Origin of the sequence: Sandarakinorhabdus oryzae (genome assembly GCF_009733735.1) — a bacterium.
GTDB lineage: Bacteria > Pseudomonadota > Alphaproteobacteria > Sphingomonadales > Sphingomonadaceae > Sandarakinorhabdus > Sandarakinorhabdus oryzae.
The window spans coordinates 1-53,830 of the sequence record NZ_WNJP01000001.1; the positions used below are offsets into that span (position 1 = coordinate 1).

64 protein-coding genes (1 of these 64 cut by a window edge) are annotated in these 53,830 nt (G+C 65.4%); 48 read left to right on the forward strand and 16 right to left on the reverse strand.

Annotation, left to right across the window (positions count from 1 at the left end):
- The coding region (locus GJ693_RS00005) for a tyrosine-type recombinase/integrase (protein WP_156254283.1) at positions 1–249 on the forward strand (249 nt) is incomplete at its 5' end.
- Positions 250–262: 13 nt separating this feature from the next.
- Here the strand turns inward: GJ693_RS00005 and GJ693_RS00010 are convergent.
- From GJ693_RS00010 to GJ693_RS00020, 3 genes are read right to left on the reverse strand one after another with little or no spacing between them, the layout of a single operon-like run.
- The gene (locus GJ693_RS00010; protein ID WP_156254284.1) at positions 263–661 is read right to left on the reverse strand and encodes a TadE/TadG family type IV pilus assembly protein; all 399 of its coding nucleotides are present in this window, start codon (positions 659–661) and stop codon (positions 263–265) included.
- A complete protein-coding gene (locus GJ693_RS00015; protein ID WP_156254285.1) occupies positions 658–1,128 on the reverse strand; it encodes a TadE/TadG family type IV pilus assembly protein in 471 nt (156 codons plus the stop codon). The genes GJ693_RS00010 and GJ693_RS00015 overlap by 4 nt, the downstream gene beginning before the upstream one ends.
- 2 nt (positions 1,129–1,130) lie before the next feature.
- Positions 1,131–2,405 carry a pilus assembly protein TadG-related protein gene (locus GJ693_RS00020; RefSeq protein ID WP_156254286.1) on the reverse strand — a complete coding sequence of 425 codons (1,275 nt, stop codon included), beginning with the start codon at positions 2,403–2,405 and terminating at the stop codon, positions 1,131–1,133.
- A gap of 421 nt (positions 2,406–2,826) precedes the next feature.
- Here GJ693_RS00020 and GJ693_RS00025 point away from each other — a divergent pair, with 421 nt between their 5' ends.
- Positions 2,827–4,086, forward strand: coding sequence for a dicarboxylate/amino acid:cation symporter (locus GJ693_RS00025; RefSeq protein WP_156254287.1), 1,260 nt, complete (start codon positions 2,827–2,829; stop codon positions 4,084–4,086).
- On the opposite strand, the gene GJ693_RS00030 is transcribed toward GJ693_RS00025, so the two are convergent.
- A complete protein-coding gene (locus GJ693_RS00030) occupies positions 4,077–4,601 on the reverse strand; it encodes a DUF805 domain-containing protein (protein WP_156254288.1) in 525 nt (174 codons plus the stop codon). The two genes, GJ693_RS00025 and GJ693_RS00030, sit on opposite strands and share 10 nt — an antisense overlap.
- 67 nt (positions 4,602–4,668) lie before the next feature.
- Entirely contained in the window at positions 4,669–6,177 is a 1,509-nt protein-coding gene (locus tag GJ693_RS00035) for a YifB family Mg chelatase-like AAA ATPase (protein ID WP_156254289.1), read from the reverse strand.
- 118 nt (positions 6,178–6,295) lie between these two features.
- On the opposite strand from GJ693_RS00035, the gene GJ693_RS00040 reads away from it, so the two are divergent.
- The 3 genes from GJ693_RS00040 (at position 6,296) to GJ693_RS00050 (ending at position 12,003) form a co-directional block, all read left to right on the forward strand.
- The gene (locus tag GJ693_RS00040) at positions 6,296–6,646 is read left to right on the forward strand and encodes a hypothetical protein (RefSeq protein WP_156254290.1); all 351 of its coding nucleotides are present in this window, start codon (positions 6,296–6,298) and stop codon (positions 6,644–6,646) included.
- Positions 6,647–6,689: 43 nt separating this feature from the next.
- On the forward strand, positions 6,690–9,440 hold the full coding sequence (gene secA, locus GJ693_RS00045) for a preprotein translocase subunit SecA (protein ID WP_156254291.1): 2,751 nt from the start codon (positions 6,690–6,692) through the stop codon (positions 9,438–9,440).
- A 253-nt stretch (positions 9,441–9,693) separates the two neighbouring features.
- Positions 9,694–12,003, forward strand: coding sequence for a TonB-dependent receptor (locus GJ693_RS00050; RefSeq protein WP_235902502.1), 2,310 nt, complete (start codon positions 9,694–9,696; stop codon positions 12,001–12,003).
- Here GJ693_RS00050 and GJ693_RS00055 read toward each other — a convergent pair whose 3' ends face one another.
- Positions 12,004–12,837, reverse strand: a complete 834-nt coding sequence (locus tag GJ693_RS00055; protein WP_156254293.1) for an enoyl-CoA hydratase/isomerase family protein — start codon at positions 12,835–12,837, stop codon at positions 12,004–12,006.
- Positions 12,838–13,140: 303 nt separating this feature from the next.
- Here GJ693_RS00055 and rpsL point away from each other — a divergent pair, with 303 nt between their 5' ends.
- From rpsL to GJ693_RS00230, 35 genes are all read left to right on the forward strand, one after another.
- Positions 13,141–13,512: a 30S ribosomal protein S12 gene (gene rpsL, locus GJ693_RS00060; RefSeq protein ID WP_017666954.1), complete on the forward strand. Its 372-nt coding sequence runs from the start codon at positions 13,141–13,143 to the stop codon at positions 13,510–13,512.
- A gap of 14 nt (positions 13,513–13,526) precedes the next feature.
- Complete coding sequence (rpsG, locus tag GJ693_RS00065; protein ID WP_156254294.1) at positions 13,527–13,997, forward strand: 30S ribosomal protein S7; 471 nt, start codon at positions 13,527–13,529, stop codon at positions 13,995–13,997.
- A 67-nt stretch (positions 13,998–14,064) separates the two neighbouring features.
- A complete protein-coding gene (gene fusA, locus GJ693_RS00070) occupies positions 14,065–16,158 on the forward strand; it encodes an elongation factor G (RefSeq protein ID WP_156254295.1) in 2,094 nt (697 codons plus the stop codon).
- Positions 16,159–16,307: 149 nt separating this feature from the next.
- Positions 16,308–17,498 (forward strand): elongation factor Tu, encoded by a 1,191-nt coding sequence (tuf, locus tag GJ693_RS00075; RefSeq protein WP_156254296.1) that lies wholly within the window; start codon positions 16,308–16,310, stop codon positions 17,496–17,498.
- 199 nt (positions 17,499–17,697) lie between these two features.
- Positions 17,698–18,012 carry a 30S ribosomal protein S10 gene (gene rpsJ / locus GJ693_RS00080; RefSeq protein ID WP_017666958.1) on the forward strand — a complete coding sequence of 105 codons (315 nt, stop codon included), beginning with the start codon at positions 17,698–17,700 and terminating at the stop codon, positions 18,010–18,012.
- Positions 18,013–18,103: 91 nt separating this feature from the next.
- On the forward strand, positions 18,104–18,847 hold the full coding sequence (gene rplC, locus GJ693_RS00085) for a 50S ribosomal protein L3 (RefSeq protein WP_156254297.1): 744 nt from the start codon (positions 18,104–18,106) through the stop codon (positions 18,845–18,847).
- Positions 18,848–18,849: 2 nt separating this feature from the next.
- Positions 18,850–19,473, forward strand: coding sequence for a 50S ribosomal protein L4 (rplD, locus tag GJ693_RS00090; RefSeq protein ID WP_156254298.1), 624 nt, complete (start codon positions 18,850–18,852; stop codon positions 19,471–19,473).
- Entirely contained in the window at positions 19,466–19,765 is a 300-nt protein-coding gene (locus tag GJ693_RS00095) for a 50S ribosomal protein L23 (protein ID WP_156254299.1), read from the forward strand. Before rplD ends, GJ693_RS00095 begins: the two co-directional genes overlap by 8 nt.
- Before the next feature lie 17 nt (positions 19,766–19,782).
- A complete protein-coding gene (gene rplB / locus GJ693_RS00100) occupies positions 19,783–20,625 on the forward strand; it encodes a 50S ribosomal protein L2 (protein ID WP_156254300.1) in 843 nt (280 codons plus the stop codon).
- 6 nt (positions 20,626–20,631) lie between these two features.
- A complete protein-coding gene (gene rpsS, locus GJ693_RS00105) occupies positions 20,632–20,907 on the forward strand; it encodes a 30S ribosomal protein S19 (RefSeq protein WP_156254301.1) in 276 nt (91 codons plus the stop codon).
- The gene (gene rplV / locus GJ693_RS00110; RefSeq protein WP_156254302.1) at positions 20,907–21,293 is read left to right on the forward strand and encodes a 50S ribosomal protein L22; all 387 of its coding nucleotides are present in this window, start codon (positions 20,907–20,909) and stop codon (positions 21,291–21,293) included. The genes rpsS and rplV overlap by 1 nt, the downstream gene beginning before the upstream one ends.
- Entirely contained in the window at positions 21,293–21,988 is a 696-nt protein-coding gene (gene rpsC / locus GJ693_RS00115; protein ID WP_156254303.1) for a 30S ribosomal protein S3, read from the forward strand. The genes rplV and rpsC overlap by 1 nt, the downstream gene beginning before the upstream one ends.
- Before the next feature lie 13 nt (positions 21,989–22,001).
- Positions 22,002–22,430 (forward strand): 50S ribosomal protein L16, encoded by a 429-nt coding sequence (gene rplP, locus GJ693_RS00120; RefSeq protein WP_156254304.1) that lies wholly within the window; start codon positions 22,002–22,004, stop codon positions 22,428–22,430.
- 5 nt (positions 22,431–22,435) lie between these two features.
- Positions 22,436–22,648, forward strand: coding sequence for a 50S ribosomal protein L29 (gene rpmC, locus GJ693_RS00125; RefSeq protein WP_156254305.1), 213 nt, complete (start codon positions 22,436–22,438; stop codon positions 22,646–22,648).
- 3 nt (positions 22,649–22,651) lie between these two features.
- Positions 22,652–22,888, forward strand: a complete 237-nt coding sequence (gene rpsQ, locus GJ693_RS00130; RefSeq protein WP_017666968.1) for a 30S ribosomal protein S17 — start codon at positions 22,652–22,654, stop codon at positions 22,886–22,888.
- A gap of 71 nt (positions 22,889–22,959) precedes the next feature.
- On the forward strand, positions 22,960–23,328 hold the full coding sequence (rplN, locus tag GJ693_RS00135) for a 50S ribosomal protein L14 (RefSeq protein ID WP_017666969.1): 369 nt from the start codon (positions 22,960–22,962) through the stop codon (positions 23,326–23,328).
- Positions 23,328–23,648 carry a 50S ribosomal protein L24 gene (rplX, locus tag GJ693_RS00140; protein WP_156254306.1) on the forward strand — a complete coding sequence of 107 codons (321 nt, stop codon included), beginning with the start codon at positions 23,328–23,330 and terminating at the stop codon, positions 23,646–23,648. Before rplN ends, rplX begins: the two co-directional genes overlap by 1 nt.
- Positions 23,641–24,219, forward strand: coding sequence for a 50S ribosomal protein L5 (gene rplE, locus GJ693_RS00145; RefSeq protein ID WP_156254307.1), 579 nt, complete (start codon positions 23,641–23,643; stop codon positions 24,217–24,219). Before rplX ends, rplE begins: the two co-directional genes overlap by 8 nt.
- A gap of 3 nt (positions 24,220–24,222) precedes the next feature.
- A complete protein-coding gene (gene rpsN / locus GJ693_RS00150) occupies positions 24,223–24,528 on the forward strand; it encodes a 30S ribosomal protein S14 (RefSeq protein WP_086117732.1) in 306 nt (101 codons plus the stop codon).
- A gap of 10 nt (positions 24,529–24,538) precedes the next feature.
- Positions 24,539–24,934, forward strand: coding sequence for a 30S ribosomal protein S8 (gene rpsH / locus GJ693_RS00155; RefSeq protein WP_156254308.1), 396 nt, complete (start codon positions 24,539–24,541; stop codon positions 24,932–24,934).
- 2 nt (positions 24,935–24,936) lie between these two features.
- Positions 24,937–25,470 (forward strand): 50S ribosomal protein L6, encoded by a 534-nt coding sequence (gene rplF, locus GJ693_RS00160; RefSeq protein WP_156254309.1) that lies wholly within the window; start codon positions 24,937–24,939, stop codon positions 25,468–25,470.
- A complete protein-coding gene (rplR, locus tag GJ693_RS00165) occupies positions 25,467–25,820 on the forward strand; it encodes a 50S ribosomal protein L18 (RefSeq protein WP_156254310.1) in 354 nt (117 codons plus the stop codon). The genes rplF and rplR overlap by 4 nt, the downstream gene beginning before the upstream one ends.
- A gap of 1 nt (position 25,821) precedes the next feature.
- Positions 25,822–26,535: a 30S ribosomal protein S5 gene (rpsE, locus tag GJ693_RS00170; RefSeq protein WP_156254311.1), complete on the forward strand. Its 714-nt coding sequence runs from the start codon at positions 25,822–25,824 to the stop codon at positions 26,533–26,535.
- An 11-nt stretch (positions 26,536–26,546) separates the two neighbouring features.
- On the forward strand, positions 26,547–26,729 hold the full coding sequence (gene rpmD / locus GJ693_RS00175) for a 50S ribosomal protein L30 (protein WP_156254312.1): 183 nt from the start codon (positions 26,547–26,549) through the stop codon (positions 26,727–26,729).
- A gap of 86 nt (positions 26,730–26,815) precedes the next feature.
- On the forward strand, positions 26,816–27,355 hold the full coding sequence (gene rplO, locus GJ693_RS00180) for a 50S ribosomal protein L15 (RefSeq protein WP_156254313.1): 540 nt from the start codon (positions 26,816–26,818) through the stop codon (positions 27,353–27,355).
- Positions 27,356–27,464: 109 nt separating this feature from the next.
- Positions 27,465–28,817 (forward strand): preprotein translocase subunit SecY, encoded by a 1,353-nt coding sequence (gene secY, locus GJ693_RS00185; protein ID WP_156254314.1) that lies wholly within the window; start codon positions 27,465–27,467, stop codon positions 28,815–28,817.
- Positions 28,814–29,461 (forward strand): adenylate kinase, encoded by a 648-nt coding sequence (locus GJ693_RS00190; RefSeq protein WP_156254315.1) that lies wholly within the window; start codon positions 28,814–28,816, stop codon positions 29,459–29,461. Before secY ends, GJ693_RS00190 begins: the two co-directional genes overlap by 4 nt.
- Positions 29,462–29,629: 168 nt before the next feature.
- Entirely contained in the window at positions 29,630–29,998 is a 369-nt protein-coding gene (gene rpsM, locus GJ693_RS00195) for a 30S ribosomal protein S13 (protein ID WP_156254316.1), read from the forward strand.
- 51 nt (positions 29,999–30,049) lie between these two features.
- The gene (gene rpsK / locus GJ693_RS00200; protein ID WP_156254317.1) at positions 30,050–30,439 is read left to right on the forward strand and encodes a 30S ribosomal protein S11; all 390 of its coding nucleotides are present in this window, start codon (positions 30,050–30,052) and stop codon (positions 30,437–30,439) included.
- A gap of 127 nt (positions 30,440–30,566) precedes the next feature.
- Positions 30,567–31,616 (forward strand): DNA-directed RNA polymerase subunit alpha, encoded by a 1,050-nt coding sequence (locus tag GJ693_RS00205; RefSeq protein WP_156254318.1) that lies wholly within the window; start codon positions 30,567–30,569, stop codon positions 31,614–31,616.
- Between the two features lie 122 nt (positions 31,617–31,738).
- Positions 31,739–32,152, forward strand: a complete 414-nt coding sequence (gene rplQ, locus GJ693_RS00210) for a 50S ribosomal protein L17 (protein WP_156254319.1) — start codon at positions 31,739–31,741, stop codon at positions 32,150–32,152.
- 18 nt (positions 32,153–32,170) lie between these two features.
- The gene (gene secB / locus GJ693_RS00215) at positions 32,171–32,650 is read left to right on the forward strand and encodes a protein-export chaperone SecB (RefSeq protein WP_156254320.1); all 480 of its coding nucleotides are present in this window, start codon (positions 32,171–32,173) and stop codon (positions 32,648–32,650) included.
- Positions 32,651–32,755: 105 nt separating this feature from the next.
- Positions 32,756–34,318 carry a murein biosynthesis integral membrane protein MurJ gene (gene murJ, locus GJ693_RS00220; RefSeq protein WP_156254321.1) on the forward strand — a complete coding sequence of 521 codons (1,563 nt, stop codon included), beginning with the start codon at positions 32,756–32,758 and terminating at the stop codon, positions 34,316–34,318.
- Positions 34,318–35,313: a tryptophan--tRNA ligase gene (gene trpS, locus GJ693_RS00225; RefSeq protein ID WP_197041835.1), complete on the forward strand. Its 996-nt coding sequence runs from the start codon at positions 34,318–34,320 to the stop codon at positions 35,311–35,313. The genes murJ and trpS overlap by 1 nt, the downstream gene beginning before the upstream one ends.
- A gap of 138 nt (positions 35,314–35,451) precedes the next feature.
- On the forward strand, positions 35,452–36,144 hold the full coding sequence (locus tag GJ693_RS00230; protein ID WP_156254322.1) for a DUF4136 domain-containing protein: 693 nt from the start codon (positions 35,452–35,454) through the stop codon (positions 36,142–36,144).
- A 55-nt stretch (positions 36,145–36,199) separates the two neighbouring features.
- Here GJ693_RS00230 and GJ693_RS00235 read toward each other — a convergent pair whose 3' ends face one another.
- The 7 genes from GJ693_RS00235 to GJ693_RS00265 all read right to left on the reverse strand — a co-directional run bounded on the left by GJ693_RS00235 (position 36,200) and on the right by GJ693_RS00265 (position 42,323).
- Positions 36,200–36,670 (reverse strand): hypothetical protein, encoded by a 471-nt coding sequence (locus GJ693_RS00235; protein WP_156254323.1) that lies wholly within the window; start codon positions 36,668–36,670, stop codon positions 36,200–36,202.
- Between the two features lie 175 nt (positions 36,671–36,845).
- Positions 36,846–37,223, reverse strand: a complete 378-nt coding sequence (locus tag GJ693_RS00240) for an ATP synthase F1 subunit epsilon (RefSeq protein ID WP_156254324.1) — start codon at positions 37,221–37,223, stop codon at positions 36,846–36,848.
- 53 nt (positions 37,224–37,276) lie between these two features.
- Positions 37,277–38,725, reverse strand: a complete 1,449-nt coding sequence (gene atpD, locus GJ693_RS00245) for a F0F1 ATP synthase subunit beta (protein WP_156254325.1) — start codon at positions 38,723–38,725, stop codon at positions 37,277–37,279.
- 12 nt (positions 38,726–38,737) lie between these two features.
- Complete coding sequence (locus tag GJ693_RS00250; protein ID WP_156254326.1) at positions 38,738–39,613, reverse strand: F0F1 ATP synthase subunit gamma; 876 nt, start codon at positions 39,611–39,613, stop codon at positions 38,738–38,740.
- A gap of 113 nt (positions 39,614–39,726) precedes the next feature.
- On the reverse strand, positions 39,727–41,256 hold the full coding sequence (atpA, locus tag GJ693_RS00255; RefSeq protein ID WP_156254327.1) for a F0F1 ATP synthase subunit alpha: 1,530 nt from the start codon (positions 41,254–41,256) through the stop codon (positions 39,727–39,729).
- Between the two features lie 14 nt (positions 41,257–41,270).
- A complete protein-coding gene (locus tag GJ693_RS00260; protein WP_156254328.1) occupies positions 41,271–41,807 on the reverse strand; it encodes a F0F1 ATP synthase subunit delta in 537 nt (178 codons plus the stop codon).
- A 129-nt stretch (positions 41,808–41,936) separates the two neighbouring features.
- On the reverse strand, positions 41,937–42,323 hold the full coding sequence (locus GJ693_RS00265; protein ID WP_156254329.1) for a hypothetical protein: 387 nt from the start codon (positions 42,321–42,323) through the stop codon (positions 41,937–41,939).
- A gap of 755 nt (positions 42,324–43,078) precedes the next feature.
- On the opposite strand from GJ693_RS00265, the gene GJ693_RS00270 reads away from it, so the two are divergent.
- Positions 43,079–43,579, forward strand: a complete 501-nt coding sequence (locus GJ693_RS00270; RefSeq protein WP_156254330.1) for a hypothetical protein — start codon at positions 43,079–43,081, stop codon at positions 43,577–43,579.
- A 78-nt stretch (positions 43,580–43,657) separates the two neighbouring features.
- Positions 43,658–44,398, forward strand: a complete 741-nt coding sequence (locus GJ693_RS00275; protein WP_156254331.1) for a hypothetical protein — start codon at positions 43,658–43,660, stop codon at positions 44,396–44,398.
- Here GJ693_RS00275 and GJ693_RS00280 read toward each other — a convergent pair whose 3' ends face one another.
- Complete coding sequence (locus GJ693_RS00280; RefSeq protein ID WP_156254332.1) at positions 44,399–46,699, reverse strand: patatin-like protein; 2,301 nt, start codon at positions 46,697–46,699, stop codon at positions 44,399–44,401.
- A 102-nt stretch (positions 46,700–46,801) separates the two neighbouring features.
- Positions 46,802–47,674, reverse strand: a complete 873-nt coding sequence (locus GJ693_RS00285; protein WP_156254333.1) for a LysR family transcriptional regulator — start codon at positions 47,672–47,674, stop codon at positions 46,802–46,804.
- 75 nt (positions 47,675–47,749) lie between these two features.
- On the opposite strand from GJ693_RS00285, the gene GJ693_RS00290 reads away from it, so the two are divergent.
- The 3 genes from GJ693_RS00290 to GJ693_RS00300 are packed head-to-tail and all read left to right on the forward strand — an operon-like array spanning position 47,750 to position 49,266.
- The gene (locus GJ693_RS00290) at positions 47,750–48,382 is read left to right on the forward strand and encodes a pyridoxamine 5'-phosphate oxidase family protein (RefSeq protein ID WP_156254334.1); all 633 of its coding nucleotides are present in this window, start codon (positions 47,750–47,752) and stop codon (positions 48,380–48,382) included.
- On the forward strand, positions 48,379–48,798 hold the full coding sequence (locus GJ693_RS00295) for a VOC family protein (protein WP_156254335.1): 420 nt from the start codon (positions 48,379–48,381) through the stop codon (positions 48,796–48,798). Before GJ693_RS00290 ends, GJ693_RS00295 begins: the two co-directional genes overlap by 4 nt.
- A 6-nt stretch (positions 48,799–48,804) precedes the next feature.
- Positions 48,805–49,266, forward strand: coding sequence for a nuclear transport factor 2 family protein (locus GJ693_RS00300; protein ID WP_156254336.1), 462 nt, complete (start codon positions 48,805–48,807; stop codon positions 49,264–49,266).
- Positions 49,267–49,272: 6 nt separating this feature from the next.
- Here GJ693_RS00300 and GJ693_RS00305 read toward each other — a convergent pair whose 3' ends face one another.
- Positions 49,273–50,505: a M20/M25/M40 family metallo-hydrolase gene (locus GJ693_RS00305; RefSeq protein WP_156254337.1), complete on the reverse strand. Its 1,233-nt coding sequence runs from the start codon at positions 50,503–50,505 to the stop codon at positions 49,273–49,275.
- Between the two features lie 84 nt (positions 50,506–50,589).
- Here GJ693_RS00305 and radA point away from each other — a divergent pair, with 84 nt between their 5' ends.
- The 3 genes in view from radA to cysS are tightly spaced (at most 38 nt apart) and all read left to right on the forward strand, a layout consistent with a single transcriptional unit that may run on beyond the window.
- The gene (gene radA / locus GJ693_RS00310) at positions 50,590–51,969 is read left to right on the forward strand and encodes a DNA repair protein RadA (protein WP_156254338.1); all 1,380 of its coding nucleotides are present in this window, start codon (positions 50,590–50,592) and stop codon (positions 51,967–51,969) included.
- A 38-nt stretch (positions 51,970–52,007) separates the two neighbouring features.
- Positions 52,008–52,655 (forward strand): CvpA family protein, encoded by a 648-nt coding sequence (locus GJ693_RS00315; protein WP_156254339.1) that lies wholly within the window; start codon positions 52,008–52,010, stop codon positions 52,653–52,655.
- A protein-coding gene (gene cysS / locus GJ693_RS00320) for a cysteine--tRNA ligase (protein WP_156254340.1) crosses the window boundary here: on the forward strand, positions 52,655–53,830 show its 5' portion. 174 nt of this gene lie beyond the right edge of the window; 1,176 of the gene's 1,350 nt are visible here — the first part of the coding sequence; it begins with the start codon at positions 52,655–52,657; its stop codon lies off the right edge, out of view. Before GJ693_RS00315 ends, cysS begins: the two co-directional genes overlap by 1 nt.

Genomic DNA, 53,830 nt, shown 5'->3' on the forward strand with positions numbered 1-53,830 from the left:
GCGCTCGATCCCGGCACGGTGCGCCGCGCGGTGCAGGCGGCGCGCGCCGCGATGGGGCTGCCGGCCAGCGCCACGCCACATGCGCTCAGGCACAGTTTCGCCACTCACCTGCTGGCGCGCGGGGCCGACCTCAGGCAGCTGCAGGAACTGCTCGGCCACGCCAGCCTGTCGTCAACGCAGATCTATACCAAGGTCGATGCGGGGCAGCTGCTCGATGCCTGGGCGGCGGCGCATCCCCGCGCCGGATAACGGCGCGAAGCCATCAGGAGGGGCGATACACCCGGCGCTGTTCGGTGAGGGTGATGGGCGAAACCGTGAAGAAGTAGAGGTTGAACCTCGGATTCGCCGTCACCGTGATGTCCACATAGGCCTGGCCATTGGCCGTACCGGTGGTGAGCGTGGGCGTGCCCATCATGCCATTCAGGCCGAAACTGTTGCTCTTGATGGTGTTGATGATGGTTGTATCGTCGCGCAGCGGAAACAGCGTGGCCACCCTTGCCCCTTCGCCCACGGCATTGCGCAGGCCGGCATTGGCCCAGAACACGAAACCGATCCCGAAGAAGACCATCACGAACGCCAGGAACACCGGGACCACCAGCGAAAATTCGGCGGCCGTGGCCCCACTGCGGTTGCGGGCAAAGTGGCGGAGCAGGCGAATCATTGCAGCCGCACCGCCGCATCGCCGGTCAACACATAGGCGCCGTTCGAGCCCGTGCCTTTCATGACACCGCCGAAGCTGTACCAGGGGACATAATCAGCCTGCACCTGCACCGAAACATAGCGGGCAAATGTCTGCCCGGCCGGACAGAAGCTGCTCCAGCTGGCCTGGCGCACGCCATTGCATTCCAGCCAGTTCGTCACAGTGACCGATTTGACCGGCTTGCCATAGGCCGTCTGCACTTCGGTGGAGAGATAGCTGTAATCACCGTTGGTGGTGGTGGTGCCGGGCGCCACCGCCAGTTCCACGCCGCGCTGGGCGGCCTGTTCCAGCTGCAGTTTCTGCCAAAAGGCGAGCGCCAGATCCATGCCAACAAACAACAGGCTGCCCAGCACCGGGGCAATCAACGCCATTTCGGCGGCGGCGCCGCCGCGCCGGCTGCGGCCCAAACGGGTGAGAGCGCGCCTCATCGTCAGGCCACCAGCTTGATCTGCGTGCCCTTGAAGGACGACGCGCCCGATGCCGGCGGGCAGACATTGTTGATCGCGGTATTGCCCACCCAGTCAACCTGGCGGGCCACGATCTGGACGCACTTCGTGTCCATGCCGGCGGTGCCGTTCATCTGCAGCTGCTGCGCCGGGAAATAGAACGCGCCCTGCAGCTTGCTGCCGCTGTTACCGTTGATCTTATTGGTCGCCATGTTGGTGGCGCGGCGGTCCTGATAGAAGAGGAGGCCGGCATAGGTGCTGCTCTGCGCCGTCGTCGGCGCCGTCATGTTCACGTTGGCGCCACCATTGATCGTCACCGTGGCGATGCTGCCCGTGTTGCTGGCGGCATTCCTGGCGGTCAGGATGAACACGGCGCCGTCGGCATTGATCGTCGCCCCGCTGTTCACGCTCATGTTGCCGGTGATGTAATAGATGCCGGGGCCGAAGTTCGCCACGCCCTTGATGTCGACACTGTTGTAAACGGTGCCCGTGGTAAAGTTCGACGTGTATGAGCGGGTTTGCTGCGGATTGACGCTGAGGGCGCTGCCATTGGCCGAGATATTGGGATCAGGCAGGTTGCGGAAAGGATCACGCAGCGGCAGCGCATATTCCTGACGGATGGTGCCGGGCCCATAATTGTTGCTGGCCGGCACATTGCCCACCGCCGCCACCGGGCTGGCGGTGATCTGGCTGCTGCCGCCGGCGGTGACGCTGGCGGTGCTGGGCGCATTGCTCATCATGCCGCAACCCAGGTTCACCGTGGCGTTGCCGTTCATGGAAATGCCGGTGGTGTTGGTCTTCTCCAGCGCCAGCACGCAATAATCGCCATTGCCGACGACTTCGGCCACGGCGCGCGCGCTGATCCGCACCGGGCCGCGCATGATCATGCTGGTGAAGGGCAGCCGCGCATCGGTCGCCAGGGTCACTTCCACCGCGGAACTGGCATCGCGGTAGCTGCCATAGGTGGCCGGCGTGTTGATGACCGGTGCGACGGTCATGCTGAAGCCTGCGTTGCGGTTGATGTCGGTCGTGACGGCCGCTTTTACCACATCGGTGCTGCTGGACTGGCTCAGCTGATAGGCGCCGGCAATTGCGCCCGAATCCGCCGCGCGCTGCATCATGCGCTTGGTCAGCGTCCACTGAATAGTGTCACTGGCGAGACCAGCGGTGCCGATCAGGATCGGCATCATCAACGCTGTCAACGTCACCACATTGCCCTGCCGGCTTGACCGCAGCCGGCGTACAGAAAAGCCACCCATTACGCCCACGCCTCGTTGTTACGCCACCAAACTGGCGCTCATCAATGCGCCTGATATCAGATAATGAGTCAATTTTGCGTAAATTGGCATCTGCTTTGCCGCTTCAACAGTGATTGTCAAGGTAAAGGCCGGAATTTTAACCTTTCGTTTACCATTTCTTTGCTGGATCGCGCTGCGACTCTGGCAGAATCACTGCAGATTGTAACTTGTTCCAATGGGGAAATGATTCGCGATTTGGCAAACCGGCTTGTCAGAAGCTTTGCATGCCGGCCAGGCGCGGGCTGGATGCGGGCAGACCGGCGGCGCCAATCACCGCCATCATCACGGCGGCCAACGGGCGCCCGTCATGCGGGCTGATACCCTGCTTCGCGTGCGCTTTCCGGCTTGACGGGGCCAAGACGCTGCCCGAAGTCAGACGGCGATGACTGTTTCCGCTTCTGGCACAAACTCGCTCACTCGCTGGATCCTCGTTGGCCTTGTCGCCGGTCTTGGCGTCGGCTGGGCGATCAACGCCAATGTTGCGCCGGATCAGGCCAAGGCGATCGCCGGCACTCTGTCGATCATCACCGATGTGTTCCTGCGGCTGATCAAGATGATCATCGCGCCGCTGGTGCTGGCGACGCTCACCGTTGGCATCGCGCACATGGGCTCGGGCAGCGCGGTCGGCCGCACCTTCGTGCGCACCCTGGCCTGGTTCATCGCCGCCAGCGTGTTCAGCCTTGGCCTGGGCATATTGATGGTCAACCTGCTGGCCCCCGGCGTCGGGGTCGGCCTGCCGCTGCCCGATGCCGCTGCCGCCTCGGGCGTGGCCAACAAGGCCTTCAACCTGAAGGACTTCATCGGCCACATCTTCCCCAAGTCGATCATCGAGGCGATGGCCACCAACGAAGTGCTGCAGATCGTGGTGTTCAGCCTGTTTGCCGGCGTCGCGCTGATCCACATGGGGGAGAAGGCCAAGGTCATCAACGACGGCCTTGATGCCATCATGCACATGATGTTGGTGATCACCGGCTATGTGATGAAGGTGGCGCCGTTCGCGGTGTTTGCCGCCATTGCCAGTTCCATCGCAGTGGAAGGCCTCGGCATCCTTATCACCTTCGGCAAGTTCGTCGGCGGTTTCTACCTGGCGTTGGCCATGCTGTGGGTGTTCCTGCTGGGCGCCGGCAGCGCGGTGCTGGGCTTTGGCGAAGTCCGCCGCCTGATCCCCGAAATCCGCGAGCCGTTCCTGATCACTTTCGCCACCGCCTCATCGGAAGCGGCCTATCCCAAGCTGCTGGCGGCGATGGAGCGCTTTGGCGTGCCCAACCGCATCGCTTCGTTCGTGCTGCCGCTGGGCTACAGCTTCAATCTTGATGGCTCGATGATGTATTGCGCCTTTGCCAGCATCTTCATCGCCCAGGCCTATGGCATCGACCTGTCCCTGGGGCAGGAACTGGCGATGCTGGGCCTGTTGATGATCACGTCGAAAGGCATCGCCGGCGTGCCGCGCGCCAGCCTGGTCGTCATCGCCGCGACCTTGCCCTATTTCAACATCCCGGAAGCCGGCCTGCTGCTGATCCTGGCCGTGGACCATTTCCTCGACATGGGCCGCAGCGCCACCAATGTCATCGGCAACGCGGTGGCAACGGCGGTGATCGCCAAGTGGGATGCCGGGCAGGCGCCGGCTGAAGCTCAGCTGTAATAGAGCGTCGGGTTGGCCGCTTCGGCCAGCGGATCGGGGCCATAGCGGTTGTCGCCCGCCGTGCCGCGCGAGCAATACCAGATCAGCATCACGATGGAGATGATGCCGCCGGCCAGCAGGCCGACGCCCAGCACAATCATCGCGCCGCCAGCGCCGGCACCGGCGGCCTCGCCGCTGCCCAGCAGGCCGGCAATGGCCCCGCCGGCGCCCATCACGGCGGCGATGGCGATGGTGGGCAGGATGATCAACAGCGGCGCCAGCACCCACCAGCCGGTGCGGTCCAGATCGTGCAGACGGCGCACGCTCACCGCCAGGCTGGGCAGCAGCAGGCCAAGCGAAAGCAGCGGCCCTGCCAGTTGTATGCCCATGATTGCGTCGATCATTCCGACCGGGATGCCGACCAGAATCGAAAACAGCACGAACCACCAATATTCGGCACGCGGTGCCCGGCCGGAAAATTGCGCATAACGCTGCACCGGCAGCAGCATCCATTGCACAGGCGACCGCGTGATCATTGAACCTCTCCCCGGACTTCAATCAGGAGAGTGAATGACAATTGTCATTTCCGCAAGATTGGCTGCTTTAATTGACCGGTGGCCGGCGACGATAACTCAAGGCCTCGGCAACATGGACGCGGGCGACGGTCTCGCTGCCCGCCAGATCGGCGATGGTGCGCGACACCCGGAGCACGCGGGCATAGCCGCGCGCTGACAGGCGCAGCGTGTCGGCGGCCTGGGTGAGCAGGCGCTGGCCCTCAGCATCGGGCGTTGCGTGGGCCGTCAGCGTCTCGCCATCGGCTTCGGCATTCATGCGTGTGGCGGTGCCGGCATAGCGCGCGGTCTGCCGGGCACGAGCGGCGGCCACGCGGGCCGCCACCTGCGCGCTGTTCTCGGCCGGTGGCGGCAAGGTCAGATCGGCGGCTGACAGCGCCGGCACCTCGATGTGGAGATCAATGCGGTCAAGCAGCGGCCCGGACAGTTTCGACTGGTAATCCGCCGCGCAGCGCGGGGCGCGCGCACAGGCCAGGCCCGGATCCGCCAGATGCCCGCAGCGGCAGGGGTTCATCGCCGCGACCAGCTGGACGCGCGCCGGGTAGGTCACGTGCGCCGCGGCGCGTGCCACCTGCACCTGGCCGGTTTCCAGCGGCTGGCGCAGGCTGTCGAGCACGCCGCGCTGAAATTCCGGCAGCTCGTCGAGGAACAGCACGCCAAGATGGGCGAGTGACACTTCCCCCGGCCGCGCTCTCATGCCGCCACCGACCAGCGCCGGCATCGAAGCCGAATGGTGCGGCGAGCGGAACGGCCGGCTGCGTTTCAGCTTGCCGCCCTCAAGCTCGCCGGCGATGGAGGCAACCATCGAGACTTCCAGCGCCTCGGCCGGGGTGAGATCGGGCAAGATGCCGGCCAATGCGGCAGCCAGCAGCGACTTGCCCGAACCGGGAGGTCCGCTCATCAGCAGATTATGGCCGCCGGCCGCGGCGATTTCGGCGACGCGCTTCGGTGTCTCCTGGCCCTTGATGTCGGCAAAATCCGGCCCGCGCCGGGTCGGCTCGGCTTCGGCGCGTTGCGGCGCGGCCAGGATGATCTGGCCCTTCAGATGATTGATCAGGGCGAGCAGGTCGGGTGCCGCCAGCACCTGCACCTCGCCGGCCCAGGCCGCTTCCGGGCCCTGCACGGCCGGGCAGATCAGCCCCTGTTCGTGAGCGGCGGCGTGCAGCGCGGCGAGCAGCACGCCCGGCACCGGCGCAATCGCGCCATCCAGGCCCAACTCGCCGACCGCAACGAAATCATCGAGCGCGTCCTGCGGGATCACGCCCATTGCGGCCAGCAACCCGAGCGCGATCGGCAGATCATAGTGGGAGCCTTCCTTGGGCAGATCGGCCGGCGACAGGTTCACCACCACCCGGCGCGGCGGCAGCGACAGGCCGATGGCGTGCAGCGCGGCGGCCACCCGTTCGCGGCTTTCCTTCACCGCCTTGTCGGGCAGGCCCACGGTAACAAATGTCACCGGCCCTGCGGATATCTGCACCTGGACGTCTACGCTGCGGGCTTCGAGGCCCAGAAAGGCCACCGTGCCGACATGGGCCACCATCAACCAACTCCCTCGCGAGTGGAAGCAACTGACCCTGAACCGGTTTGGTAGAATCTTTGACGATGCGGTGCAACGCCGCCTTACGATTGCCACAGGATGGCCGTAACGGGTTCCTATCGTGAGTCGGCCAAGCTTCCTTGACCTGTTGGTTCGTTCCGAACCCTTCCGGGTGTTCCAGATCATCCTGGGCATCCTCTTGATGCCTGTTGCCTTCATCGTCGGGCTGATTTCGCCGGCGCCGATCGGCATCGTCATCTTCGGGGCCGGGGTGGCGCTGGTGCTCCGCAACTCGCGCTGGGCGCGGCGGCGCTATCTCTTCTATACCCGCCACCATCCGCGCGTGCGCCGGGCGGTGGACATCGGGCTGATGCGGGGCCGCAACCGCGCGCGGGGCCGGGCGCGCGCTGATGCGCCGGCCGCTTCATTGACGAATACGGCGACTGACCCTACATCGCCCACGATGCCGTGATGGGCCTGCCCCGTCGCGCGCCCCCAGTCAGGTCAGGAATTTCATGCTCGGGTTGAACAAGGTCGCGAAGGCGATTTTCGGGTCGTCGAATGATCGCTATCTGAAGTCGCTGCGGCCGATCATCAAGCGCATCAACGATCTGGAAGCCACGATCAGTGCGCTGACCGACGAGCAGTTGCAGGCGCAGACCCCCAAGCTCAAGGCCGAGCTCGAAGCCGGCAAGAGCCTTGATGATGTCCTGCCGGAAGCCTTCGCCACCGTGCGCGAGGCCGCCCGGCGCACGCTGGGCCAGCGCCATTATGATGTGCAGCTGATCGGCGGCATCGTGCTGCACCGGGGCGAGATCGCCGAAATGCGCACCGGCGAAGGCAAGACGCTGGTGGCGACGCTTGCGGTGTATCTGAACGCGCTGACCGGCAAGGGCGTCCACGTCGTGACGGTGAACGATTATCTCGCCAGCCGCGATGCGCAGTGGATGGGCCAGGTCTATCGCTTCCTGGGGCTGAGCGTCGGCGTGATCGTGCCCAACCTCGATGACCAGACGCGCCGCCAAGCCTATGCGTGCGACATCACCTACGGCACCAACAATGAATTCGGCTTCGATTATCTGCGCGACAACATGAAGTACACGCGCGAGCAGATGGTGCAGCGGCCGTTCAATTTCGCCGTGGTCGATGAGGTCGATAGCGTCCTGATCGACGAAGCCCGCACGCCGCTGATCATCTCCGGCCCCACCGACGACAAGTCGCAGCTCTACACCCAGGTCAACGCCGTGGTGAAGGAACTGGAGCGCGAGGATGTCGAGGTTGACGAGAAGCAGCGCTCGGTGATCCTCACCGAAGCCGGCACCGAGAAGGTGGAGCGCATGCTGTCCGCCGCCGGCCTGCTGGAGGGCGAGAATCTCTATGATTTCGAGAACACGCAGGTTGTCCACCACCTGAACCAGGCCCTGCGCGCCATCGTGATCTTCCGCCGCGACACCGACTATATCGTGCGTGACGACAAGGTGATCATCATCGATGAATTCACCGGCCGCATGATGGATGGCCGCCGCTGGTCGGAAGGCCTGCACCAGGCAGTGGAAGCCAAGGAAGGCGTGACCATCCAGCCGGAAAACCAGACGCTGGCCAGCATCACCTTCCAGAATTATTTCCGCATGTATCCCAAGCTGGGCGGCATGACCGGCACCGCCAACACCGAAGCCGCCGAATTCTACGACATCTACAAGCTGAACGTGGTGGAAATCCCGACCAACGTGCCGGTGCTGCGCAAGGATGTCGACGACGAATTCTACAAGAACAGCGACGACAAATATAAGGCCATCGTCAAGGCGATCCGCGGCGCGCAGGAGCGCGGCCAGCCGGTGCTGGTCGGCACGGTGTCGATCGAGAAGAGCGAACTGCTGTCGGAGTTCCTGAAGACCGAAGGCGTCGAGCATGTCGTGCTCAACGCGCGCTACCACGAGCAGGAAGCCGCCATCGTCGAGCAGGCCGGCCGCATCGGCGCCGTCACCATCGCCACCAACATGGCCGGCCGCGGCACCGACATCAAGCTGGGCGGCAACGAGGAAGCCCGCATCACCCGCGAGCTGGCCGACATGCCGCCAGGGCCGGAGCGCGACGCCGCCGAAGCCAAGATCAAGGCCGAGGTGAATGCCGAGCGCGAGCAGGTGAAGGCCAATGGCGGCCTGTTCGTGCTGGGCACCGAGCGCCACGAAAGCCGCCGTATCGACAACCAGCTGCGCGGCCGTTCGGGCCGCCAGGGGGACCCGGGCCTGTCGCGCTTCTACCTCAGCCTCGACGACGATCTGCTGCGCATCTTCGGCCAGCAGAACATGCTGTCGCGCCTGATGAACTCCGGCCTGGAAGAAGGGGAGGCGATCATCCACCCCTGGATCTCCAAGGCGATCGAGACGGCGCAGAAGAAGGTGGAGGCGCGCAACTACGACGTGCGCAAGCAGCTGCTGCAGTATGACGACGTCATGAACGACCAGCGCAAGGTCGTCTATGAACAGCGCTCCGACATCATGGACTCGGAAACCGTCGGCGATGTCGTGATCGACATGCGCCACGAGACGGTGAACGCCATCGTCGCCAATCGCTGCCCACTCGGCAGCTATCCGGAACAATGGGATATCGCCGGGCTGCAGGAGGATGTGAGCGGCACGCTTGGCCTCGCCATCGACGTGACGGCCTGGCCGCAGGAAGCCGCCATCGATCCGGAAATCGTCGTCGATCGCCTGATCGAAGCGTCGGACGCGCTGATCGCCGCCAAGGCCGCGCAGCTACCCGAAGACACCTGGATCAGCATCGAGAAGAGCTTCCTGCTGCAGGCGCTCGACCATCACTGGAAGGAGCATCTGGCGACGCTGGATTCGCTGCGCTCGGTCATCCATCTGCGCGCCTATGCCCAGAAGACGCCGATCAACGAATACAAGCGCGAGGCCTTCGCCCTGTTTGAGCGCATGCTGCAGGCGGTGCGCGAGGACGTGACGCGGATGCTGGCCAATGCCCAGTTCCAGATGCAGGCGGATGAACCGCCGCAGGAGCTGCCGCCGTTCATCACCACCCATATCGATCCGGCCACCGGCCAGAACGAGGCGGGCCCGACGATGAGCTTTGACGCGTTCGGCTCGGCGCTGCCGGCCGGCATGCTTGCCGCCGCCCAGAGCGCGGCCGAGATGATCGACATCGACCCCACTGACGTGGAGGAATGGCGCCAGACGGTGAGCCGCAATGCCGAATGCCCGTGCGGCAGCGGCAAGAAGTTCAAGCACTGCCACGGCGCGTTGTAACGCGCCGGACAACAAGCGCCGCGCTGTAAGGCGCCGGGCTGTCAGCGCCGCGCTGTTGGTGGGGCGCTGGCGGCGAGCGGTGCGATTGGAACGACGGGCCGAGAACGCGGCGGAGTCGCGGCCGCGCGCAAGCCACTTTGTTGAAAAGCGCGGCTTTCCCATGCCCAAGTCCGGCTCCAATTGCCTAGTTAACGAGTAGGAATAAGCTCGTCTCCAGTCAGATCGGCGGGAGGTAATGGTGCGGGCAATCTTGGTGTCAGGTCTGTTGTTGACGGCGACGCCGGCCCTGGCCGACGAATTGGAGGCTGATGACGCGGCCACTGCCACCCCGGCCGATGCCGACATCGTGGTGACCGCCCGGCGGCGCACGGAACGCCTGCAGGACGTGCCGGTGGCGGTGACGGCGCTGCAGGCCGACAAGCTCGATCTTGCCGGCGTCTTCAACCTCAACCGCAGCGTGCAATTGCTGCCCTCGGTCAATTTCTACGCCTCCAACCCGCGCAACGCCGCCATCATCATCCGTGGCCTGGGGGCGCCGTTCGGCCTCACCAACGATGGCATCGAACAGGGCGTTGGCCTCTTCATCGACGGCGTCTATTACAGCCGGCCGGCCGCGGCCTCGTTCGATTTCGTCGATATCGAACGCATCGAGGTGCTGCGCGGCCCGCAGGGCACGCTCTATGGCAAGAACACCACGGCCGGATCGGTGAACATCACCACCTGCGCGCCGAGCTTCACGCCGGAGGGGCGGGTCGAGGCCACGATCGGCAATCTCGGCTTCCAGCAATTGCGCGGCTCGGTCTCGGGGCCGCTGACTGACCGGTTGGCGCTGCGGGCGGCCGTGTCCTACACCAGCCGCGAAGGCACGCTGCGCAATGTCCGCACCGGTGCTGACTCCAACCAGCTCGACAATCTGGGGTTCCGCGCCAGCCTGCTGTGGAAGGCCAGTGATCGCGTCACGGTCACGCTCGCCGCCGACGACAATCGCCAGAATCCCGATTGCTGCGCCCAGGTCTATGTGCGGGTGGCGCCCACGCGCCGCGCCGCCAACCGGCAGTTCGCAGCGCTGGCCGCCGCCTCGGGCTATGCGCCGCCCAGCCTCGATCCGTTTGATCGGCTGATCGACAACGACAGCCCTCTCGAGGCCAGGCAATATTTCGGCGGCGCCAGCGCCACCCTGGCCGTCGATCTCGGCGCCGGCACGCTCACCGCGATCACGGCCTGGCGTTACTGGAACTGGTACCCATCAAACGACCGCGATTTCACCGCGCTGCCGATCACCACCATCTCGGCCAATTTCTCGCGCCAGCGCCAATATACCCAGGAACTGCGCTGGACCTCGTCCGGCAATGGCCCGCTCACCCTGGTCGCCGGCCTGTTCGCCTATCGCCAGACCATCCGCAACGATCCGGTGCAGGAACAGGGCCGCGCCGCCGCGCTGTGGCTGCTGGGGCCGGGCACTGATCCGGCGCTGCTCGATGGCCTCAGGCAGACCGTGCGGGTCGATTACACCAACGACAGCCTGGCCGGCTTTGGCCAGCTGCAGTGGCAGCTGAGCCCGAGGCTGAAACTGCAAGGCGGCCTGCGCCTGAACTGGGACCGCAAGGATGCCGACTATGCCGCCACCGTGACCGGCGGCCTCGCCACCAACGATCCGGTGCTGATCGCACGCAAGAACAGCATATTGGCCGCCCAAGCCTATCAGGCGCGCTTTTCCGATTTCAACGTCTCGGGCGATGCCACCGCCAGCTATGAACTGGCTGACGATGTGCTGGCCTATGCCACCTATGCCCGCAGCTTCAAACCGGGCGGCGTCAACCTGGGTGGGCTGCCCACCGATGCCGCCGGCGCACCACTGCTGGGGGCCACGACCGTGCGGCCCGAACGGATCAATCACTACGAGATCGGGCTGAAGAGCCAGTTCTTCAGCCGTTCCGTCACCCTCAACTTCGCTGCCTTCCGCACCGATATTGCCGATTATCAGACCAATGTCGTCAACGCCCAGATCGGCGTGCTGCGCGGCTATCTCGCCAATGCGGCGGCCGTGCGCGTGCAGGGGGTGGAGGCCGAAGTCTCGGCCCGCCTCTCTGACGTGATCGATGTGCGGCTGAGCGGAACCTATCTTGACGGCACCTACCGGCGCTTCCCCGACGCGCCGGCGCCGCTTGAGCTGACAGGGGGCCCGCAGGTGGTGGATATTTCCGGCCAGCGCCTGCCAGGCGTGTCGCGTTGGACGGGCGCGGCAAGCCTGAACCTGCATCCGCCGCTGGCGCTGTTCGGCGCGCCGGGGCGGGTGCAGGCGGGGCTGGACGTCTATGCCCGCTCCGGCTTCTCCTCCAGCCCGACGCCATCAGCCTATTTGAACGTCGCCGGCTATGCCCTGGTCAATGCCCAGCTCGGCTGGCAGTCCGACAGCGGCTTCAGCGTCTCGGCCTGGGTGCGCAACGCCTTTGACCGCAACTATTTTGATTTCCTCAGCGCCGCGCCCGGCGGCTCTGGCCTGGTGGTCGGCCAGCCCGGCGACCCGCGCACCTTCGGCGTGACGCTCGGGAAACGCTTCTGATCAGCCGCCGGCCACCGCCGCGCTGATATCGGCCACCCGCAATTCGCCCTCGCGGGTCTGGCCGCCCAGCGCCATGAAGCGGCGCATGGCGGCACGGGCGGGATCGCTGAACAGCAGTTGCTGGAACAGGGCGGCTTCCGCGGCGCAGCCTTCGGCAATCGGCAGCGCGGCATTGTCCACCGATTGCTTGGCCAGCCGCACGGCCTCTGGCGGGAAGCTGGCGATGCGGCGGGCCAGCGCGTCCACAAAGGCGTCAATCTGATCGGCCGGCAGCGCGCGGTTGAGCCAGCCCCAGCGCTCGGCGGTGAGGGCATCGACATCGATGCCGCCCAGGATGATCTCCATCGCCCGCGCCCGGCCGACCAGGCGCGGCAGATTCTGGGTGCCGGTTCCGCCGGGCAATATACCGATTGGCACCTCCATCTGGTTGATGATGGTCTTGCCAATCACGCCGAAGCGCATGTCGAAGTTCATCGACAATTCGGCCCCGCCGCCGCCCACGCGACCTTCGATCTGGGCAATCGTCACCTTGTCCATGGTGCGAAACGCGTGGCACATCGCGTGATAGGCGTTGGACGCTTCGGTGGGCGGTTCGGGCGCATCGGCCAGCGCAATCAGCGCTTCGACATCGAAATGGGCCAGGAAGAAATCCGGGTCGGCGCTCTTCAACACGAACACCAGCACTGACGGGTCGGCCTCCAGCTCGGCCGCCAGCCGCGCCAGTTCGCCAAACAGCGCCATGGTGATGATGTTGATCGGCGGGTTGCTGACCACCGCGGTGACCAGCGGCCCCTCCTGCGTGACACGGATCAGGCTGTAGCTGTCATAGGCCATGGTCATTCTCCCCTCGGCAGGAAGCGTAGCGCACAAGCGGCGCCGGGCCTATCGCGAAGGCGCCACTGGGGCTGCGCTTCATGTTGACCCCAACCCCCTTTGCCGCTAAAGGCGCGCATCCCTGACCGGTGGCAACACTGGCTCGGGGGATACGACAGACGGCACCGTGTGCGAACGGCCTTCCGATATCGGGGGGCCTTTCGCACTTATGTGATGCGCTTTTTCTGAAGGGCGCTTCAACGGGGCAGGTCTGGAGTAGGCCGCGGGCCATGGGGGCCCCGGTCGAAGCGAAGAAGAGAGACGATGCCAACGATCAACCAGTTGATCCGCAAGGGTCGCACGCCGCAGAAGGCGCGCAACAAGGTGCCGGCCATGGAGGCCAACCCGCAGAAGCGTGGCGTGTGCACCCGCGTTTACACCACCACCCCCAAGAAGCCGAACTCGGCGCTCCGCAAGGTGGCCAAGATCCGTCTGACCAATGGCTTTGAAGTCATCGGTTACATCCCGGGTGAAGGCCACAATCTGCAGGAACACTCGGTCGTGCTGATTCGCGGCGGCCGCGTGAAGGATCTTCCCGGCGTGCGCTATCACATCGTTCGCGGTGTGCTCGACACGCAGGGTGTGAAGAACCGCAAGCAGAGCCGTTCGAAGTACGGCGCCAAGCGTCCGAAGTAAGGGGGATATAGATCATGTCACGTCGTCGTCGCCCCGAAAAGCGCGTCATCCTGCCGGATCCCAAGTTCGGCGATCAGGTGCTGTCGAAATTCATGAACCTCGTCATGCTGCAGGGCAAGAAGTCGGTCGCTGAAAAGATCGTCTATTCCGCGCTGGAAACCATCGAGGCCAAGAGCCGCCGCGAACCGCTGGGCGTGTTCCACGATGCGCTCGCCAACGTGCGCCCGGGCATCGAAGTGCGCAGCCGCCGCGTCGGCGGTGCCACCTACCAGGTGCCGGTGGAAGTCCGTCCCGATCGTGGCCAGGCCCTGGCCATCCGCTGGATCATCTCGGCCGCCCGCAAGCGCGCCGAGCACACCATGGCGGCCCGCCTGTCGGCGGAACTGCTCGATGCCGCGTCCAACCGCGGTTCGGCCGTGAAGAAGCGTGAAGACACCCACCGGATGGCGGAAGCCAACCGCGCCTTCTCGCACTACCGCTGGTAATCCGATCCGGGCCGGTGCCCTCGTGGTGCCGGCCCGCTTGTTCTCCTATTGATTGAGGCTCTTCCCCATGCCCCGCTCCCACCCGCTTGAGCGTTATCGCAACATCGGCATCATGGCCCACATCGATGCCGGCAAGACGACCACGACCGAGCGCATCCTCTATTACACCGGCAAGTCCTACAAGATTGGCGAAGTGCACGAAGGCACCGCCACCATGGACTGGATGGAGCAGGAGCAGGAGCGCGGCATCACCATCACGTCGGCCGCCACGACGTGCTTCTGGCGCGCCCAGGACGGCAAGGGCGAAGAGCATCGCATCAACATCATCGACACCCCCGGACACGTCGACTTCACCATCGAAGTCGAGCGTTCGCTGCGCGTGCTCGACGGTGCCATCACCTGCTTCGACGGCGTCGCCGGTGTCGAGCCGCAGTCCGAAACCGTCTGGCGCCAGGCCGACAAGTATCGCGTGCCGCGCATGTGCTTCGTCAACAAGCTGGACCGCACCGGTGCCAACTTCGAACGCTGCGTGCAGATGATCAAGGATCGCCTGGGTGCCCGCCCGGCCGTCCTCTATCTGCCGATTGGCCTCGAAAGCGATTTCGTCGGCCTCGTCGACCTGGTCGAGAACCGCGCCATCATCTGGCTGGAAGAAAGCCTGGGCGCCAAGTTCGAATACAAGCCGATTCCGGACGAACTGAAGGACGCCGCCGCCGCCGCCCGTTCCGAGCTGATCGAGATCGCCGTCGAACAGGACGACGAGGCGATGGAAGCCTATCTGGAAGGCAATGAGCCGGATGTCGCCACGCTGAAGAAGCTGATCCGCAAGGGCACGCTGGCGTTCGACTTCGTGCCGGTGCTGTGCGGTTCGGCGTTCAAGAACAAGGGCGTGCAGCCGCTGCTCGATGCCGTCATCGACTATCTGCCGAGCCCGCTCGACATTCCGCCGGTGGTTGGCATCAACCCCAAGGAAGAAGAAGAAACCCGCAAGGCCGACGACAACGAGCCGTTCGCCGCGCTGGCCTTCAAGATCATGACCGATCCGTTCGTCGGCACGCTGACCTTTGCCCGCATCTATTCGGGCAAGCTGGAAGCCGCCTCGACCGTGCTGAACTCCGTGAAGGACAAGCGCGAGAAGATCGGCCGCATGCTGCTGATGCACGCCAACAACCGCGAAGACATCAAGGAAGCCATGGCCGGCGACATCGTCGCGCTGGTCGGCCTCAAGGATGTCACCACCGGTGACACGCTGTGCTCGACGCTGAAGCCGGTGATCCTGGAGCGCATGGAATTCCCGGAACCCGTCATCGAAGTCGCCGTGGAACCCAAGACCAAGGCCGACCAGGAAAAGATGGGCATCGCGCTCAACCGCCTGGCCCAGGAAGATCCGTCGTTCCGCGTGTCTTCGGACAACGAGAGCGGGCAGACCATCATCAAGGGCATGGGCGAACTCCATCTCGAAATCCTCGTCGATCGCATGAAGCGCGAGTTCAAGGTGGAAGCCAATGTGGGCGCGCCGCAGGTGGCCTATCGTGAATCGCTCGCCCGCAAGGTCGATGTCGATTACACCCACAAGAAGCAGTCGGGCGGCTCCGGCCAGTTCGGCCGCGTCAAGATCACGGTGGAGCCGGGCGAGCGTGGCTCGGGCGTGCTGTTCATCGATGAAGTGAAGGGCGGCAACGTGCCGCGCGAATATATCCCGGCTGTCGAAAAGGGCATCCGTGAAGTCGCGTCGTCGGGCCACCTGATCGGCTTCCCGCTGATCGACTTCAAGGCGACGCTGTATGACGGCGCCTATCACGACGTCGACTCGTCGGCCCTGGCCTTCGAAATCACCGGCCGCGGCGCCATGCGCGAAGCGGCGGACAAGGCCGGCATCAAGATCCTCGAGCCGATCATGAAGGTCGAGGTGGTGACGCCGGAAGATTATCTGGGCGACGTCATCGGCGACCTCAATAGCCGCCGTGGCCAGATCCAGGGCACCGACACCCGCGGCAACGCGCAGGTGATCGATGCCATGGTGCCGCTGGCCAACATGTTCGGGTATGTGAACAACCTGCGCTCGATGTCGCAGGGTCGTGCCCAGTACACCATGCAGTTCAGCCACTATGACGAAGTGCCGTCGAACGTGGCCGAGGAAATCAAGCTCAAGCTGGCTTGATTTTTCGGGAAAGCCGGCTAGTCAGCGCGCCTCAAGGTGCGCTGATTCGGCGCTTCCCCGCTGAAACCACCGCACCGGCGGCGCCCCACGGGCTTTGCCGGAACCAAGTTGAACCCATCACTCGTTGATCAAGGAAGAAGGTAAGGGCCATGGCCAAAGCCAAGTTCGAGCGGAACAAGCCGCACTGCAACATCGGGACCATCGGTCACGTCGACCATGGCAAGACCTCGCTGACCGCTGCCATCACCAAGGTGCTGGCCGAAACCGGTGGCGCCACCTTCACCGCCTACGACCAGATCGACAAGGCGCCGGAAGAGCGTGAGCGCGGCATCACCATCTCGACCGCCCACGTCGAGTATGAAACTGCCGACCGTCACTATGCCCACGTCGACTGCCCGGGCCACGCCGACTATGTGAAGAACATGATCACCGGCGCCGCGCAGATGGACGGCGCGATCCTGGTCGTGTCCGCCACCGACGGTCCGATGCCGCAGACCCGTGAGCACATCCTGCTCGCCAAGCAGGTCGGCGTGCCGGCCATGGTCGTGTTCATGAACAAGGTGGACATGGTCGACGACGAGGAAATCCTCGAGCTGGTCGAACTGGAAATCCGCGAACTCCTGTCGAAGTATGATTTCCCGGGCGATGACATTCCGATCATCAAGGGTTCGGCCCTGTGCGCCCTGGAAGGCAAGAACGACAAGATCGGCCGCGAAGCCGTGCTGGAGCTGATGCGCAACGTCGACAGCTACATCCCGCAGCCGGAGCGTCCGCTGGACAAGCCGTTCCTGATGCCGATCGAAGACGTGTTCTCGATCTCGGGCCGTGGCACCGTCGTCACCGGCCGCGTCGAAACCGGCATCGTCAAGGTTGGCGAAGAACTGGAAATCGTCGGCATCCACGACACCCGCAAGACCGTCTGCACCGGCGTTGAAATGTTCCGCAAGCTGCTCGATCAGGGCCAGGCTGGCGACAACATCGGCGCCCTGCTGCGCGGCGTGGGCCGTGAAGAAGTCGAGCGCGGCCAGGTGCTCTGCAAGCCCGGCTCGATCAAGCCGCACACCGAGTTCACCGCCGAAGTCTACGTGCTGTCGAAGGACGAAGGTGGCCGTCACACGCCGTTCTTCGCCAACTACCGCCCGCAGTTCTACTTCCGCACCACCGACGTCACCGGCACCGTTGAGCTGCCGGAAGGCACCGAGATGGTGATGCCGGGCGATAACGTGCAGCTCAAGGTCAAGCTGATCGCTCCGATCGCCATGGACCAGGGCCTGCGCTTCGCCATCCGCGAAGGCGGCCGTACCGTCGGCGCCGGCGTGGTTGCTTCGATCATCAAGTGAGTGTAAAGGGCCGCTTCCCTAGGGGAGCGGCCCTGATTCGTCAGCGCGCGGAAACGCAGCGCCGATGACGGAAGCCGGGCCCCGCGGCTTTAAACCCAGGGGCAGTTATTCTGAAGCGGCCGGTGCAACCCCGACCTCACATTCGGGGATGTGTCGGTCCGCTTTTTTTGAATGAACGCTGTTTGACAAGATTGGTGCCATGGACGCTCAGAACATCCGCATTCGCCTGAAGGCTTTTGACCATCGTGTGCTCGATCTGGCCACCGGTGAGATCGCCGACACCGCCAAGCGGACCGGCGCTGCCATTCGTGGCCCGATTCCGCTGCCGACGCGCTTCGAGAAGTTCACCGTGAACCGCTCGCCGCACGTCGACAAGAAGAGCCGTGAACAGTTCGAGGTGCGCACCTACAAGCGCCTCCTCGACATTGTTGACCCGACCCCGCAGACGGTGGACGCGCTGATGAAGCTCGATCTGGCCGCCGGCGTGGACGTGGAAATCAAACTCGGCAAGTAACCGTCCCGACCAAATACGCGGAGCGACTTTGGAAGGGTCACGCCCCTCCCCCGGCAACACCGGATGGGGCCTCTGATGAAAGGAACAGATCATGCGCACAGGCGTGATCGCGAAGAAAATGGGGATGACGCGGATTTTCCGCGACGACGGCCGGCATGTTCCGGTGACCGTGCTCTCCCTCGAGAACAACCAGGTCGTCGCGGTGAAGACCGACGAGACCGATGGCTACACCGCCGTCCAGCTTGGCGCTGGCGCGAAGAAGGCCAAGAACACCACGAAGCCGGAACGCGGCCATTTCGGCAAGGCCGAAGTGGAGCCCAAGGCCAAGGTGGCGGAGTTCCGCGTGGCGGCTGACGCCGTGCTGGAACCGGGTGCCACCATTTCCGCCGATCATTTCGTGCCGGGCCAGCTGGTTGATGTCACCGGCATCACCCAGGGCAAGGGCTTTGCCGGCGTCATGAAGCGCTGGAACTTCGGCGGTCTGCGCGCCACCCACGGCGTCTCGGTCTCGCACCGCTCGCACGGCTCGACTGGCCAGCGCCAGGATCCGGGCAAGGTGTTCAAGGGCAAGAAGATGGCCGGGCACATGGGTGCCAAGCAGCGCACACAGCAGAACCTGGAAATCGTGTCGACCGACGTCGAGCGCGGCCTGATCTTCGTGATGGGCTCGGTGCCCGGCTCGAAGGGCGGCTGGCTGCTCGTGAAGGACGCCGTCAAGGTGGCCCGCAACGCCGACGCCCCGTATCCGGCCGCCGTCAAGGTGGCTGCCAACACCAACGTCGTTGCTGAAGTGGCCGATGCCGCTCCGGCTGCCGACGAAACCACGGAGGCTTGATCATGAAGGTTCAGGTGAAGACCCTGGCCGCAGCCGACGCTGGCGAGATCGAGCTGTCTGAAGCCGTGTTCGGCAAGGAACCGCGCCTCGACATCCTGCACCGCGTCGTGACCTGGCAGCTGGAAAAGCGTCGCGGCACCGCCCGCAAGGCGCGTGAACGCAGCGAAGTCGCCCGCACCGGCAAGAAGCTGGGCAACCAGAAGGGCGGCGGTCGTGCCCGTCACGGCAACCGCGCTGCGCCGCAGTTCATCGGCGGCGGCAAGGCCCATGGCCCGCGCGTGCGTGATTTCGATCCGTCGCTGAACAAGAAGATCCGCCGTCTCGGCCTCGCCACCGCGCTCAGCGTGAAGGCCCAGGAAGGCAAGCTGATCGTGGTGGAAGACCTGAACCTTGGCGAAGCCAAGACCAAGGCGTTCCTGGCCTCGATGGGTGCGCTCGGCATCACCTCGGGCCTGTTCATCGACGGTGCCTCGGTTGATGTCGGTTTCGCCCGCGCTTCGGCCAACGTGCCCCACATCGACGTGCTGCCGGCCATCGGCGCCAACGTCTATGACATTCTCAAGCACGACACGCTGGTCCTGACCCGCGCTGCCGTTTCGGCTCTGGAGGCCCGGGTCAATGGCTAACATCGATCTCAAGCACTACGACATTGTCGTGAAGCCGGTGATCACCGAGAAGTCGACCCTGGTGAGCGAATTCAACCAGGTCGTCTTCCAGGTCGCCAAGGACGCCACCAAGCCGCAGATCAAGGCCGCCGTCGAAGCGCTGTATGGCGTCAAGGTGCTGGCCGTGAACACCATGGTGGCCAAGGGCAAGACCAAGCGCTGGCGCGGCCAGGAATATCGCCGGTCTGATGTGAAGAAGGCCGTGGTGACGGTTGCCGATGGCGACCGCATCGACGTGACCACCAGCATCTGAGGGCAGGGACCAGAACCATGGCACTCAAGAATTTCAACCCGACCAGCCCCGGCACGCGTGGCCTGGTGCTGATCGACCGCTCCGCCCTGCACAAGGGTCGTCCGGTCAAGGCGCTCACCGAAGGTCTGAAGAAGACCGGCGGCCGCAACAACAAGGGCCACGCCACTGCGCGCGGCATTGGTGGCGGTCACAAGCGCCTGTATCGCGTCGTCGATTTCAAGCGCCGCCTGTGGGACGTCGCCGCGACCGTCGAACGCCTGGAATATGACCCCAACCGCTCGGCCTTCATCGCGCTGGTGAAATATGCGGACAAGGATGGCACCCAGGCCTATATCATTGCCCCGCAGCGCCTCGCCGTCGGCGACAGCGTCATCGCCGGCAAGAAGGTCGACGTGAAGCCGGGCAACGCGATGGAAATCGGCCAGATGCCGGTTGGCACCATCGTCCACAACGTCGAGCTGAAGCCCGGCAAGGGCGGGCAACTCGCGCGCGCCGCCGGCACCTTCGTGCAGGTGGTGGGCCGCGACAAGGGCATGGTGATCATCCGCCTGAACAGCGGTGAACAGCGCTATGTCCGCGCCGAGTGCATGGCCACCGTGGGTGCAGTGTCGAACCCCGACAACAGCAACCAGAACCTCGGCAAGGCCGGCCGCAACCGCTGGCTCGGCTATCGTCCGCTCACCCGCGGCGTGGCCAAGAACCCGGTCGACCACCCGCACGGCGGTGGTGAAGGCCGCACCTCGGGCGGTCGTCACCCGGTGACCCCGTGGGGCAAGCCGACCAAGGGTGCCAAGACCCGTTCGAACAAGGCGACGGATCACATGATCATCCGTTCGCGCCACGCCAAGAAGAAGAGGTAAGCGCGCATGAGCCGCTCCGTCTGGAAGGGTCCGTTCGTGGACCTCTCGCTGCTGAAGAAGGCCGAAGCCGCGCAGGGCTCCGGTGCGCGCGCGCCGATCAAGACCTGGTCGCGCCGCTCCACCATCCTGCCGCAGTTCGTTGGCCTCACCTTCAACGTGTACAATGGCAAGAAGCACATCCCCGTCGTGGTCAACGAAGACATGGTGGGCATGAAGCTGGGTGAATTTGCGCCGACGCGCTTCTTCCCCGGCCACGCCGCCGACAAGAAGGGCAAGCGCTGATGTCCAAGCCCAAATCCCCCCGCAAGGTTGGCGACCGTGAGGCGCTGGCCGTTGCCACCACCATCCGCGGTTCGGCCTACAAGCTGAACCTGGTTGCCGGCCTGATCCGCGGCCGCAAGGCGTCGGAAGCCCTCAACATCCTGCAGTTCAGCCGCAAGGCGATGGCGGTTGATGTGCGCAAGGTGCTCGCGTCGGCCGTGGCCAATGCCGAAAACAACCACAACCTGGATGTGGACGCGCTGATCGTGAAGGAAGCCAGCGTTGGCAAGGCGATCACCATGAAGCGCTTCACGCCGCGTGCGCGTGGCCGCGCCTCGGCCATCACCAAGCCGTTCAGCCGTCTGCGCGTCGTCGTGCGCGAAGCCGACGAAGAGGGAGCAAACTAATGGGTCACAAGACGTCCCCCATCGGTCTGCGCCTGCAGATCAACCGCACCTGGGACAGCCGCTGGTTCGCCAAGGGCGACGATTACGGCAACCTGCTGCTGGAAGACCTGCGCATCCGCGAGTTCATCCTGAAGCATCACGGCCAAGCCGCCATCTCCAAGGTGGTGATCGAGCGTCCGGCCAAGCTGTGCCGCGTCTCCATCTTTGCCGCACGCCCCGGCGTGATCATCGGCAAGAAGGGTGCGGACATCGAGAAGCTGCGCAAGCAGATCGCCCAGATGACCCGCAGCGACGTGAGCCTGAACATCGTCGAGATCCGCAAGCCGGAAATCGATGCCAAGCTCGTCGCCGCCGGCGTGGCCGATCAGCTGGAGCGCCGTATCGCGTTCCGCCGCGCCATGAAGCGCGCCGTGCAGTCGGCCCTGCGTCTGGGCGCCGAAGGCATCAAGATCACCTGCTCGGGTCGTCTGGGCGGCGCTGAAATCGCCCGCACCGAATGGTATCGCGAAGGCCGTGTGCCGCTGCACACCCTGCGCGGCAACGTCGATTATGCCGAGCACCAGGCCCACACCGCCTATGGCGTGTGCGGCGTGAAGGTTTGGATCTTCAAGGGCGAAATCCTTGGCCACGACCCGATGGCCCAGGACCGCCTGATGATGGAAGCCCAGACCTCTGGCGTCCGTCCGGCGCGCTGAGGAGTAAGAAGAGATGCTGCAACCAAAGCGCACCAAGTTCCGCAAGGCGTTCAAGGGCCGTATCCACGGTGACGCCAAGGGCGGTACCGCGCTCAACTTCGGCGCCTTCGGCCTGAAGGCGATGGAGCCGGAGCGGATCACCGCCCGCCAGATCGAAGCGGCCCGCCGCGCGATCTCGCGTCACATCAAGCGCCAGGGCCGCCTGTGGATCCGCGTGTTCCCGGACGTGCCGGTGTCGTCGAAGCCGGCCGAAGTCCGCATGGGCTCGGGCAAGGGTTCGCCGGAATATTGGGTGGCCCGGGTCAAGCCCGGCCGCGTGATGTTCGAACTCGACGGCGTGCCGTACGACGTGGCCGCCGGTGCCTTTGAACGCGCGGCTGCCAAGCTGCCGATCAAGGTCAAGATGGTGGTTCGCCTCGGCGAGCCGACGACTCAGGATTAAGAGCGATGGCCGACAAGATTTTTGCCGATCTGAAGGTTGCGACCGACGATCAACTCGCCACCCAGCTTTCCGAGCTGAAGCGCGAACAGTTCAACCTGCGGTTCCAGGCGGCCACCGGCCAGCTGGAGAAGCCCGGCCGTGTGCGTGTTGTGCGCCGCACGATCGCCCGCATCAAGACGCTGCAATCGGCCCGCAAGGCCGTGCAGGCAGGAGCATAAGACATGCCGAAGCGTGTTCTGCAGGGCACCGTGGTGTCCGACAAGGGCGACAAGACGGTGGTCGTGCTGGTTGAGCGCAAGGTCGCTCACCCGGTGTACGGCAAGATCATCCGTCGCTCGAAGAAGTATCACGCCCACGACGAGGGCAATGTGATCAAGGCCGGTGACACGGTGCGCATCGAAGAATGCGCCCCGCTGTCCAAGCTCAAGACGTGGAAAGTGCTCGAAAAGGTCGGCTGAGCCGGTCTTCGAGCTGATTTTTTAGCCGTCTGCCGGTCGGAATCGGCAGACATAATGGAAGGATCGAACGCATGATCCAGATGCAGACGAACCTCGATGTGGCGGACAACAGTGGCGCCAAGCGGGTGATGTGCATCAAGGTCCTGGGTGGTTCCAAGCGCCGCTTTGCCGGCGTCGGCGACATCATCGTGGTGTCGGTGAAGGAAGCGCAGCCCAAGGGCAAGGTGAAGAAGGGTGACGTGCACCGCGCTGTGGTCGTGCGCACCGCCAAGGATATCCGTCGTCCCGACGGGTCGGTGATCCGCTTCGACAGCAATGCTGCCGTGCTGATCAACAAGAACGAAGAGCCGATCGGCACCCGTATCTTCGGGCCGGTGGTGCGTGAACTGCGCGCCACGGGCCACATGAAGATCATCAGCCTGGCTCCCGAGGTGCTGTGATGAGTGCGCTGAAGATCAAGAAGGGTGACACCGTGATCGTCCTGTCCGGCAAGGACAAGGGCAAGGAAGGCACCGTGACCCGCAACCTGCCGCGCGAAGGCAAGGTTGTGGTGGCCGGCGTCAACCTGATCACCCGTCACAACAAGCCGTCGCAGACCAACCCCAATGGCGGCATCAGCCAAGTGGAAGCGCCGATGGCTGTCGCCAAGGTGGCGCTGAAGGATCCGAAGACCGGCCAGCCGACCCGCGTCGGTTTCGCCGTGGTCGACGGCAAGAAGGTGCGCGTCGCCAAGAAGTCGGGAGCCGTGATCAATGGCTGAGAAGCTCAACCCCCGCATGCAGACCCTGTATGCCGAGACGGTCCGCCCGAAGATGGTGGAACTGTTTGGCTACAAGAATCTGATGGAAGTGCCGAAGATCGAGAAGATCGTGCTCAACATGGGCGTCGGCGAAGCCACCCAGGACAAGAAGAAGGTCGAGCAGGCTGCCGGTGAAATGGCCCTGATCGCTGGCCAGAAGCCGGTGATCTGCCGCGCCAAGAAGTCGGTCGCGCAGTTCAAGCTGCGTGAAGGCATGCCGATCGGCTGCAAGGTCACGCTGCGCCGCGAGCGCATGTATGAGTTCCTTGACCGCTTCGTCACGATCGCGCTGCCGCGCGTGAAGGATTTCCGTGGGCTTTCCGCCAAGTCGTTCGATGGCCGTGGCAATTATGCCTGCGGTATCAAGGAACAGCTGATCTTCCCGGAGATCAACTATGACCGGATCGAGAAGATCCGCGGCATGGACATCATCGTCACCACGACGGCCAAGACCGACGAGGAAGCCCGCGCCCTGCTGGCGCTGTTCGGTTTCCCGTTCGTTGGCTACACCCTCGAAAAGAAGGCGGCCTGAGCCATGGCGAAGCTTTCGATGATCAACAAGAACGAGCGTCGCAAGGCGCTGGTTGTGAAGTACGCCGGCAAATATGCCGTGCTCAAGGCGATCGCCAACGACGAGAGCCGTTCCGATGAGGAGCGTCTGATGGCCCGCCTGAAGATGGCCGAGCTGCCGCGCAACGCGAACCCGACCCGGGTGCGCAACCGCTGCGAGCTGACCGGCCGTCCGCGCGCCTATTACCGCAAGTTCAAGCTTTCGCGCGTCATGCTGCGGGAACTGGCCAACAAGGGCCTGATTCCCGGTGTGACCAAGTCGAGCTGGTAAGGATAGCCCGATGTCGATGTCTGATCCTCTGGGCGATATGCTCACCCGGATCCGGAACGGCCAGCAGGCCCGCAAGGATTCGATCGTCACCCCCGCTTCCAAGCTGCGTGCGCGCGTGCTGGATGTTCTGCAGCGCGAAGGCTATATCCGTGGCTATGCCCCGGTGCTTGATGGCGCCCACCAGAATCTGCGGATCGACCTGAAATATTTCGAAGGTCGTCCCGCCATCCAGCACCTTGCCCGCGTGTCGAAGCCCGGCCGCCGCGTCTACAGCGGTTCGACCGAGCTTCCACGCGTCCGCAACGGCCTGGGCATCACCATTGTTTCGACGCCCCAGGGCGTTCTTTCCGACGCGGAAGCGCGCGAGAAGAACGTGGGCGGCGAAGTCCTCTGCCAGGTGTTCTGACCATGTCGCGCATCGGTAAAAAACCCGTCGCCGTTCCGGCCGGCGTCACCGCCACCATCAATGATCGCATCCTGGTGGTCAAAGGCCCCAAGGGCGAGCTGTCGATGCCGCTGGTGGATGACATCAGCTACACCATCGACGCTGGCCAGATCGCGGTGCTGCCGGCATCGGACACCAAGCGCGCCCGTGCCTTCTGGGGCATGCAGCGCACGATGGTGAACAACCTCGTCACTGGCGTGGCCGACGGCTTCACCAAGGTGCTCGAAATCACCGGCGTCGGCTATCGCGCCTCGGTGCAGGGCAGCAACCTGAAGCTGCAGCTGGGCTACAGCCACGACGTGGATTTCCCGATCCCGGCCGGCATCACCATCAAGACGCCTGACCCGACGACCGTTGAAATCAGCGGTTCCGACAAGCAGCGCGTTGGCCAGGTTGCCGCCGAGATCCGCCGCTGGCGCAAGCCCGAGCCCTACAAGGGCAAGGGCATCAAGTACCGCGGCGAGTTCATCTTCCGGAAGGAAGGGAAGAAGAAATGAGCAAGCTCACCCCCTTCGAGCAGCGTCGTCGCCGCGTGCGCACGGCGATCCGCCTCAAGAGCAGCGGCCGTCCGCGCCTGTCGGTGCACCGGTCGTCGCAGCACATCTATGCGCAGATCATCGACGACACCAATGGTGTCACCCTCGCCGCCGCCTCCACCCTGGAGAAGGATGTGCGCGGGGCGACCGGCGCCACCACCGACGCAGCCGCGGCGGTGGGCAAGCGCCTGGCCGAGCGTGCCAAGGCGGCCGGTGTGTCGGCCGTGGTGTTCGACCGTGGCGGTTTCCTCTTCCATGGTCGCGTGAAAGCGCTGGCCGATGGCGCCCGCGAAGGCGGGCTGGAGTTCTGAGATGAGCGATGAAATCGAAGTGACCGGCGCAGCGCCGGAAGCCGAAGGCCGCGGGCCTGGTGGTGGTCGGGGCCGTGGTCGTGGTGGCCCCGGTGGTGATCGCCGTGGCGGCCCCGGCGGCAACCGTCGTGACGGTGACCGCAACAAGCGCGGCCGTGACAACAACGCCGAACCTGCCGGTGAAGAGCTGATCGAAAAGCTCGTCCACATCAACCGCGTCTCCAAGACCGTGAAGGGCGGCAAGCGCTTCGGCTTTGCAGCCCTGGTCGTGGTGGGTGACGGCAAGGGCCGCGTCGGCTTCGGCCACGGCAAGGCCCGCGAAGTGCCGGAAGCCATCGCCAAGGCCACCGCCGCCGCCAAGAAGGCGATGGTGCGCGTGCCGCTGCGCGATGGCCGCACCCTGCACCATGATGGCTTCGGCCATTTCGGCGCCGGCAAGGTCTATGTGCGCTCGGCCACGCAGGGCACCGGCATCATCGCCGGTGGTCCGATGCGCGCCGTGTTCGAATCGCTGGGTGTTGCCGACGTGGTCACCAAGTCGGTGGGCACCAACAACCCCTACAACATGATCCGTGCCACCTTCGCGGCGCTGGTCGGCCAGACCAGCCCGAAGAGCGTCGCCCAGCGTCGCGGCAAGAAGGTGGTGGATCTGCTGTCGCGCCGTGGCGACGTTTCGGCCAAGCAGGCCGAAGCCGACGCCGAAGCGGTGGCGTGAGGAGAGGCACGATGGCCAAGCTGAAAGTCACCCAGATCGGTTCGCCGATCCGCCGCACCCCGATCCAGGAAAAGAACCTGATCGGGCTCGGCCTCAACAAGATGCACCGCAGCCGCGAGCATGTCGATACGCCGGAAATCCGGGGCATGATCAAGAAGGTGGCGCATCTGGTGAAGGTCGAAAGCGTCGCCTGATCCCTTGATTGCCGCCCGCCAACCCGGCCCCTGCCGGGCTGGCGGGCGTTTCCCTTCCAGCGCGTAAGCGAAAGCGAGTGCATCCCATGACCACCAAGCTCAACGACCTCCACGACAATCCTGGCGCCCGCAAGAAGCGCGTGCGCGTCGGCCGCGGCATCGGTTCCGGTGTCGGCAAGACCGCCGGTCGCGGCCAGAAGGGCCAGACCAGCCGTTCGGGCGTCTCGATCAACGGCTTCGAAGGCGGCCAGATGCCGCTGCACATGCGCATCCCGAAGCGCGGCTTCAACAACATCTTCCGCAAGGATTATGCCGTGCTCAACCTGGGCACGCTGCAGGCCGCCATCGATGCCGGCAAGCTCGATGCCAAGACGCTCATCGACGCCGATGCGCTGGTTGCCGCCAAGGTGCTGACCAATGCCCGTGATGGCGTGCGCCTGCTCGGTGTCGGCGCGCTGACGGCCAAGGTGAAGCTGAAGCTCGCCGGTGCCTCGGCCTCGGCCAAGGCCGCCGTGGAAGCCGCTGGCGGTTCGATCGAGCTGCCGGCGCCGGCCCCGGCGCCGCTGAGCAAGGACGAGCAAAAGGCCGCCCGTGCGGCGGCGCGCGCTGCCAAGGCTGCCAAGTAATCCACGAATTGGGTCAATCGACCCCATGGCAATTGCGCCGCGTGTCGCCTACATGGGACGGACATGCGGCGCTTTGCCGTTTCAGACCATCTTGATCAGGTAGGGTTTCATGGCGTCTGCCGCCGAACAAATGGCCGCGAACCTGTCGTTCGCCAACTTCTCCAAGGCCACCGAGCTGAAGAACCGCATCTGGTTCACGCTGGGTGCGCTGATCGTGTTCCGGCTGATCAGCTTCGTGCCGCTGCCCGGCATCGATCCGCTGGCGCTGTCGAGCCTGTTCAACCAGACCCGTGGCGGCGTGCTCGATTTCTTCAACATGTTCTCCGGCGGCGCGCTGGAGCGCATGAGCCTGATCGCGCTGGGCGTCACGCCCTACATCACCGCCTCGATCGTGGTCCAGCTGCTGACCAGCCTGATCCCCAGCTTCATGAGCCTGAAGAAGGAAGGCGAGGCCGGTCGCAAGACGCTGAACCAGTACACGCGCTATGGCACCGTGTTCCTCACCGTCGTGCAGGGCTATGGCATCGCGCTCGGCCTTGAAGGCTGGGGCGCCGGCCAGGGCGTCTCTGCCGTCATCGATCCGGGCTGGTTCTTCCGCATCTCCACGGTGATCTCGCTGCTGGGCGGCACCATGTTCCTGATGTGGCTGGGCGAACAGATCACCAGCCGCGGCATCGGCAACGGCATCTCGCTGATCATCATGGCCGGCATCGTCGCGCATTTCCCGACCGCCGTCGGCACGCTGTTCGAACAGGGCCGCACCGGTGCCCTCTCCACGGGCTTCGTGCTGCTGGTCGGCATCGTGGCGCTGGCCACCATCGGCTTCATCTGCCTGATGGAGCGGGCGCAGCGAAAGATCCTGATCCAGTATCCCAAGCGCCAGATGGGCAACCGCATGTTCCAGGGGGATTCGAGCTTCCTGCCGCTGAAGCTCAACACCTCGGGCGTCATCCCGCCGATCTTTGCCAGCTCGCTGCTGCTGATGCCGCTCACGGTGGCGCAGTTCTTCAGCCAGCGCGGCAACATGCCGGAATGGCTGACCACGGTGACCACCGCCCTGCAGCACGGCGCGCCGCTCTACATGTTCCTCTATGCCGCCGGCATCATCTTCTTCAGCTTCTTCTACACCGCCGTGGTGTTCAACCCGGACGAGACGGCCGAGAATCTGAAGAAGTACGGCGGCTTCGTGCCGGGCATAAGGCCGGGCACTCGCACGTCGGAGTATCTCGATTTCGTGCTGACCCGGCTGACGGTGATTGGCGCTGCTTACCTGACGCTGATCTGCCTGCTGCCGGAATTCCTGATCAGCGAGCTGAAGGTGCCCTTCTATTTCGGCGGCACCTCGCTGCTGATCGTCGTCAATGTCACGATGGACACGGTGGCCCAGATCCAGAGCCATCTTCTGGCCCATCAATATGAGGGACTCATCAAGAAGTCCAAACTCAGGGGGAACCGCCGTTGAATCTGATCCTGCTGGGTCCGCCGGGGGCGGGCAAGGGCACCCAGGCCAGCCGCCTCGTCAAGGAGCGCGGCATGGTGCAGTTGTCGACCGGTGACATGCTGCGCGCCGCGGTTGCGGCCGGCACGCCGGTCGGCCTCGCCGCCAAGGCCGTGATGGATGCCGGCGGCCTCGTTTCGGACGAGATCGTCAACGGCATCTTGTCGGAACGGCTTGACCAGCCCGACGCCCGGGCCGGCTTCATCCTCGATGGCTATCCGCGCACCGACGTGCAGGCCGATGCGCTCGACGCCATGCTGTCGGGCAAGGGCCTGGCGCTCGATCATGTCATCGAGCTGGTGGTGGACGAGGACGCGCTGGTCGATCGCATCACCGGCCGCTTCACCTGCGCCAAGTGCGGCGAGGGCTATCACGACCGCTACAAGCTGCCGGCGGTGGCCGGCGTCTGTGATGTCTGCGGCTCCAGCGAATTCAAGCGCCGCGCCGATGACAATGCCGATACGGTGCGCCAGCGCATGCTGGAGTATCGCGCCAAGACCGCGCCGATCATTCCGCATTATGAAGGCCGCGGTATTGTTTCGCGTGTCGATGGCATGGCCAACATGGATGATGTTGCCGCCGCCATCGATGCCATTGTCGACGCATGATTGTCATGCCGTGGCGCCGGCTTGACTTTCCGGCGACTCGCGGCTAACCCCCGCACTTCCGTTCATTCGGATGCGCAGAACCGGCGGCCCATAGGGGCGGTCGGCATATTGCTTTGAGATGGCGACATCTTGCCCAGGGTCGCCGTGGAGCATGAAAGGAACACGACTGTGGCACGTATTGCGGGTGTGAACATCCCGACCAACAAGCGCGTGGAGATCGCGCTCACCTACATCCACGGCATCGGCCGCACCACCGCCAGCCGCCTGGCCGCCGAGCTCGGCTTCCCGCCGGAGCGCCGCGTGCAGGAACTGACCGACGCCGAGATCCTGTTGATCCGTGAAAAGATCGACCGTGAACTGACCGTGGAAGGCGATCTGCGTCGCCAGAACGCGATGAACATCAAGCGCCTGATGGACCTGGCCTGCTATCGCGGCCTGCGTCACCGCAAGGGGCTCCCCGTGCGCGGCCAGCGCACCCACACCAACGCCCGCACCCGCAAGGGCAAGGCCAAGCCGATCGCCGGCAAGAAGAAGTAAGCGCGTCACCGCTGCTCATCCTCTTCTTCTCATCAGGCAAGGATATCTGAAATGGCTCGCGAAGTTGCTCGCATCAAGCGCAGGGAGCGCAAGAACATCACCAGCGGTGTTGCCCATGTCAACGCCAGCTTCAACAACACCATGATCACCATCACCGACGCGCAGGGCAATGCGATTGCCTGGTCGTCGGCCGGCACGATGGGCTTCAAGGGCAGCCGCAAGTCGACGCCGTTCGCGGCGCAGATGGCGGCCGAAGACGCCGGCAAGAAGGCCGCCGAACATGGCGTCCGCACGCTGGAAGTGGAAGTGCGCGGCCCGGGTTCGGGTCGTGAATCGGCGCTGCGTGCCCTGCAGGCGGTGGGCTTCACCATCACGGCGATCCGTGACGTGACGCCGATCCCGCACAACGGTGTGCGCCCGCCCAAGCGCCGCCGCGTCTGATCCGCCTGCCCTGGCGCCGGGCTCCGTTCAGGCGCCCAGCGTATCATTATCCCAACGTGCACTGGGACCGGGCAGGTGACGATCTGCTCCTTCCCAGACCCCAGCACTCCAGACCGAGGTGAACCCCGTGGCAGTCATCGCCAAGAACTGGACCGAACTCAAGAAGCCCAACCGTCTGGAGCAGCGCCCGACGGGTGACGGCAAGCAGAAGGCGGCCTTTGTCGCCGAACCGCTGGAGCGTGGCTTTGGCCTGACGCTGGGCAATGCCCTGCGCCGCGTGCTGCTGTCGTCGTTGCAGGGTGCTGCCGTCACCGCCATCAAGATCGATGGCGTGCTGCACGAATTCTCCAGCCTGGCTGGCGTGCGCGAAGACGTGACCGACATCGTGCTGAACATCAAGCAGGTGGCGATCCGCATGGCCGGTGATCAGGCCAAGCGCGTCTATCTGAACGCCACCGGCCCCGGCCCGGTCACCGCTGGCCAGATCGCCGTCACCGGCGACATGGAAGTGATGAACAAGGATCTGGTGATCTGCACGCTGGACGAAGGCGCCACGCTGAACATGGAACTGACGGTGGAAACCGGCAAGGGCTATGTGCCGGCCAGCGCCAACCGTCCGGCCGATGCGCCGATCGGCCTGGTGCCGGTCGATGCGCTCTACTCGCCGGTGCGTCAGGTCAGCTACAAGGTCGATCCGACCCGCGTGGGCCAGGAACTGGACTATGACAAGCTGACCATCACGGTGGAAACCGATGGCAGCCTGTCGCCGGAAGACGCGCTCGCCTATGGTGCCAAGATCCTGCAGGACCAGCTCCAGCTGTTCGTGAACTTCGAGGACGCCACCGTGGCCGCCCCGGTCGCCCATGCCGCCAGCACCGGCGCCGTGGAAGTGGACGACAGCGCCAGCATCAACCGTTACCTGCTCAAGAAGGTGGACGAGTTGGAACTGTCGGTGCGTTCGGCCAACTGCCTGAAGAACGACAATATCATCTACATCGGCGACCTGGTGCAGAAGACGGAAAGCGAAATGCTGCGCACCCCGAACTTCGGCCGCAAGTCGCTGAACGAAATCAAGGAAGTGCTGTCCCAGATGGGCCTGCGCCTCGGCATGGAAATTGCCGGTTGGCCGCCGGAGAACATCGAAGAGATGGCGAAGAAGCTCGAGCAAGAATTTTGAGTCCTGCAGGGCGAGAGCGGCTTCGGCTGCACTCGCCCCTGTCGGCAGGGGTATCGGCTGACCCCATCATCAGCCTGGTCCGGGGTACCTGAGACGGCCCCTGAACGAACGGAGTAAGACCCATGCGCCACGGCGTTGCCCACCGCAAACTCGGCCGCACCAGCAGCCATCGCATCGCGATGCTGCGCAACATGGCCGCCGCCCTGATCAAGCACGAGCAGATCAAGACCACCTTGCCCAAGGCCAAGGAACTGCGCCCCTACGTCGAAAAGCTGGTGACGCTGGCCAAGACCGGTGGCCTCTCCAACCGCCGCCTCGCCGATGCCCGCCTGGGCGACGACACCCAGCTGATCAAGCTGTTCGACGTGCTGGCTGCGCGCTATGCCGACCGCCAGGGCGGCTACACCCGCGTCGTCAAGGCTGGCTTCCGCCGTTCGGATGCCACCGCGATGGCGATCATCGAGTTTGTTGACCGCGATGTCGACGCCAAGGGCCAGGATTCCGGCCCGGTCGAAACCTTCGGCGACGACGAATAAGCGCAAAGGATCGCCACCATGGCTGATGAAATCGATCTGGGTGCAAATCCCGAAAACGGCTTTGACGATCAGGCCATGCCGCAGGTGGCGATCCTCACCCAGTATGTGAAGGATCTCTCGTTCGAGAACCCGAACGCGCCGGGCAGCCTGCAGGTCCAGGCCCAGCCGCGCATCGACGTCAACGTTGGCGTCAACGCCCGCAAGGCCGCCGACGACGTCTATGAAGTCGAACTGAAGATCAGCGCCAAGGCCGACACCGACAGCGGCGCCGCCTTCATGGTGGAGCTGCTCTATGCCGGCCTGTTCGGCCTGAAGAACGTGCCGGAAGAAGCCATCGAGCCTTTCTGCATCATCGAAGGCCCGCGCATCCTGTTCCCCTTCGCCCGCCGCATCATTGCCGACGCCGTGCGCGACGGCGGCTTCCCGCCGCTGATGCTCGATCCGATCGACTTCGGCGCGCTCTACATGTCCCAGCAGGGGCAGGTTGGAAACGCCTGAGGCGTTGCCATCGGAACATGAAGCGGGCGGCCTTCGGGTCGCCCGTTTTCGTTTGGGCGCTGCCGCCTTGCACTTTCCGCCTCAGGCCCTAATCCGTCAGGCGCAATGTCACTCGTCCGCGCCACCGCCACCATCGGCAGCCTCACGCTCCTGTCGCGCGTCGCCGGCTTCATCCGCGACGTTTTGCAGGCGACGCTGATGGGCGCCGGTATGGCGGCGGATGCTTTCCTGATCGCCCAGCGCCTGCCCAATCTGTTCCGGGCGCTGTTTGCCGAAGGCGCCTTTGCCTCGGCCTTCGTGCCGATGTTCAACCGCCAGGTCGGTGCCGATGGCGGCCGGCTCGACGGCGCCCGCCGCTTTGCCGAGGATGTGCTGGCAGTGCTGCTGCCGCTGCTGTTGGCGTTCACGGTGGTGATGGTGGTGGCCGCCGCGCCGGTCGTCTGGGCGCTCACCGGCGGCTTTCCCGATGCCGCGCCTGACAAGTTCGCGCTCACCGTCGCCCTCACCCGATTGACCTTCCCCTATCTGATGCTGATCAGCCTGACCTCGCTGCTGGGCGGCCTGCTCAACTCGGTCGGGCGCTTTGCCGTCAACGCCGCTGCGCCGATCCTGCTCAACCTGGTGCTCATCGCCGGCCTGCTGTGGTCGGGCGGCAGTGATGATGTCGCCGCCGCCCGCGTGCAGGCGCTGTGTGTCACCCTGGGCGGCATCGCGCAGCTGCTGTGGCTGATGTGGTCGTGCAGCAAGGCCGGGATCAGCCTGCGCCTGCGGCTGCCGCGCCTCACGCCGCAGGTGCGCGCGCTGTTCCGGCTGATCCTGCCGGCTGCGCTGGGCGCCGGCGCCGTGCAGGTCAACCTCTTGATCTCCACCGCGCTGGCCGCACGCTTCCTCGGCGATGGCGCGGTCAGCTGGCTCTATTATGCCGATCGCCTCAACCAGTTGCCGCTGGGCATCATCGGCATCGGCGTCGGCACCGCGCTGCTGCCCACCATGTCGCGGCTGATCGGGGCCGACGATGTGCCCGGCGCCATCGCCCAGCAGAACCGCGCCATGGAACTGGTGCTCATCCTCACCCTGCCGGCCGCTGCCGGGCTGGTGGTCGCGGCGCAGCCGATCATCGCGCTGCTGTTCCAGCACGGCCAGTTCACCGCGGCCGATACCGATGCGACTGCCGCGGCGCTGGCCGGCTTCGCGCTTGGCCTGCCAGCCTATGTGCTGATCAAGATCCTCACCCCCGGCTTTCACGCCCGCAGCGACACGTCCACCCCGGTGCGGGTGGCGCTGGCGGCCATGCTGGTCAATCTTGTGGCCAATCTGGCGCTGGTGTGGCCGCTGGGCCATGTCGGCATCGCGCTGGGCACGGCGATCTCGGCCTGGGTCAATGCCGGCGCGCTGTGGTGGCTGCTGGTGCAGCGCGGGCAGTTTGCCCTGGATGCCCGCGCCCGCCGCCTGCTGCCGCGGCTGCTGCTGGCCACGCTGGCCATGGTGGCAGTGCTGGTCGCCGGCATGCCGCTGGTGGCGCCGCTGGCGCACAATGGTCTCGCCACACGGGCCATCGCGGTTGCGCTGTTGATTGGCGGCGCCGGCTTGGCCTATCTGGGCGCGGCGCGCCTGCTCGGCCTGTTCACGCTCAAGGGGCTGGTGGCGCAAGTGAAACGGAAATCCTGATGAAACGCGTTTTTTCGGGCATCCAGCCCACCGGCAATCTCCACCTCGGCAATTATCTCGGCGCCATCCGCAACTGGGTGCGCATGCAGGACGAGGCGGAGTGCATCTTCAGCGTCGTCGATCTGCACGCCATCACCATGGCGCAGGATCCGGCCACGCTGCGCCGCGGCATCCACGAGATGATGGCGGCGCTGATCGCCGCCGGGCTTGATCCCGAACGCTGCATCCTGTTCCCGCAGAGCCGCGTGCATGTGCATGCCGAATTGGCCTGGGTGCTGATGTGCACGGCCCGCGTCGGCTGGCTCAACCGCATGACCCAGTTCAAGGAAAAGAGCGGCAAGGACCGTGAGGGCGCCTCCGTGGGCCTCTATACCTATCCGGTGCTGCAGGCAGCCGACATTCTGGCCTACAAGGCCACGCACGTGCCGGTGGGCGAGGATCAGAAGCAGCACCTGGAGCTGGCGCGCGACATCGCCACCAAGTTCAACAACGACATGGGCGTCGAGCTGTTCCCGCTGCCCGAGCCGGTGATCGAAGGCCCCGCCACCCGCGTGATGAGCCTGCGCGACGGCAGCGCCAAGATGTCGAAGAGCGACCCCAGCGACCAGAGCCGCATCAACCTGACCGACGATGCCGATACCATCGCCGCCAAGGTGAAGCGCGCCAAGTCCGACGCCGATCTGCTGCCCTCCGAAGCCGCCGGCCTCGCCGGCCGACCGGAAGCGGCCAATCTCGTCAACCTGATGGCGGCCTTGAGCGATCGCAGCGTCGATGCCGTGCTGGCCGAATATGGCGGCAAGGGCTTTGGCGCCTTCAAGCCGGCGCTGGCCGACGTGATGGTGGCAAAGCTCAGCCCGATCACCGCGCGCTTCAACGCGCTGAAAGACGATGACGTGGCGATCGAGGCGATCTGCGCCCGCGGCGCCGAGCGGGCGCGGGCCATTGCCGAGCCGGTGCTGGCCGAGGTGCATCGCGCCGTGGGGTTTACCCGCTGATGCGGGCAGCGGTGCACCGCCCGCGCTGAAACTGCTGGCATATGAAGGCGTTTTCAGCCGCCATTCATGGTCCAGTCAGTTGCGCGGCGGCAGGATAAGCGCATAAGATTGCACATCAGTCATCCGGAGCTTCGATCCATGCGCAAAATCACACCCAGGGCGCGCCTGCTGTTGCCGCTGGCCGCGGCCTTGTCGCTGGCGGCCTGCGCGGCGCCGTTCGAGGCCCGGGTGGCCCGCTTCCAGCAGCTGCCGCCGCCGTCGGGCACCAGCTTCGTGATCGAGCCGCGCGACAAGGCCAACGCCGGCGGGCTGGAATTTGCCACCTATGCCAATCTGGTGCGCCAGAAGCTGGTCGCCGCCGGCTATCAGGAAGCCGCCAGCCCGGATGCCGCCGCGCTGCTGGTGCAGCTGGATTATACGGTCTCCGCCCCGCGCGAGAAGGTCGAAACCCGGCCAGGCGCCTGGGGCGGTTGGGGTTGGGGTCGCGGCTGGGGCGGTGGCTGGGGCTGGGGCCCCTATTGGGGCGGCGGCTGGGGCGGCTGGGGTGGCGGCTGGGGGCCGGGCTTTGGCGGCCCGTGGAACCAGGAAGTCTACAGCGTGACCCAATATAACGCCGCCGTGGCGATGCGCATCAACCGCGCCGCCGACAAGCAGAGCGTGTTTGAAGGCCGCGCCGAAACGGTGAGCACCAGCAACAATCTCACCCGGCTGGTGCCCAACCTGGTCACCGCCATGTTCACCAACTTCCCCGGCAACAGCGGCGAGACGGTGCGCGTGCGCTTCGATCCGGCCAAGCCCGACGCGGCGCCGACGGTCAAGCCGATGCGCTGACCGGCGTGTTGATGGCCTGAATGGGGCGCTCCGGGAAACCGGGGCGCCCTTTTCCTTACTGGCGTGGCGTCGGCTCGCTATAGCCCATGCGGTCGGTGCGATCCCGGGCCCAGGCATCCACCTGCTGGCGGCTGCAGCCGGTGAAGCCGCCAGGGCCGATGGCGCTGCAGCTGCCGATGCTGTTGCCGGCCCCGCCGGCGCCATCGCCCAGCAACAGCGAACGGTTCTGGGTCAGCACGCTCTGGCGGTTCTGCGGCTTCCGCAATTGTTCGGGAATGCGATAGACCTCGGATTCGGGCAGGCGGGCGCACACCACCACTTCATCGGCCGAGCTCGGCTTCGGGCAGGCCTCGTTGCCAAACACCGTCACCAGGCGCTGGCGCGGCTGGCTGCCGTCGCCGGCCGGGATATCCTGCGGCTTCAGCATGGTCGGCCGTGGCGGCGCCGTCGTCGGGTTGGCCGGTGACTGCTGGGCCAGCGCCGGAAACGCCACTGCCAGGGTCACGGCAATCAGGGGCAGGCGCATCAGGGTCAGGCTCCGCAAGCGTGGGGACGTCAAGAGTTTAGGCGGATTCGCTGGCACAGGAAACCGGCAATCGCTTGAGGCGTCAGGCTGCACCGCGCTGCGTGTCCGCCACCTGAACGAAAGCGCCCCGCCAGCGGGGCCGGCGGGGCGCTTTGGTCTGGTCGCAAAGACCGGATCAGTTCGTCGCGGCGGCCTGCATGGCTTCCAGCCGGGTCACGGCAGCCTCGTCACCGGCCTGGCGGGCTGCGGCGAGCTGGCCGGCCACGGCCGCCACGTCGATCTCGGCCACCGGGGTGGCCTTTTCGGCGAGGATGGTGAGGCCGGTCTCGGTCACTTCGGCAAAACCGCCTTCGATGAAGAAGCGCTGCGTCGCCGGGCCACCGTCTGTTTCATGGATGGCGATGGCGCCGGGGCGGATGGTGCTCATCATCGGCGCGTGGCCGGGCAGCACACCAAAATCACCCTCGGTGCCGGGCACGACCACCATCGCCACCTTGGCCTTTGCCAGCCGGCGTTCGGGCGAGACGAGTTCGAAATCGAGCAGTTCAGCCATGTTTGGTTCCTTTCCCCTCCCGCCAGCAGGTGCCGTGGGGGAGGGGTGATGGATCAGGCCGCGTCCGCCGCCAGTTTGGCGGCCTTGGCGATGGCGTCTTCGATGGTGCCGACCATGTAGAAGGCGGCTTCCGGCAGGTGATCATAATCACCGGCCACGATGCCCTTGAAGCCCTTGATCGTGTCTTCCACCGAGACGAGCACGCCCGGCGAGCCGGTGAAGATTTCGGCGACGTGGAACGGCTGCGACAGGAAGCGCTGGATCTTGCGGGCGCGGCTGACGACCAGCTTGTCCTCTTCCGACAGTTCATCCATGCCCAGAATGGCGATGATGTCCTGCAGGCTCTTGTACTTCTGCAGCACTTCCTGGACCGAACGCGCCACGCCGTAATGCTCTTCACCCACAACGCGCGGTTCCAGCACGCGGCTGGTCGAATCGAGCGGATCGACCGCCGGGTAGATGCCCAGCTCGGCGATCTGGCGCGACAGCACGGTGGTGGCATCGAGGTGGGCGAACGAGGTCGCCGGCGCCGGGTCGGTCAAGTCGTCGGCGGGCACGTAGATGGCCTGCACCGAGGTGATCGAGCCCTTGTTGGTCGAGGTGATGCGCTCCTGCAGGGCGCCCATGTCGGTGGCCAGCGTTGGCTGATAACCCACGGCCGAGGGGATGCGGCCGAGCAGCGCCGACACTTCCGAGCCGGCCTGGGTGAAGCGGAAGATATTGTCCACGAAGAACAGCACGTCCTGGCCTTCGACGTCGCGGAAATATTCGGCGATGGTCAAGCCGCTGAGGGCGACGCGGGCGCGGGCGCCGGGCGGTTCGTTCATCTGGCCATAGACCAGCGCCACCTTGGAGCCTTCGGAGACCGCATTGTGGTTCTCGTCGGTCTTGATGACGCCGGCTTCCTTGAACTCGACATAGAGGTCGTTGCCTTCGCGGGTGCGCTCACCCACGCCGGCGAACACGGAATAGCCGCCGTGGCCCTTGGCGATGTTGTTGATCAGTTCCTGGATCAGCACGGTCTTGCCGACGCCGGCGCCGCCGAACAGGCCGATCTTGCCGCCCTTGGCATAGGGCGCCAGGAGGTCGATGACCTTGATGCCGGTGACCAGGATGCTGGCTTCGGTCGACTGGTCGACGAATTCCGGGGCCTTGGCGTGGATCGGGCTGGTCAGATCAGTGTTGATCGGGCCCAGCTCGTCGATCGGCTCGCCGATGACGTTCATGATGCGGCCCAGGGTGGCCGGGCCCACCGGCACGCGGATCTGGCCGCCGGTATCGACCACTTCCTGGCCGCGGACGAGCCCATCGGTGGCGTCCATGGCGATGGTGCGCACGGCGTTCTCACCCAGGTGCTGGGCGACTTCGAGCACGAGGCGGTTGCCGCCCACGGTGGTTTCCAGCGCCGACAGGATCGCCGGCAGTTCGCCGTCGAAGGTCACGTCGACGACGGCGCCGATGACCTGGCTGACGCGGCCGACATTGTTGGTGGTATTGGCCATGGCTGTTGCTCCTTAAAGGGCTTCGGCGCCCGAGATGATCTCGATCAGTTCCTTGGTGATCGCGGCCTGTCTCGTGCGGTTGTAGGTGATGGTGAGGCGATTGATCATGTCGCCGGCATTGCGGGTGGCGTTGTCCATCGCGGTCATGCGGCTGCCCTGTTCGGACGCGGCATTTTCCAGCAAGGCGCGGAACACCTGCACGGCGAGATTCTTGGGCAGCAGATCGGCGAGGATGGCCTCTTCGTCCGGCTCATATTCCACTGCGGCATCGGCGCCAGCGGCACCACCATCGGGCAGGGCGGCCGGGATGATCTGCAGCCGCGTCGGTTCCTGGTTCAGGGCCGAACGGAAGGTGGAGAAGAACAGGTGGGCGACATCGAATTCGCCAGCCTCGAAACGGGTCACCACTTCATCGGCCACCGCCTTGGCATCGGCAAAGGCGACCTGCTTGATGTGGGACATGTCGACAGTGCCGACAATCAGATCCTTGTGGGTGCGGGCGAACGGCGCGCGCGCCTTCTTGCCGACAAACAGCAGCTTGACCGTCTTGCCCTGGCCCAGCAGCTCTTCCATCGTGCGGCGCGCCAGCTTGGCGATGTTGCTGTTGAAACCACCGGCGAGGCCGCGTTCCGACGAGCAGACGACCAGCAGATGCACCTGGTCCTTGCCGGTGCCGGCGAGCAGGCGCGGCGATTCAGGCCCCACGGTCACGCGGCTGGCCAGCGACGCCATTACGGCCGCCATGCGCTCCGAATAGGGGCGCGCGGCTTCGGCGGCTTCCTGCGCGCGGCGCAGCTTGGCCGCCGCGACCATCTTCATGGCCTTGGTGATCTTCTGCGTCGACTTCACCGAAGTGATGCGCATTTTCAGGGACTTCAATGATGGCATCGGAGTCTTTCGGTCATCCTGCTTCCTGGTCGTCACCCCGGACTTGATCCGGGGTCCCGCTGTTCGGAAAAAAAGCGGGGCCCCGGGTCAAGCCCGGGGCGACGTGAATGGGGTTACGCAAACGTCTTCGCAAACGCGCCGATGACGTCCTTCAGCTTGGCGGTGGTGTCCGCGCTCAGATCCTTCTTGTCGCGGATGTCGGCCAGCACATCGGCATGGGCCGACTTGATGTGGCTGAGCAGCGCGGCTTCGAAGCGGGTGACGGCGGTGGCTTCGATGCCATCCAGGAAGCCGTTGACGCCGGCGAAGATCGACACGACCTGCTCTTCGAACGGCATCGGCTTGAACTGGCCCTGCTTCAGCAGTTCCGTCAGGCGGCGGCCGCGGTTCAGCAGCTTCTGGGTCGAGGCATCAAGGTCAGACCCGAACTGCGCGAAGGCGGCCATTTCGCGATACTGCGCCAGCTCCAGCTTGATCGAGCCGGCCACCTTCTTCATCGCCTTGGTCTGCGCGGCGGAACCGACGCGGCTCACCGAGAGGCCGACGTTGATGGCCGGGCGGATGCCCTGGTAGAAGAGTTCGGTTTCCAGGAAGATCTGGCCATCGGTGATCGAGATCACGTTGGTCGGGATGTACGCCGACACGTCGCCGGCCTGCGTCTCGATGATCGGCAGCGCGGTCAGCGAGCCGGCGCCGTTGGCGTCGTTCATCTTGGCGGCGCGCTCCAGCAGGCGGCTGTGCAGATAGAACACGTCACCCGGATAGGCTTCGCGGCCCGGCGGGCGGCGCAGCAGCAGCGACATCTGGCGATAGGCGACGGCCTGCTTCGACAGATCGTCATACACGATCACGGCGTGCATGCCGTTGTCGCGGAAATATTCGCCCATGGTGCAGCCGGTGTAGGGCGCCAGGAACTGCAGCGGCGCCGGCTCCGACGCGGTGGCGGCGACGACGATCGAATATTCCATCGCGCCATTTTCTTCCAGCGCGCGCACGATCTGCGCCACGGTCGAACGCTTCTGGCCGACGGCGACATAGATGCAATAAAGCTTCTTGCTCTCATCATCCGTGGCGTTCACCGCCTTCTGGTTGATGAAGGTGTCGATGGCGACAGCGGTCTTGCCGGTCTGGCGGTCACCGATGATCAGCTCGCGCTGGCCGCGGCCGACCGGCACCAGCGCATCAAGCGCCTTCAGGCCGGTCTGCATCGGTTCGTGGACCGACTTGCGCGGGATGATGCCCGGCGCCTTCACTTCCACGCGGCGACGCTCGGTGGCCACGATCGGGCCCTTGCCGTCGATCGGGTTGCCGAGGCCGTCAACAACGCGGCCCAAGAGGCCACGGCCCACCGGCACGTCAACGATGGTGCCGGTGCGCTTGACGGTGTCGCCTTCCTTGATGGCGCTGTCGCTGCCGAAGATCACGATACCGACGTTGTCGGTTTCCAGGTTCAGGGCCATGCCCTTGATGCCACCCGGGAACTCGACCATTTCACCGGCCTGCACATTGTCCAAACCGTGCACGCGGGCGATCCCGTCGCCGACGCTCAGCACCTGGCCGACTTCCGAAACCTGCGCTTCGGTGCCGAAGTTGGCGATCTGATCCTTGATGATCCGCGAGATTTCGGCGGCGTTGATGTCCATCTTGGGGTCCTTCTTTAGGCCTTGAGCGCCTGGCCGAGCATGTCGAGCCGGGTCTTCAACGAGGAATCGATCATGCGGCTGCCAACGCGCACCACGAGGCCGCCCAGGATCGAGGGATCAATGTTCACAGTCAGCGCCACGTCGCGGCCGATGCTGGCCTTCAACTTGGCGGCCAGTGCCTTCTGCTGCGTCGCCGTCAGCTTGTGGGCGGCCGTCACCGTGGCGGTGACTTCACCCTTGCGGGCGGCATTCAGGGCGGCAAAATCGCGGATCACCGCCGGCAGCAGCGCCAGGCGGCGATTGCCGGCCAGCACGCCGAGAAAATTCTTGGTCAGCCCATCCAGGCCCAGCCCGTCGGCCACACCGGCCACCGCGGCACCCGCCGCACCGCGCCCCACCAGCGGCGAGCCAATCAGCGCCTTCAGGTCAGCCGATTCGGCCAGCGCCTCGGTGATCGTCGCCAGGCTGGCCTCGACAGCGGCCAGCGCCTTCCCCTCGATCGCCAGCGCGAACAGGGCACGGGCGTAACGACCGGAAAGGCCGGTGGCCACGCTGGATGAAATTTGTGCGTCCAAGGCTTCAGCCCCGTTTTGAATCGGATATGACAAAAGGCGCGGCGAACATGGTTCACCGTGTGCGGGGCGCGGCTAGCATGGGGCTGCCGATGTTGCAAGGCAGCATTAGGGCCGGGCGGACTTTATGAGGAGCGGCAGGGCGGCAAACACCAGCTGCCCGGCCAACCCGAGCAGCCCCGCCGGCGCCCGCATCGCCGCCAGATGTTCGCCCACGGTCCGCCCGAACGCCAGCGACAGCGCCAGTTCCGCCAGCATCAGCCATATGAAGGCGGAACCGCCCATGATGGCCCGCCCGGCGCTGGTGAGCGCCCTCCCCGCCAGCAGCCGCTGGCACCACCACCAGGACGCGCCAATCATGACCGGCAACTCCACCCCTACCGCCGCAAGGTCGCCGATGGCCGGCGCCAGCCAAAGCGTGCGGATGGTGCCGAGCAGGAACCCGACAGCAAAAACGCCAGCGAAATAGCGCAGGCCAAGGGCGAGGGCGGTCATGTCGGGATCCATGCGCTTGTTTCGTCGTGCTAGATATCGCCAACTCTACGGATGCGGCCCATCCGGGACAGAGAAATTAGCTGGCCTCCGGCGGCCAGGGTCGCAGACCCTGGACCCGTTTGTTTGCAGGTGGACTTGTATACAAATGCGCCTGTCACGCTGGCGAAGGCCAGCATCCATTGACGAGCACGCGCAGATCGTGACGCCGATGGCCCGCGCGTCGCGGTGGATGCTGGCCTTCGCCAGCATGACGAACGACAAATGTAGGAAACGGTTGTCATAAAGGCCCCGTTGCCCTGGAATTGTTCCGGCCAACAATTCGAAGCAGCCTCAACCGCGCGAGTGCCCAGGCGTGCCTTGTCTTCACTTAAATTTTTGTAGAATTATCTGCCTCATGACGCAGAAAATATAAAAAGCGGACACCAAGATGGAAAATTTATTGCTATCGTAAAAATCAATCATGTTAGAAAAATATAGAATCTGTACAAAAAAATTTACAACCACGATTATGACAATATAGTTCTGGAAAAGATCAGGGAATAATATGGGATACATCTTGTTCATGGTTTTATCTCCAGTCAAAACATCAAATAAACCCTGGCGCACGTCCGATCAAGTCATGTTCGGCGGCGCTTTCCCCCGAAAAGCCCCCCGAAAACAAACGGGTGCAGGGATGAGTCCCTGCCCGCCGGAGGCTCCACTTTCCCTGTTCCCCTTCTGTCCTACAACCCTGCCAATAGGTTACATTGCCGCCCATGAGCGACCATCTCCCCATCCCGTCCGCCAGGCCCGCCCGTCACAATGGCTGGACGCTGGCCCGGCAGCGGCGGTTTCTGGAGCATTTGGCGGTTCATGCCAGTGTGGCGGGGGCGGCCAGGGCGGCGGGGATGTCGCGGCAGTCGGCCTATTGGTTGCGGCGGCAGCCGCACGCGCGGGATTTTGCCCAGGCGTGGGATGCGGCGCTGGCTGATCGGGATCGCTGGATCGAGGATCTGGCGATGGACCGGATGCTGGATGGCGAGGAAGAGGTCATTGAGCGCGACGGCCAGACCGTCGCGGTGCGACGACGGCCGGCCGACGTTCGACTCTTGTTGTTTTATTTGAAGCGCTTGGAACGGCGCGACCTGGACCGGGAAATCCGAATCCGACACGAATCGTCAAGTGTGTCAAAAATGCGCGCGGAATTGCGGGCGTTGGCTGGTTTGCCGGCTGACGGCCCGGAAATTCAGCCGGGTGACGACAGGCTGAAGGACTGATCCACTCGCCCCCTTGCCCTTGGCCCGCCAATGTGGCCAAGGGGGCGCAGCAACCGCAAGGCACTGACCGCATCACCCATGCCCTGGCTGTTCACCATCTTCCTGGCCATTCACGTCGGTGCCGGCGTGGTGGCGCTCACCAGTTTCTGGGGGGCGGTGCTCACCCGCAAGGGCGGCCCGGCGCATCGGCGCTGGGGCTTCGTGTTTTCCGCCGCCATCTATACCGCGGCGTCGCAGGCGCTGGGGATGGGGGCGTTGTCATTGGTGTGGCCGCTGGCGATGCACCCGCAGTTGACCGACGCTGTGCTCTATCGCGGCATGTTTGGCACGATGATGGTCTATCTCGGGCTGCTGGCGGTCTCGATGACGCGCTATGGCTTGGGTGTGGTCAGCAACCGGCGCAATCATCCCGGCAACCGCCACTGGTCGATGCTGGCGCTGCAGGGGGTGACGATGGCGGCGGCCGGCATCTGCCTGACGCATGGCCTTTATCTCTTGAACCGCAATGGCCCGGTGATGGAGCCGATCCTGATGGTGATGGTCTCGCTGCTCGGCTTTGGCACCACCATCACCTATTTCCGCTACATCTTCAGCGCGCCGGCCAACCCGCGCGCCTATATCCCCGAGCATTTCAAGGCGATGGTGGCGACCGGGATCGCGGCCTACACGGCGTTCCTGTCGGTCGGGCTGATCGAGATGTTCCCGCGCCACGCCTTCAACCCGATGATCTGGGCGATCCCCAGTATGGGCGGCATGGCCATCATCATCCATTATCTGCGGCAGTATCGCCCGGCGGCCAAGGCCCAGCCGGCAGAGTGATCATTCCGCCAGCGCGGCCTCCAGTGCTGCGAATGTGTCGGGAATGTCCACCAGGTGGGCCTTTTCTGCCGCCAGGATGGCGCGGAAGGCCGCCCGCCTGATCTCACCAAGCTCTTTCTCAGTTGGGCGCGCCTTCATCGGCAGGCTGGAGATGACCAGGTCGATCAGCCGCTCGGCACCGTGCAGCCGGCCCCACAGATAGTCATGCTCGCGATAGGCGCGGCTGAAGAAGGCGCCGAAGGCATTGAACAGCGCGCCCTTCAACCGCTGTCCGCCGGCGGCGGCGAGTTCGGAGCAATCCTCCGGGCTGATGCGGTCCACCTTGATCTCGTCCAGCTCGTCCACATTGCCGTCGGCGATCAGCGGCAGGATGGCGATATCGAAGAAGGGAAAGCCCAGATAGGCCGCGACCAGATCCCGGCGCAGCCGGCGGTGCAGGCCGCTGGCGAGCAGGGCGACCAGCTCGGCATCGCTGCGGGCGTCCAGCGCCTTCAAGTCGAGCGCCGTGGCCATGGCGGCGAGCGCACTGGCCGGATCGGCGATGGCGTTGGCCGCGGCGGCACGGGCAGCAGCAGCCTCTGTCCGGTCGCTGCCAGCGTTGGGCCAGCACATCAGGTGCGGGCTGAGGATGGCATAGAGCCCGGCCTTCACCCGGCCCAAGGCCTGGCTGGTCGCCTCGTCGGCGCCGGTCATCTCCATGTTGACCCGCCGGATCAGGAAGCGCAGCCGGCGGATGCGGAACTCGACATCATATTGGCGCAGGAACAGCACATAGGGGGAGGCAGCGCCGGCCTTGCCCAGCGCACTTTCCGGCTGGTTGAGGCCGGCGGCGTTGAGGTGGCGCCACAGGCTGGCCCGCACCTGTCCAACGTCCTGCCCGCCCAGCCCGGCGAGGCGTTCGGCGAGATTCTCGGCCACCATTGCGAACTTCAGCCGGCCATAGGCGCCATAGGCAAAGCCGGTCGCCTTCGCCGCCTCGCTGTTCATCTTGCTGCGCCAGGCCGCCAGCCGCTCGATGCTGGGCGAGAACAGCAGCAGCCGCATGCCGATCGCGGCATCGATGGCGGCATCCACTTGCGGCATCATGCCGATGACGATGTGGCGCAGCCGGCGGGCGCGGGCCGAGATCGCCTCGATCGCGCCCAGACTGTCGCGGATCGGCTGCTGGCGCGGGATGTCGGCCAGGCTCCTGAGGATGGTGGCGAAGAAGCCGGGCACATGGCTGGGGCTGTCGCCGTCGTCGTGCATGCCGGGCTTGGGATCGAGATAGACGAAGCGCCGGTCCACCTCGCGGGTCGCCGGGCGCTTGCCCAGCGCGGCGAGGGCCGGGCCGAACGGCCGGTTGTCGAGCACGGCGCCATCAATCAGGTCCACGCTTTCCGGATTGGCCCGGCCGGGCAGCACGCGGTTGATGAAGGCCTGTCGCCCCGGCCAGTCGTCACCGCGGGCCGCCAGCAGCGCGTCAATCTCGCTGAGCCGGGCCGGCGGAAAGGCGCCGGGGAAACTGGCCGTCGCCCGCGCCGCGAACACCAGGTCCGGCGTGGGGCCCATGTGCCGCTCCGCTCCGTCGCCGGGGCAGGTGAAGCCGATCACCAGGCGATGCTCCGGCTCGGTCACCTCCTCGGGCGTGTTCAGCCGCAGCCGCTGCGGCGCACCGTGGTAATCGGTCACCGTCACGAACAGATCGAACGGATGCAGCGCCGGCACCAGCGGCGGCGACCGCTCGCCCTTTTCCATCGCGGCAAAGGCATCGGCGAGCAGGCCGGCAAAGGCGGGGCCCGAAAACGGCGGCTTGAACCAGCGGCTGCGCATGAAGCGGGACAGCTTGGCCTTCACCTCGCCGTGCGCGGCCACTTCGGCCTTGTCCTCATCCTCCAGGCCGCGGCGGCGCACCCACCACACCAGCGGGATCGCCCACAGCTTCGACAGCGGCCGCGACGCAGCCTTGCGATCGAGCAGCACGTCGCTGTCGGCCCCCGCCAGCCACAGCGAGCGGATGGCATCCAGGTCATGCCCCTCCACCAGCGCCCGCGCCAGGAGCACGCCATTGATCCCGCCCGCCGAGGCGCCAGCAACGATGTCACACATCACCCTGAGATCAAGGCCCGGCAGGCTGTCGAGCAGGGCCTGATAGACGATCTCGCTGTCCCGCGCCGGCGGCAATTCCGTGCCGGGCGGCGCATGCCGCCGCATCGAGGCGCGGCACAGCTTCCACACCTCTTTGGTGAGGCCGTGCATATAGACCGCCAGGCTCACCCCGCCATAACAGACCAACGCGAGGCGAAGCTCCTTCGTCTGCACGCACGCTCCTTTCCCCACCAGTGTAACGGCCGCGCAAGCCCCGGCAAGTGCGGGGGAATTCAGATGGGGTCATGGCGCGGTTACGGTGGAGGCCCGCTCGTCCTATCGCCCAAAGGCCTCCTTCATCGCCGCGATGAACAGCGATCGGCCGTTGCCGCTGCTGGTGCGGGCATCAAACAGCAGGTGGACGGGCATGCTGCCGGGCAGCAGGCCGGGCATGAGTTCGACGAGGCGGCCGGCGGCGAGGGCGGTTGCCAACTGGTAGCTGAGCAGGCTGGCCAGTCCGATGCCGGCTTCGGCAGCGGCGACGGCGGCTTCGACTGTCGTGACGGTGAGGCGCGGTCGAACGGGCGTGCGGGTGCCGGGCAGGCGCCACTGCGTGGCGGCGCGTGGCCCGGTGGTGGTGATCAGGCTGTGTTGCTTGAGGTCGGCCGGGGTGGCGGGCACGCCGTTGCGGGCGAGATAGGCCGGGCTGGCAACAATGACCGGGCGCACACTGCCGATTTTCACTGCCCGCAGGCTGGAGTCGGCGAGCGGCCCGATGCGCACGGCGACATCAATGCCCTCCTCGATCAGGCGAACATTGCGATCGATCAGCAGCAGCCGGATGGAAAGGCCGGGATGGGCGGCGAGCAGATCGGCCACCACCGGCAGCACGTGCAGGCGTCCGAACATGGTGGGCGCAGTGATGTGCAGTTCGCCAGTGGGCACTTGGCTGGCGGTGGCAGCAGCCCGGCTGGCGGCGGAAAGTTCGGCAAGCAGCGGCTGGATGCGGTCGCGATAGGCGGCGCCATCGTCGGTGAGCGCGACCTGGCGGGTCGAGCGACGGAACAGGCTGGTGCCGAGGTTGGCCTCCAGCGCGGCGATGGCGCGGCTGGCGGCAGTGGGCGAGCAACCCAGGGCCTGCGCCGCCTTGGTGAAGCTCTGGCTCTCGGCCAGCGCCAGGAAGAGTTCAAGGGTGGCCAGCCGGTCCATTATTGCGTTATACGCGATAATCTTTTGCCATACGACTGGATTATCGCGGCAAGGCGAGTGGTCTATTGTCTCCCCATGGCTCAGACATTCCTCCGCACCGTCTTTACCGACACCACCCGCCAGCTGCAGGCCGCCGATGGCTCACGCGACGCCTATGCCAAGATGGAAGGCGACAGCGCTGCCGGCGTTGACGAGATGGGCGAGCGCGAGGCCGACTTCATTGCGGCGCGCGACAGTTTCTACATGGCCAGCGTCACCGCCGATGGTTGGCCCTACATTCAGCACCGTGGCGGCCCGGCCGGGTTCCTGAAATGGCTGCCAGGCAATATGCTGGGCTTTGCCGATTACAGCGGCAATCGCCAGTTTGTTTCCATGGCCAATATCGCGGACGACAATCGCGTGGCGCTGTTCCTGATGGATTATCCCAATCGGCGGCGCCTGAAACTGGTTGGTCGCGCCCGGGTGGTGACCGCGGTCGACGATCCCGCCCTGGTCTCCTCGCTGATGCCCAATGGCTATCGCGCACTCGCCGAACGCGCCTTCCTCATCGATGTCGTCGGCTTCGACTGGAACTGCCCGCAACACATCACGCCGCGCTTCACCGAAGCCGAAATCGCCGCTGCGGTCGCCCCGCTCAACACCGAACTTGCCACCCTGCGCGCCGAAAACGAACGCCTGCGCGCCATCCTGAAGGACAAGACTGCATGACCAGCACCAGCATCGCCGCCGCCACTCTGGGCATCCACCATGTCGGCCTGGCCGTGCCCGATCTCGACACGGCCTCGACCTTCTTCATCAGCGCATTGGGCTTTGCCGAAGTCGGCGCCGTGCCCAGCTATCCGGCGCGCTTCGTCTCGGACGGGACGACCCTGATCACCCTCTGGCAGACCGATGCCGCGCCCTCGCCGTTCGACCGCCGCGGCAATGTCGGTCTGCATCACCTCGCCTTCCGGGTCGCCGACGATGCCGCGCTCAATGTCCTGCATACCAGGCTGGCGAGCTGGGCCGGTGTCGCCATCGAGGTCGCGCCCTGTCCGATCCGTGAAGGCTCTGCCGTGCGTCACTTCATCATCGCCATGCCGGGTGGTATCCGCATCGAATTCGCCACGCCGTTCCCGGGTTGAACCGCCATGCGCCCACCGCTCCCGCCCTTCGATCTCGCCAGCGCCACCGCCAAGGTGCGCGCTGCCGAAGACGCCTGGAACAGCCGCGATCCGGCTCGCGTCGCCTTGGCCTATACGCCAGACAGCGTGTGGCGAAACCGCAGCGAGTTCCTGACCGGTCGCGCCGCGATCGAAGCCTTCCTCACCCGCAAATGGCAACGCGAGCAAGACTATCGCCTGGCCAAGCAGCTTTGGACCCACGCCGGCAACCGTATCGCCGTGCGCTTCGCCTATGAATGGCACGACGATGCCGGGCAGTGGTTCCGGTCCTATGGCAACGAGAATTGGGAATTCGCCGCGGACGGCCTGATGGCGCGGCGCATTGCCAGCATCAACGATGTGGCGATCGCCGAAGGCGAGCGCCTGCTGAGATGGGAAGGCGCAATGCGGCCGGCGGATTATCCGGAGTTGGAGGAGTTGGGGCTTTGAGGGGCCTCAGCGCTTGATCGACGCCGCTTCCACCACGATGTCGAACGCCGTGGTCAACCCTTTCAGGAAATTGGCCTTTTCCACGTTCACATATTCATCCAACGCGTGGGCGCGGAATCCGCCGCCGCCGGCGGACAGGGTGATGGCGGGAATGCCGATGCTGATCGGGATGTTGCTGTCGGTGGAGCCGGCGCCGAGGCGGGCGTGGTAGCCATTGGCCTTCAGCACGCGGGCCGCGGTCTGCACCAGCGGGTCGGTGGCAGGGGTGGCGCCGGCCGGGCGGTCGCCGATTAACTCGGGTGTGGCGCTGATCTTGCCATAGCGGGTGTCGCGGGCGGCGTTTTCGGCGGCGACATTGTCCTCGACCAGCTTGAGGAACTGGGCTTCGACAGCCTTGAGATTGGCCGGCGAGGCCGAGCGCATGTCGAATTCCATGGTGATCGTGTTGGGAATGGAATTGACCGAGGTGCCGCCGGTGACGGTGGAGGCTGAATAGGTCGTCTTCACGTCGGTCGGCGGCACGATCTTGTAGAGGCCGGTGACGGTGCCGGCCATGGCCACCATCGGGTTGACGATCCCGAACGCGCCATAGCTGTGGCCACCGGGGCCAGTGAAGGCGACGCGGTAGCGCCGGGAGCCGACGCCGGCGTTGGTGACGCCGCCGACCGTGCTGCCATCGAAGCTGATGAAATCACCGATCCGCGATTTGAGCGGGCTGGCACTGAACAGGTGGCGCACGCCGCGCAGATCGCCCTGGCCTTCCTCGCCGACGTTGGCGACGAAGATGATGTCACGCGGCGTGGTGATCTTGGCGGCGTCCATGGCACGCACGAAGGCCAGCAGGGCAGCGAGGGTGACGGTGGTGTCACCGATGCCGGGGGCGTGCAGCGTCTCGCCTTCACGGCGCACCTTGGTGTTGGTGCCTTCCGGGAACACCGTGTCCTGGTGGGCGGCGACCATGAGCGCCTTGGCGGCGCGGTCCTTACCGGGGCGGATGCCGATGACATTGCCGACCGCATCCATGTGCACGTCGGACAGGCCGAGGGCCTTGAATTTTTCGAGCAGGCGCTGGCCGCGGGCGGCCTCCTTGAACGGCGGCGCCGGAATCTCGGTCAACTCGATCAGTTCGGCGATGGTCTGGTCGTAGTCGGCGGCCAGCCTGGCGTGAGCGGCCGGCAGGCCAGCCGGCTGGGCGGCGGCAGGGGCGGCGAGGAGCAGGGCAAGGATCAGGGTGCGCATCGGCGCATCTGGCACACCGGGTGCGGCGCTTGCAAGTGGCGCTGTGTCCGCATAATGTTTCCTTTCTGTTCTGGAATGGAAGTGATGGCAAAGGGCAAGACGCGCTATGTGTGCCAGGCCTGCGGGGCGGTGGCGCCGCGCTGGGCGGGGCAATGTGCCGACTGCAAGGAGTGGAACACGCTGGTGGAGGAAGCCGCCCCGGTGTTCACACCCTTTGCCGCCAAGCAGTCGCTGCAGGGCGGCGGGCGGCGCATCGCGCTGGAGAGCCTGGCCGACGATGTGGCGTTGCCACCACGATTGAGCACGGGCATTGCCGAACTGGACCGGGCGCTGGGCGGCGGGCTGGTGCCGGGTTCGGTGACGCTGATTGGCGGCGATCCGGGCATCGGTAAGTCCACCTTGCTGCTGCAGGCGGCGGGAAAGATGGCCCGCACGGGCGCCAGCGTCGCCTATGTCTCGGGTGAGGAGGCGGCGGACCAGGTGCGGTTGCGGGCGCGGCGGCTGGGATTGGCCAAGGCCGACGTCGCACTGGCGGCCGAAACCAACGTGCGCGACATATTGACGACACTGACCGGGCTGCCGAAGCCGCCGGGCCTGCTGGTGATCGACAGCATCCAGACCATGCATAGCGACACGCTGGAAGGGGCGCCGGGCACGGTGTCCCAGGTGCGGGCATCGGCGCAGGAACTGATCCGCTATGCCAAATTGTCGGGTGCGGCGCTGATCCTGGTCGGGCATGTCACCAAGGATGGCCAGTTGGCCGGGCCGCGCGTGCTGGAGCACATGGTCGATACCGTGCTCTATTTCGAGGGCGAACGCAGCCACCAGTATCGCATCCTGCGCGCCGTCAAGAACCGATTTGGCGGCACCGACGAGATCGGTGTGTTTGCCATGGGTGCTGACGGGTTGGAGGAGGTCGCCAACCCGTCGAGCCTGTTCCTCACCAGCCGGGCCGAAGGCGCCAGCGTCACCGGCGCCGTCGTGTTCCCGGCACTGGAGGGCACACGGCCGGTGCTGTGCGAGATCCAGGCATTGGTGGTGCGGGTGCCATCCGGCGCCACGCCGCGACGGGCCGTGGTCGGCTGGGATTCGGGCCGGCTGGCGATGCTGCTCGCGGTGCTGGAAGCGCGCTGCGGTTTGGCGTTCGGCGGGCACGAAGTCTATCTCAATGTCGCTGGCGGCCTCAGGATTGCCGATCCGGCGGCGGATCTGGCGGTGGCCTGTGCCTTGGTCTCGGCGTTGACTGACCGACCCTTGCCGGCCGATGCCGTGGCCTTCGGCGAGGTGGCGCTGTCGGGCGAACTGCGCGCCGCCGGGCTGGCCAGCCTGCGCCTGAAGGAGGCGGCGAAGCTGGGCTTTGGCCGTGCCTTCGTGCCGGATGGCACCACGGGCGGCGGCCCGATGCTGGTCAGCGGGTTTCGCACCATGAACGGCCTGGTCGATCATCTTGGCCGGCCTGAATAGGCTTTTTCCGCGCTCCCAAATCGGTTAGGCGCTGCTGTATGGACACTGTAACGCAGCTTGCCGGCTTTGACTGGATCGTGGTGCTGATCGTCGGCGCCACGGCCGTACTGGGCCTGATGCGCGGCTTCATCGCCGAAGTCGCCAGCCTGGCCGGCTGGGTGGCGGGCTTTGTCGCAGTGCGCCTGTTCTACACGCCGGCCCGGGCCATTTTCGAAACCGCCAGCGGCAGCGAGGTGATGGCGGCCGTCGCGGCCGTGATCGGCCCATTCCTGCTCGCCGTGCTGCTGGTCAAGCTGATTGGCAGCTTCCTGTCGAGCGCCGCCAAGGACAGCGGCATCGGCCCGGTCGATCGCCTGCTCGGCCTCGGCTTCGGGCTGGTCAAGGGCTTCCTGGCGGCCAGCCTGATCTTCCTGGTCATCACACTTGGCCTGAAGATCGTTCCCGGCGACGACAAGCGGCCCGACTGGCTGGCCAAGGCCAAGACCACGCCGACGCTGGCGCTGGTGGCAAGCGCCATGGTCTCCTACGTCGGCGATGCCTGGAAACAGCAGCAGCCACTGCTCGGCCCGCCTCATGATCCGCATGCGCCGCCGGCCGATGGCGCCGGGTATGGCGACAAGGATCGCAGTTCGCTCGACAAGCTCCTCGACGAGCAGGAACAGACCGCACCGGGAACGGCGATCTGATGATCCGCCTCTACAACACGGCCATCCGCGCCAAACAGGATTTCGTGCCCGCCAATCCGGATCGGGTTACGATGTATGTCTGCGGCCCCACCGTCTATGGCCGGGCGCATATCGGCAATTTCCGCCCCGCCGTGGTGTTCGATGTGCTGCAGCGCCTGCTGCGCCACGTCTATGGGCCAGACAAGGTCATCTACGCCCGCAACATCACCGATATCGACGACAAGATCATGGACAAGGCGCGCGCCGAGGGCGTGGGCATCGACGTGATCACCGATCGGTATGAGACGCTTTATCTCGAAGATGCGGCGACGCTTGGCGTCGAGCGCCCCGATCTGCACCCGCACGCCACCACCAGCATCCCGGCGATGGTGGCGATGATCGAGCTGTTGATCGCCAAGGGCCACGCCTATGCCGCCGAGGGCCATGTGCTGTTCGATGTCGCCAGCTTTGCCGGTTACGGCCAGCTCTCGCGTCGCCCGCTCGACGAGATGATCGCTGGCGCCCGTGTCGAGGTCGCGCCCTACAAGAAGCATCCGGCCGATTTCGTGCTGTGGAAACCGTCCAGCCGGGAACAGGCCGGCTGGCCGTCGCCATGGGGCCGCGGCCGGCCGGGCTGGCATATCGAATGCTCGGCGATGATCGCCGAAAGCCTGGGCACCACCATCGATATTCACGGTGGCGGCATCGATCTGACCTTCCCGCACCACGAGAATGAGTGCGCCCAAAGCGCCTGCGCCCATGATGGCGCGCCACTGGCCAACATCTGGATGCACAATGGCTTCCTGAGCTTTGGCGGCGGGGAGAAGATGTCCAAGTCGCTTGGCAATGTGCTCAGCGTCGGCGAGCTGGTGGAGGCCGGCTGGACCGGCGACGAGCTGCGCCTGGGCCTGTTGTCCGCCCAGTATCGCCAACCCTTGCTGTGGGACGAAGCCTTGCTCGGCCAGATGCGCGGCCGGCTCGACAAGTGGCTCAGGAAGCTGGGCGACGTGCCGAAGGGCGTCCGCCCGCCACCACCGCCCGCGGTGGTGGAGGCGTTGGCTGACGATCTCAACACGCCAGCGGCGCTGGCGGCCATCGCCGGGATCGAGCAGGACCGCGAGGCGCTGCTGGGCGCGCTTGCGTTCCTGGGTCTGCCCTCGCTGGGCCCGGAGCGCAGCCGCCATGCGCAGGACCAG

What these genes read in the sequence shown, in the direction of transcription:
- trpS (WP_197041835.1), top strand. Translation starts at nt 34,318, where the DNA reads ATGAAACGCGTTTTTTCGGGCATCCAGCCCACCGGCAATCTCCACCTC.
- rplB (WP_156254300.1), top strand. Translation starts at nt 19,783, where the DNA reads ATGGCACTCAAGAATTTCAACCCGACCAGCCCCGGCACGCGTGGCCTG.
- GJ693_RS00020 (WP_156254286.1), bottom strand. Translation starts at nt 2,405, where the DNA reads ATGGGTGGCTTTTCTGTACGCCGGCTGCGGTCAAGCCGGCAGGGCAAT.
- GJ693_RS00265 (WP_156254329.1), bottom strand. Translation starts at nt 42,323, where the DNA reads ATGACCGCCCTCGCCCTTGGCCTGCGCTATTTCGCTGGCGTTTTTGCT.
- GJ693_RS00295 (WP_156254335.1), top strand. Translation starts at nt 48,379, where the DNA reads ATGACCAGCACCAGCATCGCCGCCGCCACTCTGGGCATCCACCATGTC.
- rplV (WP_156254302.1), top strand. Translation starts at nt 20,907, where the DNA reads ATGTCCAAGCCCAAATCCCCCCGCAAGGTTGGCGACCGTGAGGCGCTG.
- rpsK (WP_156254317.1), top strand. Translation starts at nt 30,050, where the DNA reads ATGGCTCGCGAAGTTGCTCGCATCAAGCGCAGGGAGCGCAAGAACATC.
- GJ693_RS00270 (WP_156254330.1), top strand. Translation starts at nt 43,079, where the DNA reads ATGAGCGACCATCTCCCCATCCCGTCCGCCAGGCCCGCCCGTCACAAT.
- rpmD (WP_156254312.1), top strand. Translation starts at nt 26,547, where the DNA reads ATGGCCAAGCTGAAAGTCACCCAGATCGGTTCGCCGATCCGCCGCACC.
- rpsS (WP_156254301.1), top strand. Translation starts at nt 20,632, where the DNA reads ATGAGCCGCTCCGTCTGGAAGGGTCCGTTCGTGGACCTCTCGCTGCTG.
- rplQ (WP_156254319.1), top strand. Translation starts at nt 31,739, where the DNA reads ATGCGCCACGGCGTTGCCCACCGCAAACTCGGCCGCACCAGCAGCCAT.
- GJ693_RS00300 (WP_156254336.1), top strand. Translation starts at nt 48,805, where the DNA reads ATGCGCCCACCGCTCCCGCCCTTCGATCTCGCCAGCGCCACCGCCAAG.
- rplN (WP_017666969.1), top strand. Translation starts at nt 22,960, where the DNA reads ATGATCCAGATGCAGACGAACCTCGATGTGGCGGACAACAGTGGCGCC.
- GJ693_RS00250 (WP_156254326.1), bottom strand. Translation starts at nt 39,613, where the DNA reads ATGCCATCATTGAAGTCCCTGAAAATGCGCATCACTTCGGTGAAGTCG.
- atpD (WP_156254325.1), bottom strand. Translation starts at nt 38,725, where the DNA reads ATGGCCAATACCACCAACAATGTCGGCCGCGTCAGCCAGGTCATCGGC.
- GJ693_RS00240 (WP_156254324.1), bottom strand. Translation starts at nt 37,223, where the DNA reads ATGGCTGAACTGCTCGATTTCGAACTCGTCTCGCCCGAACGCCGGCTG.
- atpA (WP_156254327.1), bottom strand. Translation starts at nt 41,256, where the DNA reads ATGGACATCAACGCCGCCGAAATCTCGCGGATCATCAAGGATCAGATC.
- secY (WP_156254314.1), top strand. Translation starts at nt 27,465, where the DNA reads ATGGCGTCTGCCGCCGAACAAATGGCCGCGAACCTGTCGTTCGCCAAC.
- murJ (WP_156254321.1), top strand. Translation starts at nt 32,756, where the DNA reads ATGTCACTCGTCCGCGCCACCGCCACCATCGGCAGCCTCACGCTCCTG.
- GJ693_RS00275 (WP_156254331.1), top strand. Translation starts at nt 43,658, where the DNA reads ATGCCCTGGCTGTTCACCATCTTCCTGGCCATTCACGTCGGTGCCGGC.
- GJ693_RS00095 (WP_156254299.1), top strand. Translation starts at nt 19,466, where the DNA reads ATGGCTAACATCGATCTCAAGCACTACGACATTGTCGTGAAGCCGGTG.
- rplX (WP_156254306.1), top strand. Translation starts at nt 23,328, where the DNA reads ATGAGTGCGCTGAAGATCAAGAAGGGTGACACCGTGATCGTCCTGTCC.
- rpsE (WP_156254311.1), top strand. Translation starts at nt 25,822, where the DNA reads ATGAGCGATGAAATCGAAGTGACCGGCGCAGCGCCGGAAGCCGAAGGC.
- rplD (WP_156254298.1), top strand. Translation starts at nt 18,850, where the DNA reads ATGAAGGTTCAGGTGAAGACCCTGGCCGCAGCCGACGCTGGCGAGATC.
- GJ693_RS00055 (WP_156254293.1), bottom strand. Translation starts at nt 12,837, where the DNA reads ATGGCCTATGACAGCTACAGCCTGATCCGTGTCACGCAGGAGGGGCCG.
- GJ693_RS00235 (WP_156254323.1), bottom strand. Translation starts at nt 36,670, where the DNA reads ATGCGCCTGCCCCTGATTGCCGTGACCCTGGCAGTGGCGTTTCCGGCG.
- secB (WP_156254320.1), top strand. Translation starts at nt 32,171, where the DNA reads ATGGCTGATGAAATCGATCTGGGTGCAAATCCCGAAAACGGCTTTGAC.
- GJ693_RS00230 (WP_156254322.1), top strand. Translation starts at nt 35,452, where the DNA reads ATGCGCAAAATCACACCCAGGGCGCGCCTGCTGTTGCCGCTGGCCGCG.
- rplF (WP_156254309.1), top strand. Translation starts at nt 24,937, where the DNA reads ATGTCGCGCATCGGTAAAAAACCCGTCGCCGTTCCGGCCGGCGTCACC.
- GJ693_RS00285 (WP_156254333.1), bottom strand. Translation starts at nt 47,674, where the DNA reads ATGGACCGGCTGGCCACCCTTGAACTCTTCCTGGCGCTGGCCGAGAGC.
- rpsN (WP_086117732.1), top strand. Translation starts at nt 24,223, where the DNA reads ATGGCGAAGCTTTCGATGATCAACAAGAACGAGCGTCGCAAGGCGCTG.
- radA (WP_156254338.1), top strand. Translation starts at nt 50,590, where the DNA reads ATGGCAAAGGGCAAGACGCGCTATGTGTGCCAGGCCTGCGGGGCGGTG.
- rplE (WP_156254307.1), top strand. Translation starts at nt 23,641, where the DNA reads ATGGCTGAGAAGCTCAACCCCCGCATGCAGACCCTGTATGCCGAGACG.
- fusA (WP_156254295.1), top strand. Translation starts at nt 14,065, where the DNA reads ATGCCCCGCTCCCACCCGCTTGAGCGTTATCGCAACATCGGCATCATG.
- rpsQ (WP_017666968.1), top strand. Translation starts at nt 22,652, where the DNA reads ATGCCGAAGCGTGTTCTGCAGGGCACCGTGGTGTCCGACAAGGGCGAC.
- rpsJ (WP_017666958.1), top strand. Translation starts at nt 17,698, where the DNA reads ATGGACGCTCAGAACATCCGCATTCGCCTGAAGGCTTTTGACCATCGT.
- GJ693_RS00305 (WP_156254337.1), bottom strand. Translation starts at nt 50,505, where the DNA reads ATGCGCACCCTGATCCTTGCCCTGCTCCTCGCCGCCCCTGCCGCCGCC.
- rplO (WP_156254313.1), top strand. Translation starts at nt 26,816, where the DNA reads ATGACCACCAAGCTCAACGACCTCCACGACAATCCTGGCGCCCGCAAG.
- GJ693_RS00015 (WP_156254285.1), bottom strand. Translation starts at nt 1,128, where the DNA reads ATGAGGCGCGCTCTCACCCGTTTGGGCCGCAGCCGGCGCGGCGGCGCC.
- rpsL (WP_017666954.1), top strand. Translation starts at nt 13,141, where the DNA reads ATGCCAACGATCAACCAGTTGATCCGCAAGGGTCGCACGCCGCAGAAG.
- GJ693_RS00025 (WP_156254287.1), top strand. Translation starts at nt 2,827, where the DNA reads ATGACTGTTTCCGCTTCTGGCACAAACTCGCTCACTCGCTGGATCCTC.
- rpsG (WP_156254294.1), top strand. Translation starts at nt 13,527, where the DNA reads ATGTCACGTCGTCGTCGCCCCGAAAAGCGCGTCATCCTGCCGGATCCC.
- tuf (WP_156254296.1), top strand. Translation starts at nt 16,308, where the DNA reads ATGGCCAAAGCCAAGTTCGAGCGGAACAAGCCGCACTGCAACATCGGG.
- GJ693_RS00290 (WP_156254334.1), top strand. Translation starts at nt 47,750, where the DNA reads ATGGCTCAGACATTCCTCCGCACCGTCTTTACCGACACCACCCGCCAG.
- GJ693_RS00315 (WP_156254339.1), top strand. Translation starts at nt 52,008, where the DNA reads ATGGACACTGTAACGCAGCTTGCCGGCTTTGACTGGATCGTGGTGCTG.
- secA (WP_156254291.1), top strand. Translation starts at nt 6,690, where the DNA reads ATGCTCGGGTTGAACAAGGTCGCGAAGGCGATTTTCGGGTCGTCGAAT.
- rpsH (WP_156254308.1), top strand. Translation starts at nt 24,539, where the DNA reads ATGTCGATGTCTGATCCTCTGGGCGATATGCTCACCCGGATCCGGAAC.
- rplC (WP_156254297.1), top strand. Translation starts at nt 18,104, where the DNA reads ATGCGCACAGGCGTGATCGCGAAGAAAATGGGGATGACGCGGATTTTC.
- rpsC (WP_156254303.1), top strand. Translation starts at nt 21,293, where the DNA reads ATGGGTCACAAGACGTCCCCCATCGGTCTGCGCCTGCAGATCAACCGC.
- rplP (WP_156254304.1), top strand. Translation starts at nt 22,002, where the DNA reads ATGCTGCAACCAAAGCGCACCAAGTTCCGCAAGGCGTTCAAGGGCCGT.
- GJ693_RS00010 (WP_156254284.1), bottom strand. Translation starts at nt 661, where the DNA reads ATGATTCGCCTGCTCCGCCACTTTGCCCGCAACCGCAGTGGGGCCACG.
- rpmC (WP_156254305.1), top strand. Translation starts at nt 22,436, where the DNA reads ATGGCCGACAAGATTTTTGCCGATCTGAAGGTTGCGACCGACGATCAA.
- GJ693_RS00035 (WP_156254289.1), bottom strand. Translation starts at nt 6,177, where the DNA reads ATGGTGGCCCATGTCGGCACGGTGGCCTTTCTGGGCCTCGAAGCCCGC.
- rplR (WP_156254310.1), top strand. Translation starts at nt 25,467, where the DNA reads ATGAGCAAGCTCACCCCCTTCGAGCAGCGTCGTCGCCGCGTGCGCACG.
- GJ693_RS00030 (WP_156254288.1), bottom strand. Translation starts at nt 4,601, where the DNA reads ATGATCACGCGGTCGCCTGTGCAATGGATGCTGCTGCCGGTGCAGCGT.